Origin of the sequence: Streptomyces sp. NBC_01306 (genome assembly GCF_026340465.1) — a bacterium.
Taxonomy (GTDB): Bacteria; Actinomycetota; Actinomycetes; order Streptomycetales; family Streptomycetaceae; genus Streptomyces.
Map to the genome: position 1 here is coordinate 3745207 of NZ_JAPEPC010000001.1, position 57200 is coordinate 3802406.

General features: G+C 69.4%; 46 protein-coding genes, 12 tRNA genes, 1 other RNA gene and 1 pseudogene (2 of these 60 only partly in view). 30 read left to right on the forward strand and 30 right to left on the reverse strand.

Annotated features, from left to right (window positions below):
* The 3 genes from mobC to OG385_RS16365 all read right to left on the reverse strand — a co-directional run.
* Nucleotides 1-196 carry the beginning of a plasmid mobilization relaxosome protein MobC gene (mobC, locus tag OG385_RS16355; protein ID WP_266855392.1) on the reverse strand. 329 nt of this gene lie to the left of the window's left edge, so 196 of the gene's 525 nt are visible here — the first part of the coding sequence; it begins with the start codon at nt 194-196; its stop codon lies beyond the left edge, outside the window.
* 491 nt (nt 197-687) lie between these two features.
* Nucleotides 688-1650: a DUF2637 domain-containing protein gene (locus OG385_RS16360; RefSeq protein WP_266855393.1), complete on the reverse strand. Its 963-nt coding sequence runs from the start codon at nt 1648-1650 to the stop codon at nt 688-690.
* Between the two features lie 424 nt (nt 1651-2074).
* On the reverse strand, nt 2075-3172 hold the full coding sequence (locus OG385_RS16365) for a DUF3631 domain-containing protein (protein ID WP_266860920.1): 1098 nt from the start codon (nt 3170-3172) through the stop codon (nt 2075-2077).
* Between the two features lie 484 nt (nt 3173-3656).
* Between OG385_RS16365 and OG385_RS16370 the strand changes: the two genes are divergently transcribed.
* The 3 genes from OG385_RS16370 (at nt 3657) to OG385_RS16380 (ending at nt 5886) form a co-directional block, all read left to right on the forward strand.
* Nucleotides 3657-4160 carry a helix-turn-helix domain-containing protein gene (locus OG385_RS16370; RefSeq protein ID WP_266855394.1) on the forward strand — a complete coding sequence of 168 codons (504 nt, stop codon included), beginning with the start codon at nt 3657-3659 and terminating at the stop codon, nt 4158-4160.
* A 176-nt stretch (nt 4161-4336) separates the two neighbouring features.
* A complete protein-coding gene (locus OG385_RS16375) occupies nt 4337-4639 on the forward strand; it encodes an excisionase family DNA-binding protein (RefSeq protein ID WP_266855395.1) in 303 nt (100 codons plus the stop codon).
* Nucleotides 4640-4650: 11 nt separating this feature from the next.
* Nucleotides 4651-5886, forward strand: a complete 1236-nt coding sequence (locus tag OG385_RS16380; protein WP_266855396.1) for a tyrosine-type recombinase/integrase — start codon at nt 4651-4653, stop codon at nt 5884-5886.
* 94 nt (nt 5887-5980) lie between these two features.
* Here the strand turns inward: OG385_RS16380 and OG385_RS16385 are convergent, their stop codons facing one another.
* On the reverse strand, nt 5981-6769 hold the full coding sequence (locus OG385_RS16385; RefSeq protein WP_251074259.1) for an HNH endonuclease: 789 nt from the start codon (nt 6767-6769) through the stop codon (nt 5981-5983).
* Between the two features lie 177 nt (nt 6770-6946).
* A tRNA-Ser gene (locus tag OG385_RS16390) sits at nt 6947-7034 on the reverse strand.
* Between the two features lie 74 nt (nt 7035-7108).
* On the opposite strand from OG385_RS16390, the gene ffs reads away from it, so the two are divergent.
* From ffs to OG385_RS16420, 6 genes are all read left to right on the forward strand, one after another.
* An RNA gene (gene ffs, locus OG385_RS16395) (signal recognition particle sRNA small type) lies at nt 7109-7203 on the forward strand.
* A 108-nt stretch (nt 7204-7311) separates the two neighbouring features.
* Nucleotides 7312-9621: a DNA polymerase III subunit gamma and tau gene (locus OG385_RS16400; protein ID WP_266855397.1), complete on the forward strand. Its 2310-nt coding sequence runs from the start codon at nt 7312-7314 to the stop codon at nt 9619-9621.
* 251 nt (nt 9622-9872) lie between these two features.
* Nucleotides 9873-11123 carry a phosphoribosylamine--glycine ligase gene (gene purD / locus OG385_RS16405; protein WP_266855398.1) on the forward strand — a complete coding sequence of 417 codons (1251 nt, stop codon included), beginning with the start codon at nt 9873-9875 and terminating at the stop codon, nt 11121-11123.
* A 202-nt stretch (nt 11124-11325) separates the two neighbouring features.
* Nucleotides 11326-13044, forward strand: coding sequence for a hypothetical protein (locus tag OG385_RS16410; RefSeq protein WP_266855399.1), 1719 nt, complete (start codon nt 11326-11328; stop codon nt 13042-13044).
* A gap of 425 nt (nt 13045-13469) precedes the next feature.
* Nucleotides 13470-14927, forward strand: a complete 1458-nt coding sequence (locus OG385_RS16415) for a N,N-dimethylformamidase beta subunit family domain-containing protein (protein WP_266855400.1) — start codon at nt 13470-13472, stop codon at nt 14925-14927.
* Between the two features lie 148 nt (nt 14928-15075).
* On the forward strand, nt 15076-15975 hold the full coding sequence (locus OG385_RS16420; protein ID WP_266855401.1) for a phosphoribosylaminoimidazolesuccinocarboxamide synthase: 900 nt from the start codon (nt 15076-15078) through the stop codon (nt 15973-15975).
* Between the two features lie 195 nt (nt 15976-16170).
* On the opposite strand, the gene OG385_RS16425 is transcribed toward OG385_RS16420, so the two are convergent.
* The 8 genes from OG385_RS16425 to OG385_RS16460 form a co-directional block, all read right to left on the reverse strand.
* Nucleotides 16171-16243: transfer RNA gene (locus tag OG385_RS16425), tRNA-Gly, on the reverse strand.
* A 21-nt stretch (nt 16244-16264) separates the two neighbouring features.
* Complete coding sequence (locus tag OG385_RS16430) at nt 16265-16867, reverse strand: response regulator transcription factor (protein WP_266860922.1); 603 nt, start codon at nt 16865-16867, stop codon at nt 16265-16267.
* Nucleotides 16868-17025: 158 nt separating this feature from the next.
* Nucleotides 17026-18342, reverse strand: a complete 1317-nt coding sequence (locus tag OG385_RS16435) for a sensor histidine kinase (RefSeq protein ID WP_266855402.1) — start codon at nt 18340-18342, stop codon at nt 17026-17028.
* Nucleotides 18343-18494: 152 nt separating this feature from the next.
* Nucleotides 18495-19238: an ABC transporter permease gene (locus OG385_RS16440; protein ID WP_266860924.1), complete on the reverse strand. Its 744-nt coding sequence runs from the start codon at nt 19236-19238 to the stop codon at nt 18495-18497.
* Between the two features lie 284 nt (nt 19239-19522).
* Nucleotides 19523-20431 carry an ABC transporter ATP-binding protein gene (locus OG385_RS16445; protein ID WP_266855403.1) on the reverse strand — a complete coding sequence of 303 codons (909 nt, stop codon included), beginning with the start codon at nt 20429-20431 and terminating at the stop codon, nt 19523-19525.
* Between the two features lie 225 nt (nt 20432-20656).
* Nucleotides 20657-20729: transfer RNA gene (locus OG385_RS16450), tRNA-Gly, on the reverse strand.
* An 86-nt stretch (nt 20730-20815) separates the two neighbouring features.
* A tRNA-Gly gene (locus OG385_RS16455) sits at nt 20816-20887 on the reverse strand.
* Between the two features lie 189 nt (nt 20888-21076).
* A complete protein-coding gene (locus OG385_RS16460; protein WP_266855404.1) occupies nt 21077-21394 on the reverse strand; it encodes an Lsr2 family protein in 318 nt (105 codons plus the stop codon).
* 353 nt (nt 21395-21747) lie between these two features.
* On the opposite strand from OG385_RS16460, the gene purS reads away from it, so the two are divergent.
* From purS to purL, 3 genes are read left to right on the forward strand one after another with little or no spacing between them, the layout of a single operon-like run.
* On the forward strand, nt 21748-21999 hold the full coding sequence (gene purS / locus OG385_RS16465) for a phosphoribosylformylglycinamidine synthase subunit PurS (protein ID WP_266855405.1): 252 nt from the start codon (nt 21748-21750) through the stop codon (nt 21997-21999).
* The gene (gene purQ, locus OG385_RS16470) at nt 21996-22676 is read left to right on the forward strand and encodes a phosphoribosylformylglycinamidine synthase subunit PurQ (RefSeq protein ID WP_164263992.1); all 681 of its coding nucleotides are present in this window, start codon (nt 21996-21998) and stop codon (nt 22674-22676) included. Before purS ends, purQ begins: the two co-directional genes overlap by 4 nt.
* A complete protein-coding gene (gene purL, locus OG385_RS16475) occupies nt 22673-24955 on the forward strand; it encodes a phosphoribosylformylglycinamidine synthase subunit PurL (protein WP_266855406.1) in 2283 nt (760 codons plus the stop codon). Before purQ ends, purL begins: the two co-directional genes overlap by 4 nt.
* Nucleotides 24956-25140: 185 nt before the next feature.
* Here purL and OG385_RS16480 read toward each other — a convergent pair whose 3' ends face one another.
* A complete protein-coding gene (locus tag OG385_RS16480; protein WP_266855407.1) occupies nt 25141-25500 on the reverse strand; it encodes a DUF805 domain-containing protein in 360 nt (119 codons plus the stop codon).
* A 173-nt stretch (nt 25501-25673) separates the two neighbouring features.
* Here OG385_RS16480 and OG385_RS16485 point away from each other — a divergent pair, with 173 nt between their 5' ends.
* The 4 genes from OG385_RS16485 to purM all read left to right on the forward strand — a co-directional run bounded on the left by OG385_RS16485 (nt 25674) and on the right by purM (nt 30119).
* Nucleotides 25674-26465: a maleylpyruvate isomerase family mycothiol-dependent enzyme gene (locus OG385_RS16485; protein WP_266855408.1), complete on the forward strand. Its 792-nt coding sequence runs from the start codon at nt 25674-25676 to the stop codon at nt 26463-26465.
* A 120-nt stretch (nt 26466-26585) separates the two neighbouring features.
* Nucleotides 26586-27380 carry an META domain-containing protein gene (locus tag OG385_RS16490; protein WP_266855409.1) on the forward strand — a complete coding sequence of 265 codons (795 nt, stop codon included), beginning with the start codon at nt 26586-26588 and terminating at the stop codon, nt 27378-27380.
* 79 nt (nt 27381-27459) lie between these two features.
* Nucleotides 27460-28986, forward strand: a complete 1527-nt coding sequence (gene purF / locus OG385_RS16495; protein ID WP_266855410.1) for an amidophosphoribosyltransferase — start codon at nt 27460-27462, stop codon at nt 28984-28986.
* 32 nt (nt 28987-29018) lie between these two features.
* Nucleotides 29019-30119, forward strand: a complete 1101-nt coding sequence (gene purM, locus OG385_RS16500) for a phosphoribosylformylglycinamidine cyclo-ligase (RefSeq protein WP_266855411.1) — start codon at nt 29019-29021, stop codon at nt 30117-30119.
* A 237-nt stretch (nt 30120-30356) separates the two neighbouring features.
* Here the strand turns inward: purM and OG385_RS16505 are convergent, their stop codons facing one another.
* Both OG385_RS16505 and OG385_RS16510 read right to left on the reverse strand, forming a co-directional pair.
* Complete coding sequence (locus OG385_RS16505) at nt 30357-30608, reverse strand: DUF3073 domain-containing protein (RefSeq protein ID WP_164263978.1); 252 nt, start codon at nt 30606-30608, stop codon at nt 30357-30359.
* A 279-nt stretch (nt 30609-30887) separates the two neighbouring features.
* Complete coding sequence (locus tag OG385_RS16510) at nt 30888-32012, reverse strand: Glu/Leu/Phe/Val dehydrogenase dimerization domain-containing protein (protein WP_266860925.1); 1125 nt, start codon at nt 32010-32012, stop codon at nt 30888-30890.
* Between the two features lie 155 nt (nt 32013-32167).
* Here OG385_RS16510 and OG385_RS16515 point away from each other — a divergent pair, with 155 nt between their 5' ends.
* Both OG385_RS16515 and bldC read left to right on the forward strand, forming a co-directional pair.
* The gene (locus OG385_RS16515) at nt 32168-33028 is read left to right on the forward strand and encodes a hypothetical protein (protein ID WP_266855412.1); all 861 of its coding nucleotides are present in this window, start codon (nt 32168-32170) and stop codon (nt 33026-33028) included.
* A 479-nt stretch (nt 33029-33507) separates the two neighbouring features.
* Nucleotides 33508-33714 (forward strand): developmental transcriptional regulator BldC, encoded by a 207-nt coding sequence (gene bldC, locus OG385_RS16520; protein ID WP_003949541.1) that lies wholly within the window; start codon nt 33508-33510, stop codon nt 33712-33714.
* Nucleotides 33715-34185: 471 nt separating this feature from the next.
* On the opposite strand, the gene OG385_RS16525 is transcribed toward bldC, so the two are convergent.
* The 3 genes from OG385_RS16525 to hrpA form a co-directional block, all read right to left on the reverse strand.
* Nucleotides 34186-34398 (reverse strand): DUF6274 family protein, encoded by a 213-nt coding sequence (locus tag OG385_RS16525; RefSeq protein WP_266855413.1) that lies wholly within the window; start codon nt 34396-34398, stop codon nt 34186-34188.
* Between the two features lie 201 nt (nt 34399-34599).
* Nucleotides 34600-34674 (reverse strand) — tRNA-Asp (locus OG385_RS16530).
* A 188-nt stretch (nt 34675-34862) separates the two neighbouring features.
* The gene (gene hrpA / locus OG385_RS16535; protein WP_266855414.1) at nt 34863-38804 is read right to left on the reverse strand and encodes an ATP-dependent RNA helicase HrpA; all 3942 of its coding nucleotides are present in this window, start codon (nt 38802-38804) and stop codon (nt 34863-34865) included.
* A gap of 100 nt (nt 38805-38904) precedes the next feature.
* Between hrpA and OG385_RS16540 the strand changes: the two genes are divergently transcribed.
* Entirely contained in the window at nt 38905-39972 is a 1068-nt protein-coding gene (locus tag OG385_RS16540; RefSeq protein WP_266855415.1) for an ABC transporter permease, read from the forward strand.
* Nucleotides 39973-40027: 55 nt separating this feature from the next.
* On the opposite strand, the gene OG385_RS16545 is transcribed toward OG385_RS16540, so the two are convergent.
* A tRNA-Phe gene (locus OG385_RS16545) sits at nt 40028-40101 on the reverse strand.
* A 49-nt stretch (nt 40102-40150) separates the two neighbouring features.
* Nucleotides 40151-40224: transfer RNA gene (locus OG385_RS16550), tRNA-Asp, on the reverse strand.
* 397 nt (nt 40225-40621) lie between these two features.
* Between OG385_RS16550 and OG385_RS16555 the strand changes: the two genes are divergently transcribed.
* Nucleotides 40622-40828, forward strand: coding sequence for a hypothetical protein (locus OG385_RS16555; protein WP_266855416.1), 207 nt, complete (start codon nt 40622-40624; stop codon nt 40826-40828).
* A 143-nt stretch (nt 40829-40971) separates the two neighbouring features.
* Here the strand turns inward: OG385_RS16555 and OG385_RS16560 are convergent, their stop codons facing one another.
* The 7 genes from OG385_RS16560 to OG385_RS16590 all read right to left on the reverse strand — a co-directional run bounded on the left by OG385_RS16560 (nt 40972) and on the right by OG385_RS16590 (nt 47947).
* Nucleotides 40972-42456 carry a HEPN domain-containing protein gene (locus tag OG385_RS16560; RefSeq protein WP_266855417.1) on the reverse strand — a complete coding sequence of 495 codons (1485 nt, stop codon included), beginning with the start codon at nt 42454-42456 and terminating at the stop codon, nt 40972-40974.
* A gap of 87 nt (nt 42457-42543) precedes the next feature.
* The gene (locus tag OG385_RS16565) at nt 42544-43479 is read right to left on the reverse strand and encodes a BsuBI/PstI family type II restriction endonuclease (RefSeq protein WP_266855418.1); all 936 of its coding nucleotides are present in this window, start codon (nt 43477-43479) and stop codon (nt 42544-42546) included.
* Nucleotides 43476-44927: an Eco57I restriction-modification methylase domain-containing protein gene (locus OG385_RS16570; RefSeq protein WP_266855419.1), complete on the reverse strand. Its 1452-nt coding sequence runs from the start codon at nt 44925-44927 to the stop codon at nt 43476-43478. The genes OG385_RS16565 and OG385_RS16570 overlap by 4 nt, the downstream gene beginning before the upstream one ends.
* 806 nt (nt 44928-45733) lie before the next feature.
* A tRNA-Phe gene (locus OG385_RS16575) sits at nt 45734-45810 on the reverse strand.
* A gap of 27 nt (nt 45811-45837) precedes the next feature.
* Nucleotides 45838-45912: transfer RNA gene (locus OG385_RS16580), tRNA-Asp, on the reverse strand.
* A gap of 39 nt (nt 45913-45951) precedes the next feature.
* Nucleotides 45952-46024: transfer RNA gene (locus OG385_RS16585), tRNA-Glu, on the reverse strand.
* Nucleotides 46025-46348: 324 nt separating this feature from the next.
* Nucleotides 46349-47947, reverse strand: a complete 1599-nt coding sequence (locus OG385_RS16590; RefSeq protein ID WP_266855420.1) for a metallophosphoesterase — start codon at nt 47945-47947, stop codon at nt 46349-46351.
* A 75-nt stretch (nt 47948-48022) separates the two neighbouring features.
* Between OG385_RS16590 and OG385_RS16595 the strand changes: the two genes are divergently transcribed.
* The 6 genes and pseudogenes from OG385_RS16595 to OG385_RS16620 form a co-directional block, all read left to right on the forward strand.
* Nucleotides 48023-48373, forward strand: a complete 351-nt coding sequence (locus OG385_RS16595; RefSeq protein WP_266855421.1) for a metallopeptidase family protein — start codon at nt 48023-48025, stop codon at nt 48371-48373.
* Between the two features lie 162 nt (nt 48374-48535).
* Nucleotides 48536-49165, forward strand: coding sequence for a hypothetical protein (locus tag OG385_RS16600; protein WP_266855422.1), 630 nt, complete (start codon nt 48536-48538; stop codon nt 49163-49165).
* Between the two features lie 184 nt (nt 49166-49349).
* A complete protein-coding gene (locus OG385_RS16605; RefSeq protein WP_266855423.1) occupies nt 49350-51602 on the forward strand; it encodes a DEAD/DEAH box helicase in 2253 nt (750 codons plus the stop codon).
* A gap of 245 nt (nt 51603-51847) precedes the next feature.
* A complete protein-coding gene (locus OG385_RS16610) occupies nt 51848-52222 on the forward strand; it encodes a VOC family protein (protein ID WP_266855424.1) in 375 nt (124 codons plus the stop codon).
* Between the two features lie 132 nt (nt 52223-52354).
* Nucleotides 52355-52430: transfer RNA gene (locus OG385_RS16615), tRNA-Lys, on the forward strand.
* 116 nt (nt 52431-52546) lie between these two features.
* Nucleotides 52547-52854: pseudogene (locus OG385_RS16620) on the forward strand (hypothetical protein); the annotation flags it as partial.
* A gap of 9 nt (nt 52855-52863) precedes the next feature.
* On the opposite strand, the gene OG385_RS16625 reads toward OG385_RS16620, so the two are convergent.
* A complete protein-coding gene (locus OG385_RS16625) occupies nt 52864-54045 on the reverse strand; it encodes a PP2C family protein-serine/threonine phosphatase (RefSeq protein WP_266855425.1) in 1182 nt (393 codons plus the stop codon).
* A gap of 200 nt (nt 54046-54245) precedes the next feature.
* On the opposite strand from OG385_RS16625, the gene OG385_RS16630 reads away from it, so the two are divergent.
* Nucleotides 54246-54716, forward strand: a complete 471-nt coding sequence (locus OG385_RS16630; RefSeq protein WP_266855426.1) for an STAS domain-containing protein — start codon at nt 54246-54248, stop codon at nt 54714-54716.
* 110 nt (nt 54717-54826) lie between these two features.
* Here OG385_RS16630 and OG385_RS16635 read toward each other — a convergent pair whose 3' ends face one another.
* On the reverse strand, nt 54827-55366 hold the full coding sequence (locus OG385_RS16635) for a MarR family winged helix-turn-helix transcriptional regulator (RefSeq protein WP_266855427.1): 540 nt from the start codon (nt 55364-55366) through the stop codon (nt 54827-54829).
* Between the two features lie 165 nt (nt 55367-55531).
* On the opposite strand from OG385_RS16635, the gene OG385_RS16640 reads away from it, so the two are divergent.
* The 3 genes from OG385_RS16640 to OG385_RS16650 all read left to right on the forward strand — a co-directional run.
* Nucleotides 55532-55939, forward strand: a complete 408-nt coding sequence (locus tag OG385_RS16640; RefSeq protein ID WP_266855428.1) for an ATP-binding protein — start codon at nt 55532-55534, stop codon at nt 55937-55939.
* A gap of 232 nt (nt 55940-56171) precedes the next feature.
* Nucleotides 56172-56245: transfer RNA gene (locus OG385_RS16645), tRNA-Met, on the forward strand.
* A 172-nt stretch (nt 56246-56417) separates the two neighbouring features.
* Nucleotides 56418-57200 carry the 5' portion of a PP2C family protein-serine/threonine phosphatase gene (locus tag OG385_RS16650; RefSeq protein WP_266855429.1) on the forward strand. Its footprint extends 366 nt past the window's final position, so the window shows 783 of its 1149 coding nt (coding positions 1-783); the start codon lies at nt 56418-56420; its stop codon lies off the right edge, out of view.

The following is a 57200-nucleotide window of genomic DNA, read 5'->3' on the forward strand; positions in this document are numbered from 1 at the left end:
CGAGGTCGATGAACGCACGCTCCGCCGGTTCGGCCGAGCAGGTCAGTTGCAGAGTGCGCTTGGTCCCGGAGCGGGGCCGGTAGAGCACCTCACTCAGGTGCCGGCGGCGCTCGGCGCCGGGCGCGATGTCGGCATGAACAGGGGCAGGGACATCGTTGGCGGCGACACCGTGCTGCATGAACACGTCGGCGTTCACGGTCGGCGCTTGATGTACGACAGGGGCGGCGGTTGGCTCGCTCGGCTCGGCGAGCGGCTGCTTGTCCTGGTGGAGGCCGCGCTCGGCCTCCTTGCCATCCTCGGTCCCGGCCCCTCGGGCCGGGGCCGGATCCGCCCCCGATGGGGCGGATCCGAGCGCGAAGTCCGCATCGCCCCCAGGCGATGTGGACTTCGCCCCAGCTCGCTCCGCTGTCCGTTGGAGGGTGTCTCCGTCAAAGCCTTGGTCGGACGTGGGCGGGTGCGCTGAGTGGTGACTACGGGGCGGCGAGGATTGGGAAGACGTGGCCTTGCGGGAGAACGGATTGCGACGCACGGGAGTCTGGAGGCTCCTCTCTGAGTGTGGTCTGGGGTGGATGGGGCGAGTGTCCGGGGACTCGACGGCTTGGCCCGGCCGGGCACCTCGTGTAGTGGACCGGGAAGCAGGCGCTGTCCGGAATCGGTTCGGTCCCGGACAGCGCCCTGCGATGCCGGTCAGCTGTCCGGGTGCGGACGGGCGTCGGCACTGTCCCGTACCAGCGCCATCGCTTCTGCAAGCCGACCGGTGCCGGCGCCGAGTCCGGCTTCGGTGATTGCCTTACGGGCGCTGTCGCGGGTCAGTCCGGAACTCCCTGGATGAGCGGCCCTGATGACGCGTGCCAGCTCGGTGATGGAAGCCATCGCGGGACGTCCGCCAAGGCTCGTCGCCCGAGGGCGACCGGAATCCCCCCGGGAGCTCTGGCCTGTGGCTTCTCGTCCCCGTCCGAGTTCGTCGTCGGCTTCGTCGCGATCGGCATCCTCGTCGAATCCGGTTTCGGACGAGCTTTCGTCGGCCGCGGCCAAGGGGGCGGTCTCCGTGGCCATGCGAGTGGACTGCTGCTGCCTGGGCCGAGCTGCCGTGGGCAGGTCCGCGCGGGCGGTGTACGGAACCCCGGCCGGTCGCTCTGGTACCGGTTGCGTACCGTCCTGATACTCAAGGGCGTTGGCGTCCAACGACGTTCGGACGGTGGAGGTACCGCTGTAGCGGGTGATCAGGATGTGCAGGTGGGTCGCTCCGGCAAGGGCGAGCGGTGCGATGGCAGATAGCACCGTGACGGTGCCGTCGCCCAGGCGGAGGGTGACTGCGCCGGGCCTGTTCAGGGCGAGGGCGTGCAGACCGTTGGCCCAGATGCTGGCGGCGGTCGCCGTGCTGAACAGTGTCCACGCATACAGCCGTGCGGGCATCGGCGCTTCGCGCAGGACCAGCAGGGCGCGGACGCCGTAAGCGATGAAGCCGTCGATCACTACAGGGAAGAGGTAGGCCAGTTGGTCGCGGATGTGCACGGCCGTGGCCATCTGTCGCAGCGCGTCGTAGGAGAGAGCGCATCCGGCGATGCCGAGCAGGATGATGGCGAGCCGGTCCCACCACGTGGCGCGGTGACGGCTGGCCGGTGCGGTGGGTATGGCGGAGTCGGGCATGGGCGTGGGGTTCCCCTCGGGGCATGGTGTGAAAGGTGGTGCGTGGTGATCCGTCTTGGCCGTCTTGCCGTTGAAGCAGCAGGTCAGAGGCAGTACGGCAGCCGGTGGCATGACGTCTCAGCGCCGTGCGCGACGTGTCCCTCCGATTGGTCACGATCGGCAGGCGGACACGTCGGTGGGCGGGCGCACCGGTAGTGCCGTGTTGTCGCTTCGAGTCCCAAGACGGATGGCAATCCGTCTTGGGACGCTGTGCCGTCTTGGCGAGACCGCCTCTGACCTGCGTTTATCTGGCTGGGACGGCAAGGACGCCACGAGACGGATATGGACGGGGCCGCCCGCAGAATGCGCGATGGCAGGTCGGCGCTTCACGGCGGTCGGCCCGGTGTGGGTGCCGTCGACGAGCGGCTGACGGCACCCGTGAAGGTCACTTGGTCGGTGTGTCTCTGCTGCCGTCCGAGCCGGTCGCCGGGTGGACGGTGGGGCAGTAGCGCCTCCAGGCATCGGTGAACTTCGTCCGCGTATAGCCCTTGAGTTGGTTGCCGTCGGGCATGCGGACGTTGCCGGAGCGGATGCCGTACTCCCGCAGCAGCCCGGCCAGGGCGCGCGGGCTCAGGCCACCGCGTCCGGCTTCGGCCCACGGAGCTTCGGGATCGGAGTTGAGGCGGTAGAGCAGGGCGTCGGTGGACACGCTCTCGGGGTCACCTGCGGCGGCGAAGGCGCGGCGGATGTCGGCGAGGATCCGGGCGTTGGAGGGGTTGTCCTCCTCTGCCTGGGCCTCGGCGGTGACCATCTGTTCGCACGCGATGCGGGCGCGCTCTGGCCAGGTTCCGCCCGCGAGGTCCGCGACGATCACCAAAGGCTCCCATGTGTCGGCGGCCCGGTCCTCGACCGGCATTTTTGGCTCCAGGTGGAGGGCCTGTTCGGCTACTGAGGCGGTCCAGCGCGCCAGGTGAGCCCGCAGGGAGCGCAGGGCGGGGCTGTCGCGGCGTGTGCGGTACGGGCTCACCTGTTCGCCCTCCGCGCGGCGCCTCATCCGGATCACGACGGACCGGTCCATGATCGTGTCGGGCAGGTCGCCGATGCCGGCAAGCGCTGCCATGGCGAAGGTCGCGAAGGAGTGGGGCGTGTGCTCCTTGCCGACGACCCGCAGTACCGGTCGGCCGCGCTGGTGCCCGGCGTTGAGCAGGCCGCGCATTTCCTCGTTCTTCTCGGCGACCTTGGGGCTGCCGAAGATGGTGTCGGCTTCGTCCACGAGGAGGGTCGGCGGCTCGTCCGAGATCGAGCGGAAGATGGCCGCTGCCGTGGAATTCACGGTGATCACGGGCCTGTGGACCGTCTCGGTGAGCAGATCGAGCAGACGGGACTTGCCGCACCGCTTCGCCGGGCCGACCACAGCGAGACGCGGGGCGTGCTGCCACACCTGCTGGAGGTGGGTGGCCGCGATCCACAGCACGGTTGCGTCCAGTGCCTGCTCGGTCGGGAGGACCACGAAGCGGGCCAAGGCGGTGCGCAGCTCGTCCAGTGGCGCGGCGGCGGCGTCCGGCTGGCCACGGTGCGGCGATGGGGTGCCGCTCGGACGGGGTGCCGCAGGGGCGGCGGGGGCGGTACTCTCGTTCACGGAGATCCTCACTCGGCGGCTCCGGGGGGCAACCCGGTCCGCCGCGGTCGACTGTCCTGGGATGGGCGGTGGCGAGGTTTCCTGCAGCCCCCGGTGTTCGTAGCGCCGGGGGTTTTCGCGTTCCTCGGGGCACCTACGCGGTTAAACCTTCTGGCGGTTCGTTGGTTGATGCCCTTATGGCATAAGTGTGCACGAGTGTCTACCTCGAGTCAAGCGTTCGGGGCATTAAATAAGTAACCTCTTCCAGTATGATCGCTGTTCAGGCCAATGGTGACGTGTGTCACATTTGCGTGCATTCCCTTGCGGGTTGGGGTATCCATGCTGGTAGGGTTTAAGGGTGGAGGTGTGGCGACCTCCGTTTGTCGAGAAGAGGAGGGAGGTGAAAGAAGTGGACGATGCCAAGCCGCAGCGCTGGGCTCCGCCGGAGGGCGAAGCCCTGGTGGCGCACAACCTGAAGGTCCTGCGGATGACGGCCCGCCTGTCCCAGGAGGACATGGCAGAGCGCATGCGTCGCCTGGGCTTCAAGATGCACCAGACCCAGATCGCCAAGATCGAGAATGGTGCCCGGGGCATCAGTTTCAACGAGGCCCTCGGCTTCGCCAAGGCTCTCGGCGTCCCTGCTAGCAACTTCCTGCTCGAAGCCGTCGCGAGCCGCGACGATCCTCACTGGGAGTTGCAGGAGGCGGCCTTCGACATTCAGAAGGCCGAACAGGAGCACCAAGTCGCCCGAGACCTCGCCGACGCCGCGAAGGCCAGACTTGAGGCGGCCGAGGCCCGATACGACGAGATCGCCGAGCGCCTCGGCATCGAGCCCGACCCGGGGAGCCTCTCCTTCTATCCGGCTCCGAACTCACCCGAGGATCCGCTCCGCAGCGGTTCCGCCGACGAGTAACCGTTCGGCGGAGATCTCTCCCGGCGCCTGAACACGGCTTTCGAAGCCCATCCACCGCAGGCCCTCGGTGCTACGAACACCGAGGGCCACCAACGCGGCCACCGATCTAAGCCCACCGCCCATCCCGGACAGTCCAGCGGTCACGTTGCCCCGTGACCGCCGAAAGGCGATCCTTCATGCCCACCGCTCCGCCCCCGCTCACCCTTATCGCCGACGCGCTCGGGGTCCCCGAGCAGCGGCTCCGCACACTCGTGCTGGAACACACAACACCCTCTGACGCACCCCTCATCGCGCTCACCGTCGAGGAGGCCACCCGCCGGCTTGGCGTCGGCCGCACCACCATGTACGCACTCATCGCTTCCGGCGAGGTCGGGTCCGTCCTCATAGGCCGCCTGCGACGAGTGCCGGTCGAGGCCCTGGACACTTATCTGGCTGACCGCTCCCAGGTGGCCGCCCCGACCGCCGCCCACGCGGCCTGAAGGGGGCGGACATGGCCAAAACTCGCCAGCCCAACGGTGCCTCCTCGATCTTCCTCGGCAAGGACGGCAAGTGGCACGGCTACGTGACCGTCGGCGTCAAGGACGACGGCAAGCCCGACCGGCGCCACGTCAAGCGCAAGACCCGCGCCGACGCCACCAAGGCGGTCCGCGAACTGGAACGCAAACGCGACTCCGGCACCGTCGGCAAGGCCGGGCAGACCTGGACCGTCACAACCTGGCTGACCCATTGGGTCGAGAACATCGCCGCACCACACGTGGGCGAGAACACCATCGACGGCTACCGCGTCGCCGTCTACCACCACCTCATCCCCGGTCTCGGCGCGCACCGCCTGCCCAAGCTGGAGCCCGAGCACTTGGAGCGCTTCTACGCCAAGATGCAGAAGGCTGGCAGCGCCGCCGGCACCGCGCACCAGGTCCACCGGACCGTGCGCACGGCTCTGAACGAAGCAGTGCGCCGAGGCCATCTCACCGTCAACCCCGCCTCCGTCGCCAAGGCGCCGCGACTGGAAGAGGAAGAGGTCGAGCCCTACACGGTCGAGGAAGTGCACAAGCTTCTGGACCTGGCCAACAAGACTCGGCACCCGGCGCGCTGGGTCGTATCTCTTGCCCTGGGGCTGCGTCAGGGTGAGGTCCTCGGTCTCAAGTGGACGGACGTCGACTTCGAACTGCGGGTCATGACGGTCCACCGCAACCGGCTACGGCCCCGGTACGAGCACGGCTGCGGCAACCGCTGCGGGCGCAAGCCCGGCTACTGCCCTCAGAAGGTCAACATTCGCCGTGAGACGAAGGACACCAAGTCCCGCGCCGGACGTCGGCCCATCGGCATTCCCGAGCCCTTGGTGCAGCTTCTGCTTCAGCACCGACGCGCGCAGGAGCGAGACCGCCGACTGGCCGGCGACCTCTGGACGGAGAAGGGGTACGTCTTCGTCTCCCCAACCGGCGAGCCCCTCAACCCGAACACCGACCACCACGAGTGGAAGGACCTCCTCAAGGCGGCCGGTCTGCGCGCGGGCCGCCTCCACGACGCCCGCCACACGGCTGCGACCGTCCTGCTGATCCTTGGCGTTCCCGACACAGTCGTTGACGCGATCATGGGCTGGGAGCCCGGCAAGTCCGCCCGGATGCGCCGCCGCTACCAGCACCTCACCAACCGGGTACTCACGGACACCGCCGACAAGATCGGCGGGCTCCTTTGGCCGCTGCCTGAGGAGCCGCCTGTTGCTTGACCGGCCCTGGTCTCAGCCGGGCAAGGGGTTGGCCCGAACGCATCTGAGTTCGGGCCGGCCCCTTCGAGCTGGCTGTAGACACCCCCCCGGAATCCTACCTTTCGGCGGGCTGCTCTTCGCCTTGCTCGGTGGTGTAGGGCCGACCGGCCTGATCCGTGACGACGGCGACTGACGTGGGCAGAACCTCGACCCGGAGCATGGGCCATGCCAGGGGATCGCCACGACCATCAACGTAGATCAGGTGACGTACGTAGGCGCCCACGAGGAAATCCTGTTCGGCAAGCTCGCGGACGTAACCCTCAAGTGTCTTCTCCGCGTCTCGGTTGTCGCGCACACTGTGAAGCTCCGGGGCGATGTCGAGGTAGTCCCGGAGCAGGTCCAGGAACTCCACGATCAACGACTCTTCGTCGTCAGGAAGATCGTCCGGCAGGGCGTACTCGAACGCCAGACTCGCCTTGATCATGTTCCATAGAGGGTTGCCCCGCGTGATCAGCGCCAACGCCCTGGGCTGAGGGAAAGCCGGGTCGGGAACGAGCCTCACGCCGCCTGAGGTGTTGTCGTCCAGTGAGCGCCGGACCCAAGCGGCATGCCGCTCCTTGATCTCCCGGAGTCGCTCAACCGTGAAATGGGTGGGTTGGTCATCTATCTGCTTGTGGTGCCTACTGCACAGCAGCAGCAGATTGGTATGGCTGTCTCTGGAGGCGTCGTCCAGGTCCTCCGCCCTCGGGCCGCCTTTGGAACGAGCCACGATGTGTGCCTCCTCGCCGAAGACCGACGGATCATCACAGTCCGTCCCTGGGGTGATCACCTCCCCACGGCAGATTGCACACCTCCCGCCGGCTTCAGCCCACACGATCTTGCGCGTCTTCTCGGAGACCCCCATGGGTGGCACCTTGTCAGAAGAGCTCAGGTGGTCGCAGAAGAACCAGACCGGGCTCTTGCGCGTGCAGTGAGCCGTCGCGGCCTGGTCGAAGCAACTGCAACCCAAACTGCAACCCTCAACGCCGAAGGGCCCCACCGCGAACGGTGGGGCCCTTCAACGTATGCCCGGTGAGAGCAATGGCGGAGGATACGAGATTCGAACTCGTGAGGGGTTGCCCCCAACACGCTTTCCAAGCGTGCGCCCTAGGCCACTAGGCGAATCCTCCGCGGCAAACAATACAAGACGTTGAGGAGTGCTAGCGAACTCGATTCCACCCGGGTGGATCAGCTAGGGTGTGGGTCAGCCCCTCACGTGGCGCTATCTGACTGAACTCCCCCAGGGCCGGAAGGCAGCAAGGGTAGGTTGGCTCTGGCGGGTGCGTGGGGGGCCCTTTGCGTTCCAGGGGCGTTCCCCGGGGTGTGGGTCGCTCGGGGCATGGATCGTTCGCGGGCGTGGGTCGCTCGGGGCGTTGGTTGTCAGTGGGCCCCGATAACCTCGTACATGTGTCGTCCCTTGCGCTGTACCGCCGCTACCGTCCCGAATCGTTCGCCGAGGTCATCGGGCAGGAGCACGTCACTGCCCCGTTGCAGCAGGCTCTGCGGAACAACCGGGTCAACCACGCGTATCTGTTCAGCGGGCCGCGCGGCTGTGGCAAGACCACCAGTGCGCGGATCCTGGCCCGCTGTCTGAACTGTGAGCAGGGGCCCACTCCCACGCCGTGCGGTGAATGCCAGTCCTGCCAGGACCTCGCGCGTAACGGTCCGGGGTCGATCGACGTCATCGAGATCGACGCAGCTTCGCACGGTGGCGTGGACGACGCCCGTGACCTGCGCGAGAAGGCGTTCTTCGGGCCGGCGAGCAGCCGGTACAAGATCTACATCATCGACGAGGCGCACATGGTCACTTCGGCGGGGTTCAACGCCCTGCTGAAGGTGGTCGAGGAGCCCCCGGAGCATCTCAAGTTCATCTTCGCGACCACCGAGCCCGAGAAGGTCATCGGCACCATCCGGTCGCGTACGCACCACTACCCCTTCCGGCTGGTGCCGCCCAGCACCCTGCGCGACTACCTCGGCGAGGTGTGCGGGCAGGAGGGCGCCCAAGTCGCCGACGGCGTGCTGCCCCTCGTCGTGCGGGCCGGGGCGGGATCCGTTCGGGACTCCATGTCCGTCATGGACCAGTTGCTGGCAGGTGCGGGCGAGGAAGGTGTGACGTATGCCATGGCCACCGCCCTCCTCGGCTATACGGACGGGACGCTCCTCGACTCCGTCATCGACGCCTTCGCCTCCTCGGACGGAGCCGCCGCCTTCGAGCTCGTCGACCAGGTCATCGAACGCGGCAACGACCCACGCCGGTTCGTGGCCGACCTTCTGGAGCGGCTGCGCGACCTGGTGATCCTGGCCGCCGTGCCGGATGCGGGGGAGAAGGGGCTGATCGATGCTCCGGCGGATGTCGTCACGCGGATGCAGGCGCAGGCCTCCGTCTTCGGCGCCGCCGAGCTGAGCCGCGCGGCGGACCTGGTCAACACCGGGCTCACCGAGATGCGCGGTGCCACCTCCCCGCGGCTCCAGCTCGAATTGATCTGTGCGCGAGTGCTGCTCCCGGCCGCCTTCGACGACGAGCGCTCCCTGCAGGCGCGGCTGGACCGTCTGGAGCGCGGCGGCGCCTTTGTGCCCGGTGGGCAGGGGCCCGCCATGGGGTACGTACCGGGCGCCGAGGCGCATCCCACGATGGCTGCGCCGACTGCACCGGCTGGTGGGCCTGTTGGGGCCGGTGGACCTGTGGGGGCCGGTGGGTCTGCGGGTCCTTCCGGGCCCGGTATGACGGTTGCGCCCGGCACGGGACCCGCCGCCGCTCGCGCCGCGGCCCGGGGGGACAGCCCGGGTGCGGTGCCCGGCGCCGGTCCTGCGGGTGCCCCTGCCCCCGCTCCGGCTGCGCCTTCTGCTGACGCTGCGAACGCGCCCTCGGCCGCTCCGTCCGATCGGCCCGCCGGTCCCGCGCAGCCCCCCGCCTCGGCCCCCGCCACCCGGCAGCCCGGCGCTTGGCCCGGTGCTGCCGCCGCTGCCCCCGCCGCCCAGCCCCAGCACCAGCACCAGTCCCAGCGCCCTGCGGGCAGCTGGCCGTCCGCCACGGCTCCGGGGCAGGGGCAGTCCGCGCAGGCGGTCCCGCCGGCTGCGTCTGCCGGCCCGTCGTCCGCGCCCCCCGCCGCGCCCGCGCCCGGTATGGCCCAGGGGGCGGCCCAGGTGCGGAACATGTGGCCCGACATCCTCGAAGCCGTCAAGAACCGGCGTCGCTTCACCTGGATCCTGCTCAGTCAGAACGCCCAGGTGGCCGGTTTCGACGGGACCACCCTCCAGCTCGGCTTCCCCAATTCGGGGGCCCGGGACAACTTCGCGTCCAGCGGCAGCGAGGACGTCCTGAAGCAGGTCCTCGCCGACCAGTTCCACGTCCAGTGGAGAGTCGACGCGATTGTCGACCCCTCCGGCGGTACGCAGCCCCCGGGCGGCAGCAACCACCCCGGCCCCGGTGGTTCCTCCCCTGCTCCGCAGCGCCCGGCACCCCAGACCGGAGGCGGTTCCGCGGCGCCCGGACCGGTCCAGCAGCCGCCCGCTCCTGAGCCGCCGCAGCGCCAGCGGCCGCAGGCCTTCCGGGAGCCCGAGCCGCCGCCGGTGCCGGACGGTCCGCCGCCCGTCTCGCTGGAGGACGACACCCCTGAGGACGACGACCCCGACCTGGTCGACTCGGCGCTCTCCGGCCACGATCTGATCGTGCGCGAGCTGGGGGCGACGGTGGTCGAGGAGTACACGAACGAGTAGAACGACGGGCAGCGAGGGCAGCGAGGGCAGCGAGGGCAGCGAGGGCAGCGAGGGCAGCGCGGGCGGCACGGGCGGCACGGGCAGCCCGGGCGGCACGAGCAGCGCGGGCGGCACGAGCAGAGTGGGCAGCGCGGGCAGCCGGCCGCGTCCCGTGCGTGGAGGAATCTACGAACGCGCGTGGACACCGCTTTCGGTGGCCCGCACAAGGCCCGCGCCGGGCCGGCCCCGGTGCGCGGGCTAGGCTTCGCACCGTGAAGGTCCTTGTCATCGGCGGCGGCGCCCGCGAACACGCCCTGTGCCGCTCTCTTTCCCTCGACCCCGAGGTCACCTCCCTGCACTGCGCCCCCGGAAACGCGGGCATCGCGGAAGTGGCCGAGCTGCACGCGGTGGACGCGCTGGACGGCGCGGACGTCGCCCGGCTCGCGGTCCGCCTCGGTGCCGGGCTCGTCGTCGTCGGCCCCGAGGCGCCCCTGGTCGCCGGTGTCGCCGACGCCGTACGGGGCGCGGGCATCCCGTGCTTCGGTCCGAGCCGGGAGGCCGCGCAGCTGGAAGGCTCCAAGGCCTTCGCGAAGGACGTGATGGCGGGGGCGAACGTCCCCACCGCCCGTGCCTATGTCTGCACCACCCCGGCGGAGATCGACGCGGCGCTCGACGCCTTCGGCGCCCCGTACGTGGTGAAGGACGACGGCCTGGCCGCGGGCAAGGGTGTCGTCGTGACCGAGGACATCGCAGCCGCCCGCGCCCATGCGCTTGCCTGCGGCCGGGTGGTCATCGAGGAGTTCCTGGACGGCCCGGAGGTCTCGCTCTTCGCGATCTCGGACGGCGTGACCGTCCTCCCGCTCCAGCCCGCGCAGGACTTCAAGCGCGCGCTCGACGGCGACGAGGGTCCCAACACCGGCGGTATGGGCGCGTACTCCCCGCTGCCCTGGGCCGACCCCAAGCTGGTCGACGAGGTCATGCAGACCGTGCTCCAGCCGACCGTCGACGAGCTGCGCCGCCGGGGTACGCCCTTCGCGGGGCTGCTGTACGCGGGCCTCGCGATCACCTCACGCGGGGTACGGGTCATCGAGTTCAACGCCCGGTTCGGCGACCCCGAGACCCAGGTGGTGCTGGCCAGGCTGAAGACCCCGCTCGCCGGTGTCCTGCTGAACGCGGCCAACGGCACCCTCGACACGGTCCCCGCGCTGAACTGGCGCGACGAGGCCGCTGTGACCGTCGTCATCGCCTCGCACAACTACCCGGACACCCCCCGCACCGGTGACCCCATCGACGGGCTCGACGAGGTGGCGGCCCAGGATGCGCCCCATGCGTACGTTCTGCACGCCGGCACCAGGCAGGTAGGCGACGCGGTGGTGAGCGCGGGCGGCCGGGTGCTCTCGGTGACCGCTACCGGTGCCGACCTGGGCGAGGCCCGTGAGCGCGCGTACACCGCGCTGGGCAGGGTGCGGCTCGACGGGGCGCAGCATCGTACGGACATCGCTGCGAAAGCCGCAGCCATCTGACGGCTTCGCGTCAGCACCTTTACCCAAAGCCATTCCATCGAGTGACGGCTGCCCCATCCGGATGACGCTTGCCGGGACCCCAACTAGTCTGCGGCGCAGGCGTTCCGGCACTTGGCCCACCGGCATTGCGATGTCAGTGGCGGGTGCCACAGTGGGGGAGTGAGCAAAGCCGTCGCAGGGCAGAGGGGGGTGACGTCCAGCCGTGTCCGAGAACCGTACGAGTGATGCGCGCGTGAATCCGCGTGGCAAGCGGGGTGCGCAGGGCGCACGCGCCCATGCGCTGGCCGTTCTGGCGGTCCGGGGCAGAGCCCTGGCTGTCGCGCTGCTGCCGGCCGCGGTCGCGGTCGTGCTGCTGGCGGGCGGTGCCATGGGCCGCCTCAGCGGCGGGAGCTGGGACGTGGCGCGGTGGGTGGTGACGGGGTTCGCGGTGGTGGTGGCCGGGGTGGCCGCTGTCGTGGGAGCCGTGATCGCCAGGGCCGGGCCCGCCGTCAGTCCGACGGTGGCGCTCACCGAGGCATCCGCGCCCGACCTGCACCGGATGGTGCGGGACCTCGCGGACCGGCTCGAAGTGCCTGTCCCGTCGGCGATAGCGCTGACGCCCGACTGCGACAGCTGGCTGGAGGACCGTTCGCACCCCGCCGCGCAGTCCATATCCGGCGGACCGCTGGGCGCCGTGCGCGGAATGCGCGGAATACGGTCGGTGCGTTCCGGCCGGGTGGCGGACGCCCCCGTGCTGGTCATCGGCTCGCCCTTCCTGTGGTGGATGCGGGTGGCCGAGCTGCGGGCCCTCCTCGCGCCGGTCATCGCGGGTACGGGACCCTCGGCGCACCCCGACATCGCGGCCTCGCGCCGGTTCGTACGGGGGCTGGACGCGGCGGTCGCCGTCTCGTCCCGGGCCGGGCTCGGCCCGGTGCGGCGGATCGCGTACGGCTTCATCGGCTGGACCGCGCGGCTGATGCTGCGCAGTTGCCGCGGCCATGCGGCCGAGATGGAGCGCGGCGTCGCGGCTGCCGCTTCGGACCGTGCACAGGCTGTGGACTACGGGCTGCGGATCGTCGCCCAGGAGCAGGTGGGCCTGGCCTACGCGGGCTGGGACAGGCTGCTGACCCGGGTAGCGCTGCCCGCCTGGCGGATGGGGCGCTGGCCCTCCCGGCTCGACGCCGGGGTGGTCTCCGCGCTCACCGAGCTGTCGCGCAGGGACCGCCTGGCCGACGGCTTCACCTCCCGGCTGGGCGAGCGCCCTGCCTGCGACCTGCTGGAGGAGCCGGGCGCGATCGACGCCGCCACCTCCCTCCTCGCGGCCAGGCTCTTCCACGGCGGCCCGGCCGACACCGGCCCCGACTGGTCCCCGGTGGACTGGCAGCAGTACCCGGAAGAGGTCGTCGACCGGAAATGGCGTACGGAAGCGGCCAGGCTGCACCGCGTCCTGGACCAGCTGGGCGTGCGCCGCACGGCCGAAGCGGGTCCGGCCGCGGAGGAGGATCCGGGCGGCCCGACGCTGGCCCGCGTCCTGGACCATCTCGCAGCCGACGACACGGAGGCGCTGGCGGCTGCCGTCACCGCCGAGGTCGCCCGCGAGGAGGCCGCAGCGCCGGCACCCGTGCCGGGCGGCATCCTGGAGGGCGAGGAGCTCTGGGACACCGGGGCGATCCCGCTCTTCCCGCTCCAGCCGCCCCGTATCGGGCGTGATCTGCTGGCCGACCATGTCACCGCGATGGTCTGCTGCGCCGCGGTGGACACGGCCGGCGCGGCACCCGGCCTGGACTGGCTGGACGGTCCCGCGCTGCTGGTGGGCGGTGAGCGCAGGGCGGACCTGGGCGGGCACGTGATGAGCCTGGTGGAGGACGGCGACGGGGAGCCGTTGCAGGGGTGGCTGACGGCGGTGGGGGTGCGCGCGGAGAAGCCGGTACGGCTGGTGTGAGCCGGGCGGGTGGCGTCGTGCGGCGGCCGATGTGGCGCCGCACCCGGGCCGGTCGCGCGGTGTGGCTCAGGTGGATTGACGGCTGTCGTGTGGAAACCGCCGGGCGACACCGTTCGTGTGACAGCTGCGCTGCGCCTGGTGCACCTGGTTCGCCTCGTGCACCTGGTTCGCCTCGTGCGACAAGAGGGACGGGCAGAGACAGCGGAGAGACAGGCAGCCGGAGAGCCGGAGAGCCGGAGAGACACGGAAAACCGCGCCCGGAACTTCCCGGCATCTTCCCTGGATCATTCCACGATTTCGGCACTCTCCTCGCCAATTCGCGACGAACAGTGACGGAGTGAGTGCCTTATGTGATGTGCTGGGGCCGGTCGCTGACAGTCGGTGCATCACTGTTGTGCCTGAGTGGCCGAGGGAAGGGGAGCCGCATGGGGGCGGAGCAGATCCGGCGCTGGGAATCGGGGGCCCTCGCGCACGCCGTCTCGGATCCGTTCGGACAGGGCCCGCTGCCCTGGCTTCGCGGGAGCGAGCACTACTTCGACGACACCGGTCATGTCGTCCCCTGGTACGCCCCGGACGCTCCGCACCACCGCTCCGGCGGTCCGCGCACCGCCGACGACGTGAAGAAGCAGATCAAGGGGTTCGCGTCGAACGGCGCGGCCGCCCCGGGCGAGGCCATCGACTTCCATGTCACGGTCGACCCGCCCCAGCAGTTCTCCGTCGACATCTACCGCATCGGTCACTACGGCGGCGACGGCGCGGCGAAGATCACCACAAGCCCGCGGATCTCCGGCATCGTGCAGCCGCCCCCGCTCACCGCCGACCGCACGGTCTCCTGCCATCACTGGTGGCTCTCCTGGCGGCTGCAGATCCCTTCGTACTGGTCGATCGGGGCCTATGTCGCGGTGCTCACCACCGTCGACGGCTACCGCTCCCACATCCCCTTCACGGTCCGGGACAGCCATCCGGCGGATCTGCTGCTCCTCCTGCCCGACGTGACCTGGCAGGCCTACAACCTCTACCCGGAGGACGGGCACACCGGCGCCAGCCTCTACCACGCGTGGGACGGCGTGGGCCGTCTCCTCGGCGAGGAGGACGCCGCCACCACGGTCTCCTTCGACCGGCCCTACGCGGGCGCCGGCCTGCCTCTGCACGTGGGCCACGCCTACGACTTCATCCGCTGGGCCGAGCGCTACGGATACGACCTCGCCTATGCCGACGCCCGCGATCTGCACGCCGGGCGCATCGACCCCACCCGCTACCGCGGCCTGGTCTTCCCCGGCCATGACGAGTACTGGTCGGTCCCCATGCGGCGCACGACGGAGGCCGCCCGCGAGCACGGCACCTCCCTCGTCTTCCTCTCGGCCAACACCATGTACTGGCAGGTCGATCTCGGCCCGTCCCCGTCCGGTGTCCCGGACCGGCTCCTCACCTGCCGCAAACGCCGCGGTCCCGGAAAGCCCACGCTGTGGCGCGAGATCGACCGTCCGGAACAGCAGCTCCTCGGCATCCAGTACGCCGGGCGGGTCCCCGACCCGAGCCCGCTGGTCGTACGGAACGCCGAGCACTGGCTCTGGGACGCGACCGGCGCGGGTGAGGGCGACGAACTCGCCGGTCTGGTCGCGGGCGAGGCCGACCGCTACTTCCCGCGCACGGCTCTCCCGCAGCACGAGAGCCGGATCCTGCTCGCCCACTCGCCGTACGAGGACAGCGAGGGGACCATGCGGCACCAGGAGACGTCCCTGTACCGCGCCCCTTCCGGCTCGCTCGTCTTCGCCTCGGGCACCTTCGCCTGGTCGCCCGCGCTGGACCGCCCGGGCCACGTGGATTCCCGGATCCAGCGCGCGACGGCCAACCTCCTCGACCGCATCTGCAAGCGCGACTGATCAGGCGACCGGCCCACCACCGGAGGCTGTCCAACCCTCTCCGGCAACACCGTCGGGCCGGGGGCCGACCCTGGCGGGGCCCGCACGCGGCGTATACGGGAGAATCGACTCCGACCCCACCGCTTGGACAGAACCACGGGGAGGAACCGTGTCCGGATTCGTAGAAAAGCCCGAGCCTCTTGAGGTGCCGGGCCTGGTACACCTGCACACCGGCAAGGTGCGCGACCTGTACCAGAACGAGGCGGGCGACCTCGTGATGGTCGCCAGCGACCGTTTGTCCGCGTACGACTGGGTGCTGCCCACCGAGATCCCCGACAAGGGCCGGGTGCTCACTCAGCTGTCGCTGTGGTGGTTCGACCAGCTCGCCGATCTCGTACCGCACCACGTCATCTCCACCGACCTGCCGGCCGGCGCCCCCGCCGACTGGGCGGGCCGCACCCTGGTCTGCAGGTCGCTGCGGATGGTCCCGGTGGAGTGCGTGGCCCGTGGCTACCTCACCGGTTCGGGTCTGCTGGAGTACGAGGCACACCGCACCGTCTGCGGTCTCGCGCTGCCGGAGGGGCTGACCGACGGTTCCGAACTCCCGGCGCCGATCTTCACGCCGGCCACCAAGGCGGCTGTCGGTGACCACGACGAGAACGTGAGCTACGAGGAAGTCGCCCGCCAGACCGGCGCGGAGACCGCCTTCGATCTGCGCCGTACGACCCTCGACGTGTATGAGCGGGCCCGCGGCATCGCGCGCGAGCGGGGCATCATCCTCGCCGACACGAAGTTCGAGTTCGGTTATGACGGCGATCAACTCGTCATCGCCGACGAGGTGCTGACTCCGGACTCGTCCCGCTTCTGGCCCGCCGCCGACTGGGAGCCGGGCCATGCGCAGCCCTCGTACGACAAGCAGTTCGTGCGCGACTGGCTGACGTCGGACGCTTCCGGCTGGGACCGCAAGGGCGAACTGCCGCCGCCCGCACTCCCGCAGGAGATCGTGGATGCGACCCGGGCGAAGTATGTGGAGGCCTACGAGCTGCTGACCGGGACCCCCTGGTCGTAGCCGCGTCGCAGCAGCGTCCTAACCGTCACCCGGGCCCTCCGGCTCGGGTGACACCGCTGGTTGGCGTCAGCGCGAAGGGCCCGTAGCCCGTTGGTCAGAGCTCGGGGCCCTTCGTGCGCTCCCGGCTGGGAGGGCCCCACGCGCGGAGAAGCCCCCGGCCGGAATCCGGCCGGGGGCTTCTCGTTCCTGCTGCTGAGCGGACGACCAGGTTCGAACTGGCGACCTCAACCTTGGCAAGGTTGCGCTCTACCAACTGAGCTACGTCCGCATGCGCTGTGCGCGAAGACCACTATACCCAACCGCGCTCCCGTGCGAGACGCACCGCGGTATGACGGTTCTCCGCTCCCAGCTTCGACGCGGCCGACGACAGATAGTTCCGCACCGTCCCCTGCGACAGCGAGGCCCGTTCGGCGATCTCCGCGATCGGTGCGCCGTCCGCTGCCAGCTCAAGCACCTCGACCTCCCGGGCCGTGAGGGGTGAGTCCCCGGCGGAGATCGCATCGGCTGCCAACTCCGGGTCCACATAACGCCCTCCGGCCCGCACCGTACGGATGATCTCGGCCAGCCATTGTGCGGAAACGGTCTTCGGAACGAACCCCTTCACTCCGGCGGAGAGCGCCCGTTTGAGATGGCCGGGCCGCCCATGGCTGGTGACGATCATGCAGCGGCACTCGGGGAGCGCGGTGCGCAGGGATGTGGCCACACTCACACCGTCGGCCCCCGGCATCTGAAGGTCGAGCACCGCCACATCGGGCCGGTGCGCCCGCGCCATGGCGAGCGCTTCGGGGCCGGACGCGGCCTCGGCCACGACCACCAGGTCGTCCTCCAGCCCGAGCAGCGCGGCGAGCGCTCCCCGGATGAGGTGCTCGTCGTCCGCGAGCAGCACGCGTATGGGCGCGGCAACGGGTGCGGGAACCGGCGGAGGGACGGACGCCCGTACGGATGCGGGGACGGACGCCGGTACGGACGCCGGTACGGACGCGGGGACGGGCGCCGGTACGGGCGCCGGTACGGACGCGGCCCCAGGCGCGGGTACCGGTGACGGGTCGGTCATGCGGTTGCCTCTTCTGTTGTTTCTGCTGACTCTTCTGCTGCCTCTGCGGCTGTCCCTGGGGCGGAGGTGCGCATGGCCGAGGTGGGGTCCGCCCTGGCGGTGTCGGGCAGCGGTACGTCCGCGGTGAGGCGGAATCTTCCGCCGGGGGTCGGGCCGGCCGTCAGTGTGCCGTCCACGGCGGTCAGCCGCTCCCGCAGCCCGGCGAGCCCGGTGCCCGGGGAGGCGCCGCTGCCGCTCCCGCCGACCGCTCCGTCGTTCTCGACGGTCAGAGTCGCACCGGATGCCGATCTGGCCACCGCGACGGTGCAGCGCCGGGCGTCCCCGTGGCGCAGGACATTGGTGGCGGCTTCCCGGACGACCCAGCCGAGCGCCGACTGAACGTCTGCCGGAAGCCCGTCCGGCGGCCCGCTGACGGTGCACTCGATACCGGCCGCCTCCAACACGCCCTGGGCTCCGCCCAGTTCCGTGGCGAGGTCCACTCCCCGGTATCCCCGCACCACGTCACGTACCTCCCGATGCGCTTCGTGTGCCATGCGCTGCACCTCGGTCATCTGGTCCACTGCCTCCGGCCGCCCCCGCCGGGCCAACTGCACCGCCAGCTCGCTCTTCAGCGCGATCACGGCGAGATTGCGCCCCATCACATCGTGCAGATCCCGGCCGAACCGCAGGCGCTCCTCCGCGACGGCCAGCCGCGCCTCCACGTCCTTGGCCTCGTGCAGCTTCCACATCACGCCCAGATGCCAGGCCGAGCAGCGGGTGGTGATGGCGTACCACGCGGGCCCGCACACCATGCCGGCAATGCAGGCACCGACGAGCTGCCGGTCGCCGCCGAGCAGCAGGACCGCCCCGCACACCGCGACCAGGGCGCCCAGCTGCACCAGGGCCGACACCCGCTTCCGAACAATCAGGCTGTGCGTCATCGTGAACGGCATCACAGCGGCACACAGCATCACCGCCGCGTCGGGGAAGTCCCGCAGCCCGACGGCCGAGGCGAGCACCAGAACAGCCACCAGACTCATCACCATCAGACCCGCCCCGAAGGCCACCAGCCGCCGGGAGAGCGTGGTTTGGCCCAGATACTCGGCCAGACCACCGGAGGCCAGCGAGGTGCAGTACACCCCCTGTGCGACCGCGAGCAGGCAGGACGCGGCGATCAGCGCGGTGGGCGCCCCGGAGTGACGGACCGGGCGCGTCACGCTGAACATCACCTGCAGGGCGACGGCCAGCCACAGCAGGGCGTATATCGTCGCGCGTGCGTAGAGGTCGGCCTGTGCGAACCCGCCCCGCTTCCGCCATCCCCGTAGCCACCGCATCACGCACTCCTTGTCTCCGAACGTCCCCGGCTGCCGCCCCCGGACGGGTCGTTCCCTGCCCTGCCCGAGCCAACTCGACCCCCGGTCAGCCCCCGGCGCCTCGGCCCGAGACAGGCCCCCCACGTGAGGTCCCCGGCCGCCTGAGGCCATCGTCAGCGGCGTGGCTCCCAGCGGAACCACCGGCGTACAGCAAACACCGAGAGCAGCGTCCAGGCCACGGCAGTCAGGACATGTCCGAAGGCGTCGTGCGCGGACATCGACCCGGTCCAGGCGCCCCGTACCAGCTCGACCACCGGTGTCAGGGGCAGCAGCTCGCACACCGACGCCAGCCGGTCGGGGAATATCTCCAGCGGGACGAACACGCCCGACCCTGCCATCGACACCAGCATCAGCGGGATGACCGTCAGCTGGGCGGCCTCGGCGGACTTGGTGATGCCCGCCGTCGCCGCTCCCAGCGCGGTCAGCATCACGACCCCCAGCGCGACACCCACGAGCAGCAGTTGCGGAGCGGGCGGCAGGCCCATGTCGAAGACCACCGCACAGCCTGCGGAGAGAACCACGCACTGCACCAGCGCGATGATCACCGAGGGCAGGGAGGCCCCGGCGAGTATCTCCGTGTCCCGGGCCTCTCCCGTACGCAGCCGTTTGAGCACCAGCTGCTCACGGCGGACCACCAGCACCCCGACCACGCCGTTGTACAGAGCGAAGAGCAGGCCGAACGCGATGCCCCCGGGCAGCAGCACCGCGCCGGCGGACAGCCCCGCCTTGTCCAGGGTCTTCTGGTCGGTCGCCGACGAGATCACGAAGGTCATCGCGATGGGCAGCACCAGCATGGTGAAGAGCGAGGCCTTGCTGCGTCCCAGCAGGGTCAGCTCGGCGCGGGCGAGGGCGAGCATCCGGCCCGTGCTGAGCGTCTGCACCCGCTCTCCGTCCCCGGTCCTGGTCCAGCCCGCCCCGATCCTGGACCTGGCCCAGCCGGCCCCAGCCCCAGTCCCAGACGCGGCCCCGGCCTCAGCCCCGGCCTCAGCCCCGGCCTCAGCCCCGGCCTCAGCCCCGGCCTCAGCCCCGGCCTCAGCCCCGGCCTCAGCCCCGGCCTCAGCCCCGGCCTCAGCCTCAGCCCCGGTCTCTGTCGTGTGTTTCCCTGCGGCCTGCTGGGCCGCCGTCCGTTCCCCCGTGGTGCTCACCGTGTGACCTCCTGCTTCTGTGCGATACCGAGAAATGCCTCTTCCAGCGAGGCCGACCGGACATCGAGCCCCCGCAGCTCGACTTCCTTGTCCCTGGCCCACAGCAGGAGTTCGGTGGCGGACCGCTGCAGCTCGTCGGTCCGCAGCTGGACGGCCCCGCCCGTGCGGACGTAACTCCCCAGTGGCGGCAGATCGCCGACCGCGATCCCCTCGGGGAGGGAGAAGGAGATGTGCGAGGGCTGCGCGGCCACCACCTCGTCCACCCGGCCCTCCGCCGCTATCCGGCCCTCGTGCAGGATCGCCAGCCGGTCGGCCAGGACTTCGGCCTCCTCCAGGTAGTGCGTGGTCAGCAGGACCGTCGTACCGCTGTCGCGCAGCTCCCGGACCAACTCCCAGGTCTCCCGGCGCCCTTCGGCGTCGAGGCCCGTCGTCGGCTCGTCGAGGAAGAGCACCTCGGGGCGGCCCAGGAGCGCCATCGCCAGGTCCAGCCGCCGCTTCTCGCCGCCGGACAGCTGCTTCACCCGTATGGCAGACCGCCCGCCGAGCCCCACCATCTCCATGGCCTCACCGACCGGCCGCGCCTTGCTCGTGCAGCCCGCCCACATCCGGACCGTCTCGGCCACGGTCAGCTCGGGGGAGAAACCACCCTCCTGGAGCATGGCGCCGGTCCTCGGCCGGATGGCGGCCCGCTCGCGGTACGGATCGTGCCCCAGCACCCGCACCCGGCCCCCGCTCGGCGGAGCCAGTCCCTCCAGGAGCTCCACCGTGGAGGTCTTCCCCGCGCCGTTCGTCCCCAGCAGGGCGAAGAGCTCCCCGGCGGCCACGGAGAAGGAGACGCCGGCCACCGCCTCGTACCCACCGGCATAGGTGCGCCGCAGGTCTGCGACCTCAATCACATCTGTCATGCATCCAGGCTGCCCCCGCCACAGGCCCCCGCCCGATGACATATGTCATCAGAGCCGAGCCACGGAGAAGCCCGGACCACCGGCCAAGGAGCCAGCCACGGAGAAGCCCGGCCCACCTGCCAAGGAACCGGCCACGAAACAGCCCGGGTCAGCCACGAAGAAAGCCGGAACCACGAAGAAGCCCCCGGTCGGATTCCGACCGGGGGCTTCTCGTTCCTGCTGCTGAGCGGACGACCAGGTTCGAACTGGCGACCTCAACCTTGGCAAGGTTGCGCTCTACCAACTGAGCTACGTCCGCAGATTGCACCCGACCGGCTTTCACCGGGCGGTGCGAACACCACTCTACCCGACAGTCCGAGTGGACCGGTCCGGAGAGCAATGCAGAGCGGGTGACAGGAATTGCACACTGCGCCTTCCCCCTGGAAGGGGGATGTTCTACTACTGAACTACACCCGCACGCTGCTTTGAACGGGGCCTTTCGGCCTCGCCCTTCGGCGTGCTCCAGACTCTAGCTGACCAGCAGGGGTGGAATGCAAGTCGGGCACTCCGAGGGGGAGTCGGCGACCAGTCGGCCATGAGTCAGCCATGAGCCGGCGATGAGTCGCCCACGCCTGCACCCACGCCCGCCGGCCGGCCCGGGGCGGGTCAGCCGGCCGCGTTGAACGCCTCGTAGACCTTCTTCGGGATGCGGCCCCTGGCAGGTACTTCCATCTTGTTGGACCGGGCCCAGGCGCGGACCGCCGCCGGGTCGGGTGCCACCGAGGTGTGCCGGTAGGCCTTGCCCGACTTCGACTGCTTTCGAGCCGCCTCCAGGAACGGGGCCAGCGACTTGCGTAGTTTCTTTGCATTGGCGGTATTCAGGTCGATCTCGTACGACTTTCCGTCGAGACCGAAGGTGACCGTTTCCGCCGCTTCTCCGCCGTCGATGTCGTCGGAGAGCGTGACCACTACTCGCTGAGCCACGGACTTCGGTCCTTTCCTTCGACATCACCGTGCCTGTGCGGTGTCACGCAGGGCGTGCCGCCGTGTTGACGTGCTGTGATGTCGGCCTTACGGCTGATTTTGAGTTACGCCAATTCCTTTGTACAGCGGAAGGCGCCGCATTGTGAAGCCCACCCAATTACATGCGCGTGTCCGAGTGCAATCCGGTAGGCGGATTTTTTCGAGGATTTTTCATCGGTGTTGTCGGTTCGTTGTCGGTCGGTTGTCGGGGCCGATATCTGAACGTGATCGGGCCGCTCCGATATCTACCCGCGTAGATTCTGTGGGCAGGTAGTGTGATGGGACCGCCTTCGCACCACACACCGGGAGTGCCAGTGGCACGCGTCGTAGTCGACGTCATGCTCAAGCCGGAGATCCTCGACCCGCAGGGACAGGCGGTGCAGCGTGCACTGCCCCGTCTCGGTTTCGATGGAATCGCCGACGTCCGTCAGGGAAAGCGTTTCGAGCTGGAGGTCGATGGGCCGGTTGATGACGCCGCCCTCGCCCGCATCAACGAGCTCGCCGAAACGTTCCTCGCCAACACCGTCATCGAGAACTTCACCGTGAAGGTGGAGGCAGAGAAGTGACAGCTCGTATCGGAGTCGTCACTTTCCCGGGCACGCTCGACGACCGGGACGCCTTGCGTGCCGTGCGGATCGCGGGCGCCGAACCCGTTTCGCTCTGGCATCGCGACAAGGGCATCCAGCAGGTCGACGCGGTCGTCCTCGCGGGTGGTTTCTCGTACGGCGATTATTTGCGGGCCGGCGCCATCTCCCGCTTCTCGCCGGTGATGGGGACGATCATCGAGCAGGCGAAGGCCGGTCTCCCGGTCCTGGGTATCTGCAACGGTTTCCAGATCCTCACCGAGTCGCATTTGCTGCCCGGCGCGATGCTCCGGAACAACCATCTCCACTTCATCTGCCGCGATCAGAAGCTGCGCGTCGAGAACGCGGAGACCGCCTGGACCGCCGACTACACCGCTGGCCAGGAGATCTCCGTACCCCTCAAGAACATCGACGGCCGCTACGTGGCCGACGAGCGGGTGCTCGACGAGCTGGAGGCCGAGGGGCGGGTCGCTTTCCGGTATCTCGACGGCAACCCGAACGGTTCGCTCCGCGACATCGCAGGCGTCACCAACGCCGCGGGCAATGTGGTCGGTCTGATGCCGCACCCCGAGCACGCCGTGGAGCCGCTGATCGGTACGGGGCGTACCGACGGCATCGGATTCTTCTCCTCGATCCTGAAGAAGCTGGTCAACGCATGACGACTGAACGAAACGAGAGCGCCGCCAAGGGCCGCCTCGACACCGTCAAGCACGCCGCCGAGACCCCCGAAGCCGAGCAGCCCTGGAAGGAACTCGGCCTCAAGGAGGACGAGTACGCGCGGATCCGCGAGATCCTCGGCCGCCGTCCGACCGGCGCCGAGCTCGCCATGTACTCCGTGATGTGGTCCGAGCACTGCTCGTACAAGAGCAGCAAGGTCCACCTCAAGCAGTTCGGCGAGAAGGTCCCGGTCAACGACGCGATGCTCGTCGGCATCGGGGAGAACGCCGGCGTCGTGGACGTGGGCCAGGGTTACGCCGTCACCTTCAAGGTCGAGTCGCACAACCACCCCTCGTACATCGAGCCCTACCAGGGCGCGGCGACCGGCGTCGGCGGCATCGTCCGCGACATCCTCGCCATGGGGGCCCGCCCGGTCGCCGTCGTCGACCCGCTGCGGTTCGGCGCGGCCGACCACCCCGACACCCGGCGCGTACTGCCGGGCGTGGTCGCCGGGATCGGCGGCTACGGCAACTGCCTGGGCCTGCCGAACATCGGCGGCGAGGTCGTTTTCGACCCTTGCTACCAGGGCAATCCGCTGGTCAACGCGGGCTGTATCGGTGTGATGAAGCACGAGGACATCCACCTCGCGAAGGCGTCCGGCACCGGCAACAAGGTCATCCTGTACGGCGCCCGTACCGGTGGCGACGGCATCGGCGGCGTCTCGGTCCTGGCGTCCGAGACCTTCGAGTCGACCGGTCCCGCGAAGCGTCCGGCCGTCCAGGTCGGCGACCCCTTCCAGGAGAAGCTCCTCATCGAGTGCACCCTGGAGATCTTCAAGGAGAAGCTGGTCGCGGGCATCCAGGACCTCGGCGGCGCCGGGCTCTCCTGTGCCACGTCCGAGCTGGCGAGCGCCGGTTCGGGCGGGATGCGCGTCGAGCTGGACACCGTTCCGCTGCGCGACTCCTCGCTCTCGCCCGAGGAGATCCTCATGAGCGAGTCGCAGGAGCGCATGTGCGCGATCGTCGAGCCGCAGCACGTCGAGCGGTTCATGGAGATCTGCGAGAAGTGGGACGTCATCGCCACCGACATCGGTGAGGTGACCGAGGGCTCTCAGCTGGAGATCTTCTGGCACGGCGAGCAGATCGTGGATGTGCCGCCGCGTTCGGTCGCCCACGAGGGCCCCACGTACAACCGGCCCTACGCCCGGCCCGACTGGCAGGACGCCCTCCAGGCGGACGACGCCAACAAGCTTCCCCGGCCGGCCACTTCGGCCGAGCTGAGGGAGCAGGTCCTGAAGCTCGTCGCGTCGCCGAACCAGGCGTCGAAGGCGTGGATCACCGACCAGTACGACCGTTTCGTACAGGGCAACACGGTGCTCGCGATGCCCGAGGACGCGGGCATGGTCCGGATCGACGAGGAGTCGAATCTGGGCGTGACCATGGCGACCGACGGCAACGGCCGGTTCGCGAAGCTCGACCCGTACACGGGTGCGCAGCTGGCGCTGGCCGAGGCGTACCGCAATGTCGCCACCACCGGTGCGAAGCCGCTCGCCATCTCCGACTGTCTGAACTTCGGTTCGCCCGAGGACCCGGCCGTCATGTGGCAGTTCGCCGAGGCCACCCGCGGTCTCGCGGACGGCTGCCTGGAGCTGGGGACGCCGGTCACCGGCGGCAATGTGTCGCTCTACAACCAGACGGGCGACGCGGCCATCCACCCGACGCCGGTCGTCGCGGTGCTCGGTGTGATCGACGACGTCAACCGCCGTACGCCGATGGCGTTCGCGGAGGAGGGCCAGCTGCTCTACCTCCTCGGGGACACCCATGAGGAGCTGGGCGGTTCGGCCTGGTCCCAGGTGGTCCACGACCACCTCGGCGGGGTGCCGCCCCGGGTCGACCTGGGGCGCGAGAAGCTCCTCGCGGAGATCCTGATCTCGGCGTCGCGCGACGGCATGATCGACGCCGCGCACGACCTGTCCGACGGCGGTCTGATCCAGGCGGTCACCGAGTCCTGCCTGCGTGGCGGGAAGGGTGCGCGGCTGATCGTCCCGGACGGCCTGTCCGCGTTCACCTTCCTGTTCTCGGAGTCGGCGGGGCGCGCGGTCGTCTCGATCCCGCGCAGCGAGGAGCTCCGCTTCAACGACATGTGCGGGGCGCGGGGTCTGCCCGTCACCCGTATCGGTGTGGTGGACGGCGAGGAGATCGAGGTCCAGGGCGAGTTCAGCATCGCGCTGAGCGAGCTGAGGAGCGCACACGAGGCCACGGTTCCAGGGCTGTTCGCCTGAGGCGTGGTGTTTCGCCTGAGGCCAGTGGTGTGATGGCGGGCCCGCGTGACAGCAGGCTCGCGTGACAGGTCGGCCCCCGGGACCCGTTGTGGTCCTGGGGGCCGACGTCGTTCCGCTGCTGGTCACGGTGCCGGTCGCCCGGCCGTGATGCCCCGGGCGACCGCGGTGGGCGCCGGTCGGCCGGATCAGTAGCCGGCGACCGCCTTCGGGTCGGGACCGTGGGAGTTGCTCTGCCGCTCGCCCTCGGATGCGAGGAAGACGAGCAGGATGATCCAGCCCACGAGCGGGACGAGCCCGATGAAGATCCAGCCGCCCGACCTGCCGGTGTCGTGCAGGCGGCGTACGGTCACGGCGAGCGTCGGCAGCAGTACGGCGAGGCTGTAAAGGCCGCTGAGCCAGCTGCTGTTGTCGAGCAGAGCGGCGGAAATGATCACCAGCACGATGCTGATGATGATGCTGAACAGCGTGAACATCCAGTACTCCTGGCGCCGTGCGCGCCCGCTGAAGCCCACGTAGTTCTTGAGCACATCGAGATACCAGTTCACTTCGGTCCCCCCAAAGTCATGCCCAAAGTCACGCCGAGCGGCCCGTTTTGGTTGACGAGCCGGACCGTAGAACATATGTGGCTTGATGTGGACGGGTCAAGGTTCGGTGCGTGGCGCACAGATGACCGAGCGGGGACGGGTCACTGTCGGACCCTCCCTCTAGGCTCATCCGTATGCCGCCGTCCCAGAAGCGCGCCCGCCGCTACGACTTCGTCAGAACCCGCACCGCCGTGCTGGCCCAGTTCGAGCATGTGAGGGGCGCGGTGACCGCCCTCACGCCCGACCAGCTGGCGCTGCCCACCCGGCTCGGTGACTGGACCGTGCGCGAGCTGGCCGCGCATCTCACCATGGCCGTCGAGAGCATCAGCAGATGCCTCGACCAGGAGCCTCCGGCAGCCCAGGAACTGACCTTGCTGGAATGGCCGTTCGCCACCGCCCCGGTCGCCGGCCAGATCTCCGACGACGTCCGGGCGCTCGCCGCCGCCTCCACTCCGGAAGAGCTGTTCGGCCGCACCGCCGCCCGGATCGCCGAGCGGCTGCCCGGCGCCGACGGCGAGCGGCTGCTCGCCACCCGCGTCGGCGCGATGCGGCTCTGCGACTACCTGGTCTCGCGCTGTGTGGAGCTGGTCGTCCACACCGACGACCTGAACGCCGCCGCCGGGCTGGAGATCCCGTACGACCGACAGGCCCTGGCCGCCTGCACCCGGCTCCTCGCGGACGCCCTCGCCGTCAAGGCCCCGGGTGCGTCGACGGAGGTGCGGGTCCCGCCGTACGCCGTCGTCCAGTGCATCGAGGGCCCCCGCCACACCCGCGGCACCCCGCCCAACGTCGTCGAGACCGACCCGCTCAGCTGGATCCGGCTGGCCACCGGGCGTACGGAGTGGCAGACGGCGGTCGACGGCGCGAAGGTCGCGGCGAGCGGCGAGCGCGCCGACCTCTCGGCTCTGCTTCCGGTCATGAGCTGAACGGAAGCGGAGGAGGAACCGAAGCAGAGGGAGGGGAGCGGAAGCAGAGGAGGAACCGAAGCAGAGGGGGAACCGAAGCAGAGGGGGAACCGGACACCCCACCCGTTCCGTCCAATCGCCATGCACACGCAACGTACAGCCGTCGCCGCCCTGGCCCTCGTCGCGCTGGCCGCCTGTGGCACGGAAAAAGGAGCAGCGGGTTCGAGCACCCCGGCCGAGCCGGATGTCCCCCTCACCGGGACCGGCTGGACCGTCGACAGCGTGACAGCGGGCGGCCAGGTGCGGAAGGCCCCGGCCGATGCCGGCATCGCATTCGAGAAGGGACGGGTGAACGGCTCGTCCGGCTGTAACCACCTCAGCGCGCCGGTCACGGTGAGGGGCGCCACCCTCACCGTCGGCGCCGCCACCAGCACGCTCATCGGCTGTCCGAAGAACCTGCAGAGCTACGAGACCGCTCTCCGCAAAACCCTCACCGGCAAGCTCGCCGTCCACCTCAGCGGCGGGAAGCTCACTCTGCGTACACAGAAGGGCGACTCCGTGACCCTCACGCGGAAGCCTGCGGAGCGGACCCCTCCGCTCGTCGGGACGGCGTGGAAGGTGGACGCGCTGACCGACGGCGCGAGCATGTCCACCCTCCCGCCGGGCACGGCTGGGAAGGCCCGGCTGACCTTCGTCAAGGACGGTTCCGTCCGCGGGAACCTGGGCTGCAACAAGGTCAGCGGTATGGCAAAGGTCACGGGGAGCACCGTCACCTTCGGGCCTCTCACCACCACCCGCATGATGTGCAAGGGGCCCGCCATGACCCTGGAGAGGCAGCTGCTCAAGGTCCTGCACGGGCCTGTGCGCTACGGAATCCAGCACCATGTGCTCACGCTCACGGCCCACGGCGGGACCGGAATCCGCGCCACCGCATAGCGCCGCTTATCGGTCAGAAGGGGCGTCGCGACGGATCCCCAATTCGGACCAGTGGTCGATCTCGCCTACACTCGGTGGCGTGCCTCGTGGTGATGGACGACTCAACCACGACCTGCTCCCCGGAGAGAAAGGCCCCCAGGACGCTTGTGGCGTCTTCGGTGTCTGGGCTCCGGGCGAAGAGGTCGCCAAGCTCACCTATTTCGGACTGTATGCCCTGCAGCACCGTGGACAGGAGTCCGCGGGCATCGCAGTGAGCAATGGGTCCCAGATCCTGGTCTTCAAGGACATGGGTCTGGTCTCACAAGTCTTCGACGAAACCTCTCTCAGCTCTCTTCAGGGCCATATCGCGGTGGGCCATGCCCGCTACTCCACCACCGGAGCATCGGTGTGGGAGAACGCGCAGCCCACCTTCCGTGCCACCGCGCACGGATCGATCGCGCTCGGTCACAACGGCAACCTGGTCAACACGGCCGAGCTGTCCGCACTCGTCGCCGAGCTGCCCAAGGAGCAGGGCCGCTCCACGCAGCTGGCCGCGACCAACGACACCGATCTGATCACCGCGCTCCTCGCGGGCCAGACCGATGACGACGGCAAGCCGCTGACGATCGAGGAAGCAGCCCCCAAGGTGCTGCCCGAGGTCAAGGGCGCCTTCTCGCTCGTCTTCATGGACGAGAACACCCTGTATGCGGCCCGCGACCCGCAGGGCATCCGCCCGCTGGTCCTCGGCCGTCTGGAGCGTGGCTGGGTGGTGGCATCCGAGTCCGCCGCCCTCGACATCTGCGGCGCCGCCTTCGTCCGCGAGGTCGAGCCCGGCGAGATGATCACGATCGACGAGAACGGTCTGCGCAGCGTCCGATTCGCAGAAGCGAAGCCCAAGGGCTGTGTCTTCGAGTACGTCTATCTGGCGCGCCCCGACACGGACATCGCCGGCCGGAACGTCTACCTCTCGCGGGTCGAGATGGGCCGGAAGCTGGCCGCCGAAGCTCCGGCGGACGCCGATCTGGTGATAGCGACGCCCGAGTCGGGCACGCCCGCCGCGATCGGTTACGCCGAGGCCAGCGGGATTCCGTACGGCTCGGGCCTGGTCAAGAACGCCTATGTCGGCCGGACCTTCATCCAGCCGTCCCAGACGATCCGCCAGCTCGGCATCCGCCTCAAGCTCAACCCGCTCAAGGAAGTCATCCGCGGGAAGCGCCTGGTGGTCGTCGACGACTCGATCGTCCGCGGCAACACCCAGCGCGCCCTGGTCAAGATGCTCCGTGAGGCGGGCGCCGCCGAGATCCACATCCGGATCTCCTCCCCGCCCGTGAAGTGGCCCTGCTTCTTCGGAATCGACTTCGCCACCCGGGCCGAGCTCATCGCCAACGGCATGTCCGTGGACGAGATCGCGACCTCGATGGGCGCCGACTCCCTCTCGTACATCTCCATCGACGGCATGATCGAGGCGACGACCATCGACAAGCCGAACCTCTGCCGCGCCTGCTTCGACGGCGTGTACCCGATGGAGCTGCCCGATCCCGAGCTGCTCGGCAAACAGCTGCTGGAGACCGAGCTCGCGGCCGGACCGGCGAGCACCGCCGCCGCCGAAGCGCTCCGTCGCCCGTAAGCCCCGCAGGACGACACGAAAGTCCCAGAACCATGTCTGCTGAATCTTCCGAGCGCGCTCCGCACCAGGCCGCCGGTGCCAGCTACGCGGCTGCCGGCGTCGACATCGAAGCCGGTGACCGCGCCGTCGAGCTGATGAAGGAGTGGGTGAAGAAGACGCAGCGCGCGGAGGTCGCGGGCCTCGGCGGCCTCGGCGGATTCGCCGGCCTCTTCGACGCCTCGGCCCTGAAGCGGTACGAGCGGCCGCTCCTCGCCTCCGCCACCGACGGTGTCGGTACGAAGGTCGACCTCGCCCGGAAGATGGGCGTGTACGACACCATCGGCCACGACCTCGTGGGCATGGTCGTCGACGACCTGGTCGTCTGTGGCGCCGAGCCGCTCTTCATGACCGACTACATCTGCGTCGGCAAGGTCTTCCCCGAGCGTGTCGCCGCGATCGTGAAGGGCATCGCCGAAGGCTGTGTGCTGGCCGGCTGCGCGCTGGTCGGCGGCGAGACCGCCGAACACCCCGGCCTGCTCGGCGAGGACGACTTCGACGTCGCGGGCGCCGGTACGGGTGTGGTCGAGGCGGACCGGCTGCTGGGTCCCGAGCGGATCCGCGAGGGTGACGTCGTCATCGCGATGGCCTCGTCCGGACTTCACTCGAACGGGTACTCGCTGGTGCGCCATGTCGTCTTCGACCGGGCCGGCTGGACGCTGGACCGGGAGATCGCGGAGTTCGGCAGGACGCTCGGCGAGGAGCTGCTGGAGCCGACCAGGATCTACTCGCTGGACTGCCTGGCGCTGACCCGTACGACCGAGGTGCATGGCTTCAGCCACATCACCGGCGGCGGCCTCGCCAACAACCTGGCCCGGGTGATCCCGGACCATCTGCACGCCACGGTCGACCGTTCGACCTGGACCCCCGGCGCGGTCTTCGACGTCGTCGGCAGGGCCGGACAGGTCGAGCGCCTGGAGCTGGAGAAGACCCTGAACATGGGGGTCGGCATGATGGCCGTCGTCCCCGCGGAGTCGGTGGACGCGGCGCTGGCGACCTTCGAGGACCGGGGCCTGGACGCCTGGGTCGCGGGAGAGATCACCGGCCGCGGCGATCACGCCACGGGCGCCGAGCTGACCGGGGACTACGCCAAGTAGGCGGCCGGGAACAGGTCAGGACAGGGACGGACCGGGACCGGTCGCCCGGAGTGCGTACCGGGTCACACACCGGTTCGGTGCGGACGCGGCGGACCGCCCGGGTCCGCACCGGCGGTGCACCCGGTGTCCGCACAGGGTGGACAGCACTGAACCCGGTCCGTGGCGCAGGCCCTGGACCGGGTCAGTGTGACGGCGCAGCCACAGGCCGCGCCGGGAAATGCTCTGAGGTGTTGTACGTCAAGCGCCGCGGCGCTGAGACGAAGGACCGGACTCGTCGTCCTCGTCCTGATCCTCGTTATAACGATCCGCGTACTGTGCGTACGGGTCATCTTCCTCTTCGTCGTCCTCGAACGGCTCCGCGTTCGGTGGCTGACTCGTAGGAGATGCGCCCAGCTCATTGGCCAGACGTGACAGGTCCGTTCCGCCGCTGCTGTACTTCAGCTGGCGGGCGACCTTCGTCTGCTTGGCCTTTGCCCGGCCGCGCCCCATGGCTCGACCCCCTCGGTGACGGGGCTCGACGGCCCCAGAGTCTTGACACCCGTTCATGATTCGGAACGGACTCTCCGTGAAGAGTCCGGTCCGTAGGGCTTCAACGGTACCTGCTTCCGCGGCCATACGGTACGCCGTCCGCAGGTAGCGCCGCTTCACAGAACCGGCGAGGAGCCCCGTCCTCGCTGGTCAACTGCGATTTTAACCTCTTCTCGGCGGCCGACCCGCCGACGGGGGTGAGTCACGTCTCCCCGACAGCGGGTCAGTGGGCCCGTACGGTCAGTGACTGCGGGAACGGGCCGCCGCCATGCGCTGCTCGGCGATCCGGTCGGCCGCCGCGGCCGGCGGAATACCGTCTTCCTTTGCACGTGCGAATATTGCCAACGTGGTGTCGAAGATCTTCGCTGCCTTCTTCTCGCACCGGCCGAAGTCGAAGCCGTGCAGCTCGTCGGCGACCTGGATCACCCCGCCGGCGTTCACCACGTAGTCGGGGGCGTAGAGGATGCCCCGGTCCGCGAGGTCCTTCTCGACGCCGGGGTGCGCGAGCTGGTTGTTGGCCGCGCCGCACACCACCTTCGCGGTGAGCGCGGGCACCGAGGCGTCGTTGAGCGCGCCGCCCAGCGCGCACGGGGCGTAGATGTCGAGCCCCTCGGTGCGGATCAGCGCCTCGGTGTCGCCGACCGAGCTGACCCGGCCCGGGTGGCTGCCGGTGACGCGGCGCACGGAGTCCTCCCGTACGTCCGTGACCACCACATCGGCGCCCTCGGCCAGCAGATGCCCGACCAGATGGTGGCCGACCTTGCCGACGCCCGCGACGCCGACCTTGCGGCCGCGCAGCGCGGGGTCGCCCCACAGGTGCTGGGCGCTGGCCCGCATCCCCTGGTAGACGCCGAAGGCGGTCAGCACCGACGAGTCGCCCGCACCGCCGTTCTCGGGGGAGCGGCCGGTGGTCCAGGCGCACTCGCGCGCCACCACGTCCATGTCCGCGACATAGGTGCCGACGTCGCAGGCCGTCACGTACCGCCCGCCGAGCGAGGCGACGAACCGGCCGTAGGCCAGGAGGAGTTCCTCCGTCTTGATCAGCTCGGGATCGCCGATGATCACGGCCTTGCCGCCGCCGTGGTCCAGGCCGGCCATGGCGTTCTTGTAGGACATTCCGCGGGCGAGGTTCAGCGCGTCGGCGACGGCTGCCTCCTCGTTCGCGTACGGGTAGAAGCGCGTGCCGCCGAGGGCCGGGCCCAGGGCGGTGGAGTGGATGGCGATCACGGCCTTGAGGCCGGAGGCGCGGTCCTGGCAGAGGACGACCTGCTCGTGCCCACCCTGATCGGAGTGGAACAGGGTGTTCAGCACGTCCACACGGGCGCCCGGGGCGCCCGGGGCGTCGGGGACGAGTACGCCGGTCATATCGGTCACGGTGGTGACTCCCAAGTACGAGGCGGCGGCCCTCTTACGGGTGGAGAGGGCCGGATGGCAGCAGATTAGGCCCTGCGCGTCCACGGATCAGGCGCAGTGCCGAGGATCACCCCCTCGTGGCGCAACGACATGGGACGATTCACCTTATGGCGGTGGTGTCCTCAGTGATCGTCCCCTATACGTCCTACCTGCGGGTGTACGAGCCCTTGGCGGCCTTCCCGGAGGCCGAGCGCGACCACTGGGCCCGCTATGCGCGGCGCAGCGACCTGCCGACGGCGCAGGACGAACTCCGGCGCTCGCTGGCCGATCTGCTGCCGACGCCTCCCGTCGCCGTTCCGGTGCACGAGAGCGCCGACGCGTTCGTGGCCGAGCTGGACGGAGTGGTCTGCGTCTGCCCCTGGCGGACCAGGCTGCGCGGCTGGCAGGCCCTGGAGGCGATGGCGGGGCAGTACCCGGAGCCGGTGCTCGACGTGGTGCTCCCGCCGGTGGTGCGCCTCCAGGCGGTCGCCGACTACGGGCGCTGGCTGGAGCGGAATCCGGACGCGAGGCCGTGGATCCGCACCACGGTCTGGCATGTCCCGGTGCGCTGGTTCACGCTCTTCGACGACGAGGAACGCGAGTACGAGAAGGCCGGTCCCGGCGAAGGGACGGCCGCCGGGGCGCCGCCGGTCCTGCGCTACCGGACGCCGATGGTGCAGGCGAGGCGCCGGCTGGCCCGGTCGCTCAAGACGCTCAGGGAGCACTTCGAGGAGGGGCCGCTCACCGAGGGGCTGGTCGACGTCGGGAAGTGGCTGGAGGACTTCCACCCCAGGTCGCTGGTCGAGCTCGACTACGGCGGCCTGGTGCACGCCCTGTCCGACGAGCAGCTGGAGGAGGACCGGTCGGCCGCCGATGTGGCGGCGGCGGTGGCCGCGCTGCGCGCGGGCGACGAGGAGACCGCGGACGCGGCGTACGAGCGTCTCGCGGACCGCTGGCGGGCCGTCCGGGCGCGGCAGACGGCGAACTGACGGGGTCGCTCGTCCGGGGGACCGCCCGGGTCGGGGACCTAGGTCCTGATCCGGGCCTTTGCGTCAAGCGTGACGGACCGCACTAACTGGGGTCTTGCGCCCATCCCCCACCCTCGTGTCAAAATAGGACAAGGAGTCCGGGGAGGACTCCGTCCGTCCAAGTAAGGGCGGATTCCTCGGCATTGCACTCTATGGGGGGGTCTGATGACTCCTGATGACCATGTGACTGATCGTCACTGGGGCGTGACTGTCCGCTATGACATGGTCCATCGGGCTTCGGCCGCTGATGAGCACCTGAGAGGGCAATTCCATCGGTTTGGCCGACGTGGCTGGACGGATGGTGTAGTTGTAGTGCCGAAGACAAGCCGTTCGTCCTATAACCGACTCGGCCCGTGTCCGCCATTTCGGGCAACGCGGGTCAAGGTGCAGAATTTAGAGGAAAGAACCGAGATGGTTCGGTTCTCCCGAGGAGGCCGCTCATGACCGCTCGCACCCCTGATGCCGAGCCGCTGCTGACCCCGGCTGAGGTTGCCACGATGTTCCGCGTGGACCCGAAGACGGTCACTCGCTGGGCGAAGGCGGGCAAGCTCACGTCCATCCGAACGCTGGGTGGGCATCGCCGGTACCGCGAGGCTGAGGTCCGTGCTCTGCTCGCGGGCATTCCGCAGCAGCGCAGCGAGGCCTGAACACCCTAATAAATCGGGCGTTTTCGGGTCTCCCAACCTGATTCGCCCCGTTATAGCTCCACTTGACGGCCGTCCGCCCCAACGGACTTCCGTTTTTGATCGCGCTGGACTCCGCCGGGTCCAGCGCGATCTTTTTTGTGTCGAGCCCCACTCGGCGCCGTACGGGACTGTGGCGGTCCGCCCGCCGGCCGCCCGCAAGGTGCTCGTACGGGGCCGTCTGCCGGGCTCTCAGGGCCTGTTGGGGACCGCCCGATTCCGCCCTGTCGTCCCGTTGTCGGTGCAGCGCCGGAGGCTCAGCGTGTGCCGCCGGTTACGTCTCGCACAGAAGTGCAATTGCACATATTAAATTGGGCTGTTGTAGGGAGGGGTTAAGTTCACTACTTTTCAAAATTGTTTGCGTGACACCCGTCACATAGCAGAGCACTTGCCAAACCTGAGCCTGTCACGGAAAGACCCGGCGGGCGGCATGGTTCACCGGCGTGCCGGTGGACGTTCCTCTGGGTTCGCGGCGTTGGCAGCGTTCGCAGCGTTCTTATCGTTCCTGTCGGGCGCAGATGGCTCCATGGCGAGCCGCAGCAGCCGGTGGCAGACCGCGCAGTGCCGGGTGAGGTGGCGGTAGCCCACAGCGGCCGCCAGATGGGCCCGTAGCAGTGCCCGCGTCTCGTGCCGCGTCGCCGTCGTCATACGCCGACCTCCTGCCGCCGTCCGGGGCCCCGCCGCTCCGAATCCCGGCTGCCCTGCGGACCTCTGCTGTCTGAGTACCCGCGTGCGGGACGCGCCGTCAAGACGCGTGCGCGGGCGGCAGTGGTCCGGAACGGCAGCCGGAACAGCAGAAGGGCCCGCATCCGGTGAGGATGCGGGCCCTTCTGCTGTGTTGTTCTACTGCGGTCCTGACGGGATTTGAACCCGCGGCCTCCACCTTGACAGGGTGGCGAGCACTCCAAACTGCTCCACAGGACCAGGTTTCGCAGCCCCTCCGTACGAGAATCTCGCACGGTGTTGCTTCCGTTCGGCTGCGAGACAGACTGTACAGGAGGTCGGGCCCCCCGGTCGAACTGGCTGCGGGCCGACTGCGGACCGCACTGAGGACCGGCTGCGGATGCGCTGCGGGCCGGCTGCGGATGCGCTGCGGGCCGGCTGCGGACAGCTCAGCGGACCCCGGCGACCACCGCGTCGATCGCCTTCACGATGCGCTTGTCGGAGACCGTCTGCGCCGTGCCGAGGGCGTGCGCGAAGTAGCTCACCCGCAGCTCCTCGATCATCCAGCGGATGTCGAGCGCCTCCTTGGGCACCGGCCGCCCCTGCGGCAGCTGCTCAAGCAGCCATGCGTACTCGTCCTGCATCTCGTGGACCTTCTCCATCCGCGTGGTGTCGCGCTGGACGGCCGTCGGCATCTGCTGGAGGCGGCGGTCGGCCGCGACCAGATAGCGCATCAGGTCCGGCAGCCTGCGCAGTCCGGTCGCGGTGACGAAGCCCGGCTTGATGAGCGTCGCCAACTGGGTCCGTACGTCCGCCAGGTTGGCGACGAGCACCAGGCTGGTGGTGGACTTCAGCCGGCGCTCGGCCGCCTGCCAGGCCGCCAGGATCTGCTGGACCTGGTCGACCGTCCTGATGGTCGTCTCGACGAGGTCGGCGCGCACCTTCTCGTACAGCTTGCGGTACGACTCCTCGTCCCAGGCGGGCCCGCCGTGGTCGGCGATCAGCTGGTCCGCCGCCGCCATGGCGCAGTCCTCGAAGAGCGCCTGGACCGAGCCGTGCGGATTGCGGGACAGGGCCAGTTTCGCCTGGTTGCTGAGCCGGTCGGACGCGAACTTGGCCGGGTTCACCGGGATGTTGAGCAGGATGAGCCTGCGGGTGCCCCGCCACATCGCCTGCTGCTGTTCGGCCTGGGTGTCGAAGAGCCGTACGGACACGCTGTCGCCCGCGTCGACCAGGGCCGGGAAGGCGCGGACCGGCTGGCCGGCCCGCCTGGTCTCGAAGACACGGGAGAGCGTGCCGACCGTCCAGTCGGTGAGCCCGGTCCGCTCGACCGACTCGCCGGCCGGGCCCGCCGTCGCCGCTGCCGCCTTGGAGATCGCCTGGCGGGCCTTGGGGCGCAGCCGGAGCTTGAGCGCTTCGAGGTCCTTGTCCTCGGCCACGTTGCGGCGCCGCTCGTCGACGATGCGGAAGGTGATCTTGAGGTGGTCCGGCACCCGGGAGAGGTCGAAGTCCTCGGCGGTGACCGGGACGCCGACCATGCGCTGGAGCTCCCGGGCGAGCGTCAGCGGCAGCGGCTCCTGGAGGGGCACCGCGCGGTCCAGGAAGGCTCCCGCGTAGTTCGGCGCGGGCACGTAGTGGCGGCGGATCGGCTTGGGCAGCGAGCGGATCAGCTCGGTGACCACTTCCTCGCGCAGCCCCGGGATCTGCCAGTCGAAGCCGTCGGGTGTGACCTGGTTGAGCACCTGGAGCGGGATGTGGACCGTGACGCCGTCCGCGTCCGCGCCCGGCTCGAACTGGTACGTCACCCGGAACTTCAGCTTCCCCTGCCGCCAGGAGTCCGGGTAGTCGTCCTTGGTGACGGCCCCGGCCTTCTCGGTGATCAGCATCGAGCGCTCGAAGTCGAGCGCCTCGGGCTCGTCCCGCTGCTTGTGCTTCCACCAGGAGTCGAAGTGGGCGCCGGAGACGACGTGTTCGGGGATCCGCCCGTCGTAGAAGTCGAAGAGCGTCTCGTCGTCCACCAGGATGTCGCGGCGCCGTGCGCGGTGCTCCAACTCCTCGACCTCGGCCAGGAGCTTGCGGTTCGCGGCGAAGAACTTGTGGTGGGTGCGCCAGTCGCCCTCGACCAGGGCGTTGCGAATGAAAAGTTCCCGGCTGGTCTCCGGGTCGATCCGGCCGTAATTGATCTTGCGCTGGGCGACGATCGGTACGCCGTACAACGTGACCCGCTCGTACGCCATCACCGCCGCCTGGTCCTTCTCCCAGTGCGGCTCGCTGTAGGTGCGTTTCAGCAGATGCTGGGCGAGCGGTTCGATCCACTCCGGCTCGACCTTGGCATTGACCCTGGCCCACAGCCGTGAGGTCTCCACCAGCTCGGCGGACATGATGAAACGCGGCTGCTTCTTGAAGAGCGCCGAGCCGGGGAAGATCGCGAACTTCGCGTTCCGGGCGCCCAGATACTCGTTCTTCTCGGTGTCCTTGAGCCCGATGTGCGAGAGCAGCCCGGCGAGCAGCGAGGTGTGCACCGCCTGCTCGGGCGCGTCCTCCTCGTTCAGCCGGATGCCCATGGTCCTGGCGACCGAGCGCAGCTGCGCGTAGATGTCCTGCCACTCGCGGATCCGCAGGAAGTTCAGATACTCCTGCTTGCACATCCGGCGGAAGCTGGAGGAGCCGCGCTCCTTCTGCTGGTCGCGTACGTAGCGCCAGAGGTTGAGGAAGGCCAGGAAGTCGGAGGTCTCGTCCTTGAAGCGGGCGTGCTGCTGGTCGGCCTGGGTCTGCTTCTCCGCCGGGCGCTCGCGCGGGTCCTGGATGGAGAGCGCGGCGGCGATGACCATCACCTCGCTCACACAGCCGTTCCGGTCGGCCTCCAGGACCATCCGGGCCAGCCGCGGGTCGACGGGCAGCTGGCTGAGCTTGCGCCCTTCCTGGGTGAGCCGCCGCTTGGGGTCCTTCTCCTTGGGGTCCAGCGCGCCGAGTTCCTGGAGCAGCTGCACGCCGTCGCGGATGTTGCGGTGGTCCGGCGGGTCGATGAAGGGGAACTTCTCGATGTCGCCGAGGCCGGCCGCGGTCATCTGGAGGATGACGGACGCCAGGTTCGTACGGAGGATCTCGGGGTCGGTGAACTCCGGGCGGGCGAGGAAGTCGTCCTCGGTGTACAGCCGGATGCAGATGCCGTCCGACGTACGGCCGCAGCGGCCCTTGCGCTGGTTGGCGCTGGCCTGCGAGATCCGCTCGATGGGCAGCCGCTGGACCTTGGTGCGGTGGCTGTAGCGGGAGATACGGGCGGTGCCCGGGTCGATCACGTACTTGATGCCGGGGACGGTCAGCGAGGTCTCGGCGACGTTGGTGGCGAGCACCACCCGTCTGCCGCCGCCTGACGGGCGCTGGAACACCCGGTGCTGCTCGGCGTGCGACAGCCGCGCGTACAGCGGCAGCACCTCGGTGCGCCGCAGGTTCCGCTTGTTCAGCGCGTCGGCGGTGTCCCGGATCTCGCGCTCGCCGGAGAGGAAGACGAGCACATCGCCGGAGCCCGGGCCCTCGTCCTGGAGCTCGTCGACCGCTTCGCAGATCGCGGTGATCTGGTCCCGGTCGCCCTCGTCGCCCTCCTCCTCCAGGAGCGGGCGGTAGCGCACCTCGACCGGGTATGTACGGCCGCTGACCTCGACCACCGGGGCGTCGCCGAAGTGCCGGGCGAAGCGCTGCGGGTCGATGGTGGCCGAGGTGATGACGACCTTCAGGTCCGGCCGCTTCGGCAGCAGCTGGGCCAGATACCCCAGCAGGAAGTCGATGTTGAGCGACCGCTCGTGTGCCTCGTCGATGATGATCGTGTCGTACGCGCGCAGTTCGCGGTCCGTCTGGATCTCGGCGAGGAGGATGCCGTCCGTCATCAGCTTGATGAAGGTGGCTTCCTGGTCGACCTGGTCGGTGAAGCGGACCTTCCAGCCGACGGCCTCGCCCAGCGGGGTGCTCATCTCGTCCGCGATGCGCTCGGCGACCGTGCGCGCGGCGATCCGGCGGGGCTGGGTGTGGCCGATCATGCCCCGGACGCCGCGTCCCAGCTCCAGACAGATCTTCGGGATCTGGGTCGTCTTGCCGGACCCGGTCTCACCGGCGACGATCACCACCTGGTGATCCCGTATCGCCTCGGCGATCTCGTCCTTCTTCCGGCTGACCGGAAGCTGCTCGGGGTAGCTGACGGTGGGCACCCGGGCAGCCCGGCGCGCCATGCGGGCGGTGGACTTCTCCGCCTCGGCGGAGATCTGGTCCAGCGCGGCCTGCCGGGCCTCTGGTTTACGGATACGGCGGGCGCCCTCCAGGCGTCGGCCGAGCCGGTGCGCGTCGCGCAGCGACAGCTCGTTGAGCGTGGCCTGGATATCAGCGAAGGAAGTAGACATACCTGATCCAGGATCTCACCCTGCGCAACCCGCTGGCGAATGGATTTGAGTGCCCTGATGTGGGCGTGTATGTCCCTAATACGTGGTTTAGCTTGGTTCCATGCCCGACGAGACGGAACACCACGGCGACCGCGGCGCCCACGGCAGGCACCCGACCGGGGCCGAGCGGTGGGAGGAGTTCCGGAAGTCGCCCTTCGTGCCGGCGACCGTGCTGCTGTTCATCCTGGCGGCCGCCGCCGGGCTCTTCGCGGGTTCGTACACGTACTTCATGGCCAACCCGACCCCGCACCGGGTGCCGACCGCCGTCGTCGGCTCGTACGAATCGCCCACCGGGAAGCGGTTCATCGACGGGATGGAGCAGGCGCTCGACGCCTCGCTCGAACTGCATGTGTACCCGACGGACGCCCAGGCGCGGCGGGCCGTGGACCAGCAGAAGGTCTTCGCGATCGTGCATGTGCGGAGCAGTGCGGTGCGGCTCGACGTGTCCGGGGCGTCCGGCGCCTCGGTCGCGCAGGTGCTCGTGGAGTCCGCGCCCGCGGTGGCGAAGGCGACCGGTGTCCCGGTCCGGGTGACGGACGTCAACCCGCTCCAGAAGGGCGATCCGCGGGGGCTCGCGCTCTTCTACATCTCGCTGGCCGCGGTGATCGTCGGCTTCGTCGGCGCCATCCAGCTCTCCGTGCACGCCCGCGGTCTCAACCCGGCGGAGCGCATCGCGTACATCATCGCCAACGCACTGCTCGGCGGCTTCGCCATCGCGGCCGTCGTCGACTGGTGGCTGGGCGCGCTGGATCTGCCGTTCACGGAGTCGTGGCTGATCCTGGCCTTCACGATGTTCACGTCCGGCATGGTCTTCACGATGTTCAACACCCTCATCGGCCGCTGGGCGATGCTCCCCACCTGGGGGCTGATGGTGCTGCTCGGAAACCCGTCGTCGGGCGGTGCGGTGTCCTGGCCGCTGCTTCCGTCGACGCTGGGTCATATCGGGCAGTGGCTGCCGCCGGGCGCCTCGGTCAACGCCCAGCACACCGCCGTCTACTTCGGCGGCTACCAGCACGCTTTCCCGTTCCTGGTGCTCGCGGGATGGTCGCTGGTGTCGTGTGCCGTCTTCTGGACCTGGCGCCACCGGCACCCGGGCGGGCGTACGGTGCTGGGCGGCCGGCGGGCTTAGGGAAGCACCCGGGTACGCGAAAAGCCCCGACGCGTGGTCGGGGCTCTCGAAGCGGTGGCTGGGGCCGGGATCGAACCGGCGACCTATCGCTTTTCAGGCGATCGCTCGTACTAACTGAGCTACCCAGCCTTGGGGTATCCCCTGCTCGGAGAGCTTGGGGAAGCAGCCTAGGCTGCAGCGGTCCTGACGGGATTTGAACCCGCGGCCTCCACCTTGACAGGGTGGCGAGCACTCCAAACTGCTCCACAGGACAATATTTGCATATGCGAATGAATCCGCATATGCAAGGTTGTGCGTGCCCCCAACGGGATTCGAACCCGAAGGCGTTACCTTGCTGGCCTGGGGAGATGTGTGAAAGCCCAGCCACCACGCCCGTTTGCGTCCTTCTGAGTCTGGCTCGATCCTGCCCCCGTGCTGACATATCAGCACGGGGCGGCGTGACGTTGTGACTGCAAATCTCAGGTCGCTGCGGTGGCCTCCGGCGCCTCTGATGCTCGCCCCTGTCGACCGTGATCCTCTTGCCGGAGCCGTGCGCTACGGCCGGGCTGCAGCCGACGCTGCCCGCGATGAGCGGCTCGGCCGGGCTATTGAGCTGACCTGACAGTCGAGACTGTTTGAGCCCGAGGACTCTCGGTACGCGTCGTGGAGGATGCAGAGGACGATCAAGAAGGCCACGGCGCGTCGTGAGAATCGCTCATCCTTCTGGGACAGAGACACCTTCCGCCACGGCACGGAGTTCCTGGAGGGGGTCGGGCAGTTCTCCTGGGTGGCGCGAATCGACGTCAACAGCTGGCGCTGGTGGCACTGGCCCATGGCGCTGACCCCGCCGCTCAAGAGGTGGCAGCTGGAGCGCTGAGCTCCGGTCCCGCTCACCGACTGCTGTCCATTTCCCACCCCGAGGACTGGAGCGAGGCGTCGGAGGAGTTCAGACGGGGCGACTACTTCAAGGGTGCAGAGGCCTGAGCGGCACCGAACGCACGTCGGCGGAAGGGAGGTCGCTCAGGAGTCGGGCTGCGGGGCCGCCAGCCACTCGCCCGCAGTCTGTGCCGTCGCCCTCAGCTGCGGGTGCTCCTGCACGATCTCTCGCTGCCGCTCGGCCGGCAGCCCGAGCTCGTGCAGCACGTTGAGGATCACGACCGCCGTGGTCACCCTGACGATGGCGATCAGTTCCTCGAACGAGTGGCTCGGCGTCCTGCCCTCGTGCGCGAGGTCGTTGCGCGCCCGCGTCGTCCTCCTCGCCCAATGGCCAATGTCCGGCATAAGGAGCGCGATCGCTTCTTGGCCGGGGCGCTCGGCGAGCGCTTGGAGCCGGTCCCGGAGTGTCGGGTCGTTACGGATCGCACCCCGGAACCGGTCGCGATGCTCTTCTGGCACCTGCGCGAGCATCGCCTCGCGCATCTCCTTGAATTCCGCTTTGGGGAACGGCTTCTCGTCGATGAGCAGGCCGCGGTGCAGCACCTCGGCAGCGCCCACCGCCGTCAGGAGGTTGTTCTCAACGAAGCTGGCCGACGCGTAGCGCAGGCCCAGGATCATGTTGGTCGCCGCCTTCAGGCGGCCGTGCGCCTCGCACCAGCGGGGCACGACCTCCTCGAACGGGAGCGACGCACAGGTGAAGAACGCGCGGTTGGGGTCGACGGCCTTGGCATCACGCTTGCCGAGCACGGCGGGCGAGTAGAGCACGTCCGCGTGCTGACGCGGCGCGAGGCGACCGTTCGGCCGGGCCGACTCGGTCCCGGCCACCTGCAGCCGGAGCCAGATCACGCCAGCTGCACGGTGCGTCGCCAGGGCGATCAAGTCCTGTACGAGGCTCGACGTCGCCCACGCCGCACTCACGGAGAACGGAGCTGCCGGGACAGCTCGCACGAACGCCGTGTCCCGCATGCGCCCCACGGTCCCGCCCTTGCGCTGGTCGAAGAACGGCAGAGTATGGCGGTGCTCAAGGCGGAACTCGGTCCCATCGACCACGACCGACTGCGTCTCGACCGGCTCCACGGAGAAGCTCCCGGTCCCGTCGATCTTGCCGTCTGGAGCGCCGAGGAAGCCTTTGAACACGGACGATGACGCCCAGAGCCCGAGGTCCTCGACCGAGACCTCGGCCGCGGAGAATGCAGCGTCCTCCTCGCCGCTGACATGCGCGCCGATGATCGCGGTCATCGCCGCCATGGTCTGCTTGTCCGGGCTCTTCACTCGCGCGAACAGGGTCCGCTTCCCGCCCTTGGGGACGCAGCCGATGAGGGTGATCTCGCGCTGCTCGGCCGCGCCGTGGATGACGTCCCACGTCCTGGTGCCCTCGTGGTACGCGGTCACCCCAGGAGCAGGGTTCGACGTGATGCGATCCTCGAACGCGCCGATCAACGAGAGCGAGAGGCCGCTCTCGGGGTCGTACCGGAGCACGCCCGGGACCTGTTCGTCAGGGTCGTCCGGCAGCCACCAGGATCCAGCCCATTCGCCGGGCTCGTCAAGGTTCAGGGGGTCGTTGGCCATGGTGCTCAGCGTTGCATCTTGGGCCAGCTACTTCTTGCCGCTCCCAGATGTTCCCCGTAACGGAACTCCGCTCTGTCGCCGCCATTTCTAAGCGTAGGGACCGAGGAACCGCTTGCCGTTGAGGTGGATCATGTGCGTCGGGTCAGACGCGCACCACGCCTCCGTCTCCCAGGCGAGTTCGGCGAGGAATTTGCGCATTGTCGGGCGGTCCGGGAAGCAGGACACGTAGACCAGGCCGGCGGTCGACCCAGCGAACAGCGCCTGGAGCTCACCGTGGCGCTTGCCGTCGACCGGTCCGTGCGTCGAGGCCGCCTCCATCAAGAAGAGCCAGTCCTTCTCCTCCTGGTAGACCACCAGGTCGGGCAGCTTGCCGTGGGTGTCGACAGTGACCCCGAGCGATGCGAGCTTCTGCTCGTCGAAGTGCATGAGCTTCTCGTCGGCGTCACCGATGTAGAGCACCTCGCCACCGGGCACGAAGAACCCGCAGAAGTCGTCGATCATCTGCTTGATCAGGACGTTCTGACCACCGCCTCCGAGCGAGAGTTCCATTCCGCCGGGGAGCGTCACGGGGATGCGGGTCAGGGTCCGTGCGGCCTGATACATCGACAGCAGGCCCGGAGCCGCAGCGAGATACTCCTGGAGCGCATCGGCGAACGCAGGCGTGCCGTGGAGCCTGATGACCTCGAGCGCCTTGGGATTGAGGCGGTAGTTGTTGGCACTTGAGTTCGTCGGCCGGCCAGGGTCGTCATCGTTGTAGATGACAAATCCGGCGTCGCGGAACTGGTGCAGCGTCTGTCGTCGGTAGGTCTCGCGCGTGTTCTCGGCGATCTCGTGCCCGAGCTGGTCACGAATCCAGTCGAGGATCGCGCGGACACCGAGCATCTCGTTCGTTGCGTCGGCCCATGAGGAGTCTTGCTTCATCTGAGCAAGGGCAAGCAGCGTGCGTCCGCTGCGGTCGTTGGAGCGTCCCTTGTCAAAGCCGAAGGCCTTGAGGATCTTCTTGGCTTCGTCGAGCCGTGTCATGCCTTTACCTCCGTCGGCGCGAGAACGGCTTCTACCGCAGCGTCGATCTCCAGTTGGTCGCGCGAGGTCACCGCCGACAGCTGCCGCAGCTGGTCGAGCGAGGGGAAGCGCATCTGCCGCAGATCGGTCGCATTCACCTGCGTGTGGCCGGAGAAGACGCGGAAGTAGCTGTCGAGTTGTGTCGAGTTCAGGAAGACCGACAGACCGTTGGCGACTTCGGCTTCCAGACCGTGGCCGTCTTGGTGGACGTAGTTGAGCTTGTTGTCGAAGGCGACCTCGCCCTCTGATCGCCAGACGGCGCTAACGACGCGCCGGCGCTCCTCCTTGGCAGAGAAGCGCTTGATCAGCACATAGTCGCCCCCAGGCACTAGCAGCTTGGCCGCGTCGGCTGGCTCGGCGTGGAACCATTCCGGCTTCTTCGCACCGACGGGGTGCTGCGTGACCCCACCACGGATGTGCGTGGCATTGACCATGGGCACTGCACCGTCGATGTGTTCGTGGTGCAGCATCTCGCGGGAGCGGAAGTCGACGACCCGGCCGGTCGAGACCGTCAGTCCGAGATCGGCCAACGTGTGGCGGGCGTGGGTGCTCATCCACGCGACGGCCTGCGCGTCGCTCTCGGTCGCAGGAACGTGAATGAAGTCGGGGGTCACGATGTCCCCGTAGGCGACCGTGCGAGAGGATGGCGTGCTGTTGTGATCGTGCGAGGTATGGACGACGACCTTGTCCGGGGTGCGGCCGCGCGTCGCCGAGACCACGATGGACTCCTGGAGCACGCCGGTATCCCCGAAGACCTTTGAACGGCTCTCGAAGGTATGGATCGCGTCGATGCCTGCCGCGCCCACGAAGCCCCGGCGGAACGCCGCGTAGTAGGGGCCGTTCATCCAGGAGCGCGGGGTGATGGCGACTTGCTGGCCACCGTCGACGAGCAGCCGCAAGCCAAGGTCAAGGAATGCCGCGTAGATGTTCGGCACGATGATCTTCGCGCTGCGCAGAAGGTTCTGGGGCTCGCTCCCAGTGCGGAGCTTCGCGTAGGGCGGGTTCTGGATGACCAGGTCGAAGCGCTGGTCGGTGGTTAGCGCCCAGGCCAGGAAGTCTGCGTCGACGAGCTCCGTGGTGACGCCTTCGACCGTCTCGAGGTCGCCCAGAGTCTCCACCAGTGCAGCGTGGAGGACGGCGTCGTTCTCGACAGCGACGAGGTGGACGGGCAGGCCAGGGCGCTCAACGCGGAGCCGGTCGACGAGAGCTGCTGACAAGATCCCGCTGCCGGCCCCGGGGTCGAGCACTCTGATGCTCTCGATCTCGACGACGCGCGGCAGCCCAGCGATGATCTGAGCCGCGAGGTGCGGCGTGAAGTACTGGCCGCGCTGCGCCTGTTCTTCAACATCGAGTCCGACCAAGGCAGTCCTGCGGCGCTCTTCGGCCCGCTTGAGGAGCTCCACGCTCATACGACGACATCCTGTCTCTCGGATGTGTCAATCATGCCGGAGGGCTCCGACACCTCAGCACACTGAGGCATCACTTCTTGCCCCCTCCAGAGGTTCCTCCGTGCTTGATTCACGCCGTCCCCGTGAAACCCCAGCTTGATTTACGCCGTCCCCGTGAAACCCCAGGCAGACATTTTCGCGGGGGCGACGTGCTCCGTCACGGGTCCCAGTGGTCACCCAGCAGCTCTCTTGTGCCTTCCTGAGGCTTCCCGTGGCGCTGCTGCCCGAAATGTAACCGGAGCCCGGGGGCGAAGGTGAGCAGCGAGGTGCCGCTCTTCTCTGGCCGGGTCGGCCCTCCCCGCCTGAGTGCCGGCTGCTCGGCGTGAGTGAGCGTGTCCCGTGCGGCGTCCCGCTGATAGCGTAGGTAGATGCCGACCGTGTTGGTCTCCGCAATCTGTCTGTCCAGGTACGCGAGGATCGCGCGGAGGCGCTGTGCGCGCTGACCCCCTGGCCGAGGGCCTTGCCCGGCAGGCCACGGCCATCCTCGTCTTCGGCACTAGTCCGCGGGCCGCCTTCTCAGAGCAGACCACCCGTGCCCCGGCCTACCGTCACCCTGCTCTGGTCTGACAGGGCGGCATGTGTCGCACTTGAAGTAGCACGGGTGCTGCGCGGGAGAGGGAGGGTTCGGCAGCCCGGAACCTCGGCAGTCCGGTGCTGACATGTCAGCACACGAAGCCTCTGGGGGCGATTGCGGCCAAGGGTGGTCTTTGCTCAGGCAAGCAACGAGAACGTCCCGGACGGCATGCTGTCCCGGGACGTTCTCAAGGTGGTGGCTGGGGCCGGGATCGAACCGGCGACCTATCGCTTTTCAGGCGATCGCTCGTACCAACTGAGCTACCCAGCCACGCAGTTCACAAAGGTGAGCTGCAAGCGGTCCTGACGGGATTTGAACCCGCGGCCTCCACCTTGACAGGGTGGCGAGCACTCCAAACTGCTCCACAGGACCAAGCAATGTGCGAGAAATATTCTCGCACACAGTTGTGCGTGCCCCCAACGGGATTCGAACCCGTGCTACCGCCTTGAAAGGGCGGCGTCCTGGGCCACTAGACGATGAGGGCTAAGGGCCCGCCTGGGCGCTTTGCAGCGCGTCGGGGACGTCCGAAGCATATGGGATGGCGGCGCGGTTCGCCAAAACGGTTTGGACGGGCCGGCAAATGGGGGGCGGCGTCGCGGGGTCTGGCACGCTCATCTGCGGCGTTGTCGTCAATCAACAACTCCCCCAGCCTCCGGCCGGGGGGACCCCCCACCGCGTTGCCTCAATCCTCCGCCTTGCAGCTGGGCTCGGCATCCAAAGATCAATTAAAGAGCCGAGACGGAGTGAGCGAAGCGAACACAGTGCACCAGACCCCGCTCGTCCACCCACCCCCATTTGCCGGCCCGTCTTAGCGCGACGTGGGCGACGGCTTCGCCCCCGGCAGGTTGTCGTCCGGCAGATGCCTGCTGACCTCGGCCGTCGTCAGGCCCAGGCCGCCCAGCGTGATCTCGTCCCAGGCCTGCAGACGCCGGGTCGACCGGTCCAGGTAGAGCACCGACGCGAGCACCTTCTCCGGGTGCTTGTTCTGTACGGCGCGCAGCCCGCCGCCGCCCGTCGAACCCTCCACCTTCAGCCGGGTGCCGAGGGGGAGCAGCTGGTTCTCGCGGTGGTGCACATGCCCGGCGAGCACCAGCGGGACCGTGCCGTCCGTCTCGCGGGCCGCCTGGGGCTCGTGGGCGACCGCGATGTCGACGGGGGTGCCGGCCCGTTTCTGGTCCTCGATGGCGGAGGCGAGCCGGATTCCGGCCAGCCGTTCCGCCGCGTCACCGCCGGGTACGACCGAGCGGTCCGGGGTGAACTGCGGGTCACCGGTCCCCGCGATCCGCAGGCCGCCGACCGTCACGGCGCTGCCGTTGTCGAGCACATGCACATTCCGGAGGTGCTTCAGATACTTCTGCGTGGTGGCCGAATCGTGGTTGCCGCGTACCCACACGTACGGCGCTCCGAGGTCCGGCACCGGGTCGAGGAAGGTGTTCTCGGCGGCGCTCCCGTGGTCCATCGTGTCGCCGGAGTCGATGATCACGTCGATCTTGTACTGCTTCACGAGCGAGCCGATGATCTGCCACGAGGCCGGGTTGAGATGGATGTCGGAGACGTGCAGCACGCGGATCGTGCCGGGATCCGGCTGGTAGGCGGGGAGGGTCGACGTGGCGTCGTACAGCTTCGTCACGTTGGTGACGAGGCGCGCCAACTCGTCCTGGTAGACGTTGAAGTCGGTGACGATCGAGCGTGCGTTGCCGACCACCTGCGGTGCGGACGAGAGCAGCCCGGAGAACTTCGGCTCAAGCAGCGACCTGGGGTTCCAGGTCGCGTACGCCGTGGCGCCCGAAGCCGCGAGCAGGACGAGCGCGAGACCGCCGGCCGCCAGGGCGCGGCGCGGCCTGCGGTAGACGACCAGGCCGAGCGTGGTGGCGCCGATCACCACGGCGGCGCAGGAGCGTACGGCCAGGTCGAGGGTGCTGTGCTCGACGTCGTGGGCGATCTCGCCCTGGAGGCCGGAGATCCGTTCGGGGTGTTCCACCAGGGCCCGGGAGCGGACCGGGTCGAGGCGGTCCACGTCGACGTCGAGCCGGATGGGTGCCGTGTGCGAGTCGAGTGCGAGTGCGCCCAGCGGCGAGACGTTGATCTTGGTGCCGCCGGTGAGGGAGGGCCGCAGCGTCATGGTGGTGTCCACCGGGCCGACCTGCGACCGGACATTGCCCACGACGAGCAGCCCCAGCCAGGCGCCGAGCAGCACGACGGTCACCATGACGGGGCCCCGGAGCCAGGGGTGCGGGCGGGGGGCGAGAGAGAGTTCGCGCGGTGCGGAACGGGGCCGGGTGGCCGGACGGGTGGTCCAGGTGCGTGGCCGTCGGGCGCGTGGCCCCCCGCTGCGGGGACGGCGCGCGCGCAGTGCCCGGACGGTACGCAGCGCCCGGAGTTGCCGTAGACGGTCGGCGGCGGCCATTCCTGCGGTATGCCCAGGAGGCGGAAGTCCCATGCGGACCCGGCGCATACGGGGGAACTACGGGACAATGGGCGGGTGCTGGAGATGACGCGTGAGGAGTTCGAGGAACTGGTCGCCGAGGCGCTGGACCGCATCCCGCCGGAGCTGACCCGGCTGATGGACAACGTCGCGGTGTTCGTCGACGACGAGCCCGGGTCCGACGACCCGGAACTGCTCGGTCTCTACGAGGGGACACCGCTGACGGAGCGCGGCGAGTGGTACGCGGGTGTCCTGCCGGACCGGATCACCGTCTACCGGGGGCCGACGCTGCGGATGTGCTCCTCGCGGGAGGCAGCGGTGGCCGAGACGGAGATCACCGTGGTGCACGAGGTCGCACACCACTTCGGGATCGACGACGAGCGGCTGCACGCGCTGGGGTACGGCTGAGCCACGAGCGGCTGCACGCACCGGGTGCGGCTCAGCGGGGGCGGAGGTGACCGTGCGTAGGGACCGGCCGCCGGGCGTGTCCCTTCCGGGGGCCGGGGAGTTGGGCAGGGCGGTCCCACCCGGTCCGTTCCCGTCAGCCCGCTCCCTCCGGAGGTGCGCCCCGTGCGCCAGTTGCCTGTCCCCGCCCGGTTGATCGCCGCCGTGATGACGGTGGCGGCGTCGGCGGGCTGTATGAGCGTCACCGACCACCCCGGCAGGCCCGCGCCGTCCGCCACGAAGGGGACGCAGCGCACGGACGCCCGGCCGGACGGCGCGGCCGCCGCCCCCGACGGCGGTGGGCGCGCCCGGGTGCACGGCGGTGTGGCCGGCGGGAGTGACGAGGGTCCTGACGGGCAGCCTGCGCAGGGGGAGTCCGCCCGGAAGGCCGCGGGCGGGAGCAGGACCGGGACCGTGGGGAAGGGCGGCGGCGCGGAGCCGTCGGCGGATCCGTCGGGGCCCGGTGCTCCGCGGCCGGCCCGGCCCGGACACCCGCGGCCCGGGCGTCCGCCGGGGCACGGCGGCGGGCCGTCCGGCCGTCCCGCGCCCCCCGCCGGCAGCCCCACACCGCCCGGGCAGCCGTCGGACCCGCCGCGGACGAGCCCGACGCCCGGTCCCGGCAGCTCGCCGCCCGGGGCCACGACGGCCCCGTCGGTCGGGCCCGCCAAGCGGTCCGAAGCGATGCTGATTCCGCTGGCATCGCCGCAGGCCGAGCCGGTGCAGCAGGCCGGGTTTGCCAGGAAGGGGGAAGGGTGAGTATGGTAGTAGATCGTTTGATCCCATTGCCCGGCGCCACTGTGTTTCTTGATCAGCAAGAGACGAAGAGCGCCCCGAGGCGCGTACTCTCCCTTACCGTGACTGGTCCGCATTGAGGCGGTCGAAATAGCGATTCACGGAGTTATGGGCGCGTGCCGAAACTCCGGAAGGTTTCGCATTTCGCATGTCCAATTTCAGTTCTGACCACGCCGTCATGCCCGAGAACGACGAGATCGTCGCCGACGCCGAGGCTGTCGTGGTCGAGGTCGAAGAGGCCGTCGCCGAGGCCGTAGCCGCCGAGGACACCGCCACTGAGGCCGCAGTCACCGACGAGACCGCCACCGGCGAGTCCGTCACCGACGAAGAGCCCGCCGAGCCGACCGTGACCTTCGGGTCGCTCGGTCTGCCGGACGGCATCGTCCGCAAGCTCGCCCAGAACGGTGTCACCGCGCCCTTCCCGATCCAGGCGGCGACCATCCCGGACGCCCTGGCCGGCAAGGACATCCTCGGCCGTGGCCGTACCGGCTCCGGCAAGACCCTCTCCTTCGGCCTCCCGCTGCTGGCGACGCTCGCCGGTGGGCACACCGAGAAGAAGAAGCCGCGCGGCATCATCCTCACCCCGACCCGTGAGCTCGCGATGCAGGTCGCGGACGCTCTCCAGCCGTACGGCGACGTGCTCGGCCTGAAGATGAAGGTCGTCTGCGGCGGTACGTCGATGTCCAACCAGATCTACGCCCTGGAGCGCGGCGTCGACGTCCTCGTCGCCACCCCGGGCCGGCTGCGCGACATCATCAACCGCGGCGCCTGCTCGCTGGCGAGCGTCCAGGTCGCCGTCCTCGACGAGGCCGACCAGATGTCCGACCTGGGCTTCCTGCCCGAGGTCACCGAGCTGCTCGACCAGATCCCCGGCGGCGGCCAGCGCATGCTCTTCTCCGCCACCATGGAGAACGAGATCGGCACGCTGGTCAAGCGCTACCTGACCAACCCGGTCAGCCACGAGGTGGACAGCGCGCAGGGCAACGTCTCGACCATGTCGCACCACGTCCTCGTCGTGAAGCCGAAGGACAAGGCGCCGGTCACGGCCGCCATCGCCGCCCGCAAGGGCCGCACGATCATCTTCGTACGGACCCAGCTGGGCGCCGACCGTATCGCCGAGCAGCTCGTCGAATCGGGCGTCAAGGCGGACGCGCTGCACGGCGGTATGACCCAGGGCGCCCGTACCCGCGTGCTCGCCGACTTCAAGGACGGTTACGTCAACGCGCTCGTCGCGACCGACGTCGCCGCCCGCGGTATCCACGTCGACGGCATCGACCTGGTCCTGAATGTGGACCCGGCCGGGGACCACAAGGACTACCTGCACCGTTCGGGCCGTACCGCCCGCGCCGGCAAGTCCGGCACGGTCGTCTCGCTGTCGCTGCCGCACCAGCGCCGCCAGATCTTCCGGCTGATGGAGGACGCGGGCGTCGACGCCACGCGCCACATCGTCCAGGGGGCCGGGGCCTTCGAGCCCGAGGTCGCCGAGATCACCGGCGCCCGTTCGCTGACCGAGGTCCAGGCCGACTCCGCGAACAACGCCGCCAAGCAGGCGGAGCGCGAGGCCAAGGACCTCACCCGTGAGCTGGAGCGCGTCCAGCGCCGTGCGACCGAGCTGCGCGAGGAGGCCGACCGTCTGGTGGCGCGTGCCGCCCGCGAGCGCGGTGACGACCCCGAGGCCGCTGTCGCCGAGGTGCTGCAGGCAGCCGAGGCCGAGATCGCGGCCGCCGTGCCGGAGCAGCCGAGGGCGGAGCAGCGCGAGGAGCGCCGCGACGACCGTGGCAACTTCGGACGCCGTGACGACCGGGGTGGCGACCGTGGTGGATACCGCGGCGGCGACCGTGGTGGTGACCGCGGTGGCTTCCAGCGCCGTGACGACCGCGGTGGCGACCGTGGTGGTTTCCAGCGCCGTGACGACCGGGGTGGCAACGGTGGCGGTTTCCGCCGCGATGACCGTCCGTCGGGTGGTTCCGGTGGTGGGTTCCGTGGTGGCGAGCGTCGTGACAACGACCGTCCGTCCGGTGGCTTCCAGCGCCGTGACGACCGGGGTGGCAACGGTGGCGGTTTCCGCCGTGACGACCGTCCGTCGGGTGGTTCCGGTGGTGGGTTCCGTGGCGGCGAGCGTCGTGACAACGACCGTCCGTCCGGCGACCGCCGTGACGACCGCGGTGGTGACCGTGGTGGTTTCCAGCGCCGTGACGACCGCCCCACCGGCGGCCACCGCGGCAGCGACCGTCCGTTCAACCGCGACCGCCGTGACGACCGCCCCACCGGCGGCTTCCGCTCCGGCAGCAGCGACCGTCCGACCGGCCGCCGCGACGACCACCGCACGACCGGTACGGGCACCGGCACCGGTTCGTTCGGCCGCCGCGACGACAAGCCGCGCTGGAAGCGCAACGGCTGACCCACCTGCCCGGCGTGAGCCGGAACCGGTGAGCCGCTGAACCCGGCTGGACCAGAGAAGCGGGCCCCTCCTTCGCGGAGGGGCCCGCTTCTCTGCGTCCGGCGCCGGCCGATGACGTTCGCCGATGGCTGCGCCGGTGGGTTTCCGCCGATGAGTTCTGCTGCCGCGGGCGGTCATGACCATGTGGGCGCAGCACGCGCCCTGCACAAGCGAGCACGATCGAAGACGAGAGGGAGGCACACCTCATGGCAGCCCCGGGCAACATCAACGGACTGGGCGTCATCCTCGGCAGTACGGATCCCGAACCGCTCATCGAGTGGTACCGCGCCGCGCTGGAGCCGCTGGGGGCCCGCTGGGAGGGCCACATGCTCGTTGTCGGGCAGCAGGCGGTCATCGGGTTCGACCGCCGCGACGACGTGGCGGACAAGGCCGCGGAACCCGGCAGGCACCTGGTCAACATCATGGTGCGCGACATCCGTGCGGCCGAGAAGCACTTCAACACGATCGGCGTGACCTGGGTCAGGCCGGTCGAGGACACCGGGGGCGGATGGTTCTTCTCCACCCTGCTGGACCCGGACGGCAACTACCTCCAGGTACTTCAGGGCCCCGTGGCGCCCTGAGCGGGGCGACCCCTGTCCCACGACTCCGCCGACGGCCCGCACGGGCCGCCGGCGGGGTCCGACGTGCCCGGCGGGGGATACCCGATCGGCTGCTGGGCACGCTCCCGCTATGCTCGGGGGGTGCGTCAGCACGGACCGTTAGCTCAATTGGCAGAGCAGTGGACTTTTAATCCATTGGTTGTGGGTTCGAGTCCCACACGGTCTACCAAGAGCAGGAGGGGGAAACCCTCTCTGACCTGCTAGGAAGCGCCTCGATCGGATTCACCCGGTCGAGGCGCTTCTGCGTTTCCCGGCTCGTGCGTGAGTGGATGTGCCCGCATCCTCTTCTCCGCCCGGCTCCTGGGCCAGTGTGCGGAATCGCTGGTGCCTTCACGGTCCTGGACGACCTCGCCATGTTCCTTCGCTGCATGCTCGACACCCCGGCCGCTCCGGCAGGGGCCGGGTCCGGCCCGGCCTGGACCACTGAGTCACTGACCGTCCGGACCGGCGAACTGGAGCCCGCACGCGGGCTGTTCTGGCATCCCGCCCCATGCGAGGTTCATCGGCTGGCAGAAGCCGTCACATCGAAACGCTCCGCGTCTCGTCTCCGCGGGCCAGGAGCGGCAGGGGAACGGTGCGGCAGCCACAGCTGAGTGTGGTGCTCAGCGCGTGGTGGGGGTACTGGGGCCGAACCAGTCGAGGCAGACGACCAGTTCGTCGTCGGTTGCGGTGTCGCCCCGATGTTCGGCCAGTTCGCGCAGGACAGCGCGCGGGACTGCTGCGGCCGGCAACAAGCTGGCTGCCTGAATGGCGCGGGCCAGTGACCGTTCGCCGTACGCCTCGGCGTCCCGTCCAGCAGTGGCGTACACGCCGTCGCTCACGATGATCAGGCGGTCCCCGGGGAGCACCTCGAAGTCCTGGGGTACATAGGGGGTGTCCTCGAACATGCCGAGCGGGAACTGCGCCTCGAAAGGGACACGCTCCACGGCTTTGTCACGCTGACGCCACAGTTGCGGTGAGCCGGCGTCGACCACCTGGGCCCTGCCGGTGGCGAGGTCGAAAGAGAGCAGCAGGGTCGAGACGTGCTGTTCGCCGTGGTGCTGAGCGTAGAGGGCCTGGTCGGCGAGGGCGGCCTGGTCGGCTATGTCGATGCCGGCACGGCGTGCGTTGCGCAGGGCGTTCACCGCGAGGTTGGTCAGGAGGGATGCCTGGATGCCCTCGCCCATGCCGTTGGTGACGGACAGGGTGAGGGTGTCCGCTGTGGTGGCCCAGTCGAAGTTGTCGCCGTAGATGGCATAAGCCGGCTCCAGCTGGGCGCCGATGGCGTACTCGTCGCGGGAGCAGGAGCGGCCAGGGAGGAGCTGCCACTGCATCTCGGCGGCGAGGGTGAGCCGGTTGGCCCGGCGGGCCTGGAGGTAAAGGTCGGTGTCGCGTTCGGCCACGACGATCTCGTGCCCCAGGAATGCGGCGAGATCGGTGAGCTCGTCGACGGCCTGGGGCGTGCATCTGCGCTTGGGGAGGCGGACGGTGAGGATACCGAGTCTGTCTCCGCGCACGGTCACGGGCAGATGGAGGTCCACGGCGCCGTCCAGGGCTGCGTACTGCCCGTACGGTTCCTGGCTGCCGAAGGCGCGGCCTTCCGGGCTGGCATGCAGGGACAGCGGGGGCTGGGCAGTGTGGGGCAAGGCGGTCACCGGTTGCAGGACCGTGAGGCCGTAGTCGGCCATGAGCAGGTCCACCGAAGCAGCCTCGTAGTGCGTGATCAGTGCGGCGCGGGCCGCGTCGAGGAGAGCATGCGGCGCCGCGCTGCGTACGGCGCGCTCCACGGCCAGGAAGCCGTTCATCGGCGGCCCGCTTTCGTCATCAGGGGGATATGTCGGACGCCGCAGCGTAGCGGGGCAGCCCGTCCCCCTCCGCAGCGAGTACCACAATCATTGAGCAATGGTAAGTGTTGCCGTACGGCAACTATCGACCCTATGGTGGTGCAGGTCGCACGATGGGGAGAGTCTGTCGGCTTTCGCTTCCACGATCCGAAGGGCCAGTTGTGGATACCCGAAGCACCGTTCAGCACCTGCACCTGGTCACGCATCCCCTTCCGACTGCCGTGCTCCTGGAACTGTCCGGGGAGGTCGACCTCGACTCGGTCGAGCCGCTGCGTCTGGCACTCCACGAGGCGGTCGGCCGCGGCGAGGGGCCGGTCGTGGTGGACCTCTCAGCGGTCGGGTTCGCCGACACCGCGCTCATCAATACGCTCCTGCACGCCCGACTGCGGCTCGGCGACAGGCTTCGTCTCGCCGCGCCCTCGCGGGCCGTCCTGCGACTGCTGCGGATCCTCCGCCTGGGTGGCGTCTTCGCCATCCACGCCGACCAGGTCGCCGCCATCCACGCCGACCAGGTCGCCGCCATCCACGCCGACCAGGTCGCCGCCATCCACGCCGACCAGGTCGCCGCCCTCCGCGACGGCCCGGTGCCAAGTGGCAACCAGGTCGCTGCCCCGGCCGCCTCGCCACGGTGACGCAGAAACCGTCCATCTGACGGGCCTGCAGGAGGAACTCCCCGGGGTTCACCAGCCCGCCGACGTTGGCGTGGAACGTAGGCACGCAGGCAGGCACTCCGGTCAGGAGCTCAGGCCGGGCGTACGATCCGCAGCCTGGAGTCGTCGAGGGATTCGTCCCGTGGCTCGCCCGGCTCGTCGCCCGCGAGGCTGTTCCCGTCCACGGCGGAGGCGGCAGCGTCCCGGAATGCGGTCAGTCCCGCTGTGAGCTGGCGGAGCGCTTCGGGGGGCATGGCTTCCAGTACGGGGCGCAGCTCGTCCGCCTCGCGCTCCTTGACCTCATCGAGCAGGGCCCGCCCGTGCCTGCTCAGATACAGTTCGAGTTCCCGGCGGCTCGCGGTGCTCAGTCGCCGCTCGACCAGGCCGGCGGCCTCCAGCCGGTCGCACAGTCGGCTCGTCGCGGGCGCACTGGATCCCAGAGCTTCGCCGAGGGCCCGCAGATTGCCGCCCTCCAGCCGTCCGATCGCCAGCAGCGCCCGCATCTGTGATGCCGAAACGGGTCCGGCCGGGGCGTTGCCGTGGGCCCTGCCCCGAAGAACGCCGAGCAGCCCTGTGACCTCGGTGGCGATATCCGCCAGTTCCGGGGCCTGCGTCGTAGAGCTTGGGCGCATCGTCCTACTGTGCCACTTTCGAGGCGGCCTTGTCAGTACGCGGCCGGGGGCACAGCACCGGTTCCTACGCCCCGCACGGGTCCCTTGTGGCGGAGTTAGACCCCGGCCGATGGGGGCAGAAGCACGGTTCACGAGACCAGGACTTCTCCTCGATGGGAGTTCAGTATGGGTCAGTCAAATGTCATGGAGCGGCGCACCGGCCACGCGCAGCGGACGACGTGCCCGGCCACGGTGGCCCGGGCACGCGACGACATGCGTGAGTTCGTCTCGGAGCTGTCGCCCGCCCCCACCCCCGAGTGCACGGACAACGCCGTTCTGGTGGTCTCCGAGCTGGTCACGAACGCACTGCGGCACGCGGGAGGGCTTACCGCTCTGCGACTGGCCGCGGACCGCACCACACTGGAGGTCACCGTGGAGGACCCCAGCCGCGCCATGCCGCGGGAGCGCGCGCCGGACCTCAACGGGGCCGGGGGCGGATTCGGCTGGCCTCTGGTCCGTTTCCTCGCGCGTACGGTCGTTGTCAGCCACTGTCCCCAGGGCGGTAAGAACGTACGCGCCGTCCTCTCCCGTTGACCCGTAGTCCCACACGGTCTACCGCTCCACAGGCCCCTGTCCTGCGCGTGAATGCGCAGGACAGGGGCCTGTTCGCGTGGGGGAGGGGCGTACGTCAGGTGGGTGGGCCCGAACTGCCTTCAGCCGCCGCGCAGTTGCCGTCGCCACCCTGGCCGGCCGGCTGCCGTGGGCGCGGGGTGCCGGGTCATGGTCAGAACCACCCCCGCGCATGGCGTAGAGTTGGGTTTACCGACGCGGGGTGGAGCAGCTCGGTAGCTCGCTGGGCTCATAACCCAGAGGTCGCAGGTTCAAATCCTGTCCCCGCTACTCAGATCGAAGGCCCAGCACTCACGTGCTGGGCCTTCAGTCGTTTCTCACCACCACCCCGCCCCGCTCTCCCCCACTTGGCCGACGCCGAATCGCACACCGGCGTCGGTGCGGTCAGCCTGGTGGGGCGCGGTACCGTCCGCCGCTTTACGGACCGGGCAGGAGGGTACTGGTGGGGCAGCGAGAGGACTCGGGCTGGGCGCGCAGGTTCGTCCGGGCGCTGCCTGCCGTGCTGATCGCGGGCGGGGTGGCCTTCGACCAGCTGACGCCGTCCGCGTTCACGGCTGCCCCGTTCTTCGTCGCCGCGCCGGTGATCGCGGCCCCGCTCTTCTCGTACCGGGCCACGCTGATCACGGGGATCATCGCGGTGCTGGCGGTCGTGGGGCTGCACGGCTACGACGACACCTCGGCCAAGGCCTCGGCGGTCACGGAGCTGATCACCGTCGTCACGGTGTCCGTCGTCGCCCTCATCATCAACCGCGTCATCCGGGTCAGCGGCGAAGAGCTCGCGTCGGCGCGCGTGGTGGCGGAGACCGCGCAGCGCGCTGTGCTGCCGGTGCCTTCCGAGCGGATCGCCGGGCTGCACATCGCGGCGCGGTACGAGGCGGCGCAGGCCGGCACCTTCATCGGCGGCGATCTCTTCGCCGTGCAGGACACCCCGTACGGGGTCCGGCTGGTGATCGGTGACGTACGGGGCAAGGGGCTCGGCGCCGTCGAGGCTGTGGCTGTGGTGATCGGGGCCTTCCGGGAGGCCGCCGAGCAGGAGGTGACGATCGAGCGGGTCGCTCAGCGGCTGGAGCGTGCGCTGACCCGTGAGGGCGTGCGGCGGGAGGGACTTGACGCCTTCGAGGGGTTCACCACGGCGGCGCTCGCCGAGATCCCGCGCAGCGATCAGGGCTTGATCCGGCTGCTCAACCGGGGCCACCCCGAGCCGCTGCTGCTGTACGCGGACGGG

Bases quoted from the DNA above. Each gene is read 5' to 3' on its own strand.
- OG385_RS16485 (WP_266855408.1), top strand. From the start codon at position 25,674: ATGCCGCCGTCCCAGAAGCGCGCCCGCCGCTACGACTTCGTCAGAACC.
- OG385_RS16375 (WP_266855395.1), top strand. From the start codon at position 4,337: ATGCCCACCGCTCCGCCCCCGCTCACCCTTATCGCCGACGCGCTCGGG.
- OG385_RS16565 (WP_266855418.1), bottom strand. From the start codon at position 43,479: ATGACACGGCTCGACGAAGCCAAGAAGATCCTCAAGGCCTTCGGCTTT.
- OG385_RS16605 (WP_266855423.1), top strand. From the start codon at position 49,350: ATGTCCAATTTCAGTTCTGACCACGCCGTCATGCCCGAGAACGACGAG.
- OG385_RS16510 (WP_266860925.1), bottom strand. From the start codon at position 32,012: ATGACCGGCGTACTCGTCCCCGACGCCCCGGGCGCCCCGGGCGCCCGT.
- OG385_RS16360 (WP_266855393.1), bottom strand. From the start codon at position 1,650: ATGCCCGACTCCGCCATACCCACCGCACCGGCCAGCCGTCACCGCGCC.
- OG385_RS16415 (WP_266855400.1), top strand. From the start codon at position 13,470: ATGGGGGCGGAGCAGATCCGGCGCTGGGAATCGGGGGCCCTCGCGCAC.
- purL (WP_266855406.1), top strand. From the start codon at position 22,673: ATGACGACTGAACGAAACGAGAGCGCCGCCAAGGGCCGCCTCGACACC.
- OG385_RS16555 (WP_266855416.1), top strand. From the start codon at position 40,622: ATGCAGAGGACGATCAAGAAGGCCACGGCGCGTCGTGAGAATCGCTCA.
- OG385_RS16625 (WP_266855425.1), bottom strand. From the start codon at position 54,045: ATGAACGGCTTCCTGGCCGTGGAGCGCGCCGTACGCAGCGCGGCGCCG.
- OG385_RS16490 (WP_266855409.1), top strand. From the start codon at position 26,586: ATGCACACGCAACGTACAGCCGTCGCCGCCCTGGCCCTCGTCGCGCTG.
- bldC (WP_003949541.1), top strand. From the start codon at position 33,508: ATGACCGCTCGCACCCCTGATGCCGAGCCGCTGCTGACCCCGGCTGAG.
- OG385_RS16440 (WP_266860924.1), bottom strand. From the start codon at position 19,238: ATGCTCGCCCTCGCCCGCGCCGAGCTGACCCTGCTGGGACGCAGCAAG.
- OG385_RS16635 (WP_266855427.1), bottom strand. From the start codon at position 55,366: ATGCGCCCAAGCTCTACGACGCAGGCCCCGGAACTGGCGGATATCGCC.
- OG385_RS16590 (WP_266855420.1), bottom strand. From the start codon at position 47,947: ATGGCCGCCGCCGACCGTCTACGGCAACTCCGGGCGCTGCGTACCGTC.
- OG385_RS16610 (WP_266855424.1), top strand. From the start codon at position 51,848: ATGGCAGCCCCGGGCAACATCAACGGACTGGGCGTCATCCTCGGCAGT.
- OG385_RS16505 (WP_164263978.1), bottom strand. From the start codon at position 30,608: ATGGGGCGCGGCCGGGCAAAGGCCAAGCAGACGAAGGTCGCCCGCCAG.
- OG385_RS16445 (WP_266855403.1), bottom strand. From the start codon at position 20,431: ATGACAGATGTGATTGAGGTCGCAGACCTGCGGCGCACCTATGCCGGT.
- OG385_RS16385 (WP_251074259.1), bottom strand. From the start codon at position 6,769: ATGGGGGTCTCCGAGAAGACGCGCAAGATCGTGTGGGCTGAAGCCGGC.
- OG385_RS16435 (WP_266855402.1), bottom strand. From the start codon at position 18,342: ATGCGGTGGCTACGGGGATGGCGGAAGCGGGGCGGGTTCGCACAGGCC.
- OG385_RS16525 (WP_266855413.1), bottom strand. From the start codon at position 34,398: ATGACGACGGCGACGCGGCACGAGACGCGGGCACTGCTACGGGCCCAT.
- hrpA (WP_266855414.1), bottom strand. From the start codon at position 38,804: ATGTCTACTTCCTTCGCTGATATCCAGGCCACGCTCAACGAGCTGTCG.
- OG385_RS16560 (WP_266855417.1), bottom strand. From the start codon at position 42,456: ATGGCCAACGACCCCCTGAACCTTGACGAGCCCGGCGAATGGGCTGGA.
- OG385_RS16540 (WP_266855415.1), top strand. From the start codon at position 38,905: ATGCCCGACGAGACGGAACACCACGGCGACCGCGGCGCCCACGGCAGG.
- purM (WP_266855411.1), top strand. From the start codon at position 29,019: ATGTCTGCTGAATCTTCCGAGCGCGCTCCGCACCAGGCCGCCGGTGCC.
- OG385_RS16640 (WP_266855428.1), top strand. From the start codon at position 55,532: ATGGGTCAGTCAAATGTCATGGAGCGGCGCACCGGCCACGCGCAGCGG.
- OG385_RS16380 (WP_266855396.1), top strand. From the start codon at position 4,651: ATGGCCAAAACTCGCCAGCCCAACGGTGCCTCCTCGATCTTCCTCGGC.
- OG385_RS16570 (WP_266855419.1), bottom strand. From the start codon at position 44,927: ATGAGCGTGGAGCTCCTCAAGCGGGCCGAAGAGCGCCGCAGGACTGCC.
- OG385_RS16515 (WP_266855412.1), top strand. From the start codon at position 32,168: ATGGCGGTGGTGTCCTCAGTGATCGTCCCCTATACGTCCTACCTGCGG.